The organism is Sporomusa rhizae (assembly GCF_041428845.1).
Taxonomy (GTDB): Bacteria; Bacillota; Negativicutes; order Sporomusales; family Sporomusaceae; genus Sporomusa; species Sporomusa rhizae.
Genome location: NZ_CP156925.1, coordinates 1,488,015 through 1,545,685, shown reverse-complemented (window position 1 = coordinate 1,545,685; position 57,671 = coordinate 1,488,015). Strand labels below are relative to the sequence as shown.

Sequence of the window (57,671 nt, the reverse complement as noted above, 5' to 3'; positions counted from 1 at the left end):
GTTCACTCATTCGCTTGCGCAGTTCCGCTAAGGGAATAAACTTCATATCTTCCTGTCCTGGCAATCTTATCTTTTTACACTCCTCAGGAGTGCGCACATCGAGAAAAACGGTGTTACCATTTTCCATCTTCTCAGCAGCCTCAATACTGGAAATTCCTTTAAAACGCCCTGCTAACTTATTCATAACTGCACTGGCTGCCACTGCTACATTATCAATCGGGGAATTGTACGGAGGGGCATAAGATAAATCAATGTCAAATAAATCATCAATAGTACCGCCAAATACCAAAGCCGTCGCTACAGCATCAACCCGTTTCGATACATCGCCTTCCCCTACGGCTTGCATCCCTAGCACCTTACGTGTTTTGGCGTCCACAATAAGCTTTACACTCATCAGCTTTGCGTCAGGCATATAATGTGGTTTATCATATCCGGCAGTTACAACGGTAATATACTCATACCCTAAGCGTTTCGCATCGGTTTCATTAATACCCGTTTTACCAACATTAATATCTAATACTTTGACGACCACCGTGTTTAAAACACCGCGAAACTTGGCTGCTCCCCCGCATAGGTTCTCCCCGATAATTCTTCCATGCTTATTGGCCGTGGAACCCATGGGTGCAAAAACCTTTTCTCGGGTCAGCATGTTCACATTCTCTACGCAATCACCACCGGCATATATATCCGGGTCATTAGTCCTAAGGTATTCATCCACCAAAATTCCACCAGTGGTGCCGATAGCCAAACCGGCGGAGCGCGCAAGTTCAACATTGGGGCGTGCGCCCATCGCCAAAATCACAAGATCTGCGGGGATGCTGCGCTGCTCCGTTTCCACAGCCGTAACCATGGGCTCTCCGGAAAATCCTTTCACTTTCTCTCCAGTTAATATGGTTATGCCGCTTTCCTGAACATGCTTTGCCGCGAGCCTTGCAAATTCCTGATCAAGGAACGCCGGAAAAATTTGATCTTTCATCTCAATAATGGTAACGTCCAATTCCCATTGCTTAAGGGCTTCTGCCATTTCCATGCCCACAAGCCCGGCACCAATAATGACAGCCTTGTTGAATCGCTGGCCCTCCAGGCCTTGTCTTATTGCTTTCGCATCATTGGGATGCCAGAGTTGATAGATATTAGCAAGTTCAATTCCCGGCAAATCTGGTTTTATAGGAAAAGCGCCAGTAGCAATAACAAGTTTGTCGTAGAGTAAGAAAGATTCTTTACCGTCTTCAAGATTCTTGACGGTAACTTTCTTTCCTTTTCTATCAATGTTAGTAGCTAAAGTATTGGCCAATACTTCGATGTTTTTTACATTTTTAAAAAAATCTCGATTTCTGATAGCACCTGCCGATGTTTTCATGAGATCTGTGATACTATCCACGTCACCTGCTATGTAATAAGGCATGCCGCAGGCACCGTATGAAATCATATCGCCTTTCTCCACTACTGTAATAATCGCGTTTGGGTCGCATCGTCTAGCCTTGGCTGCAGCCTTCAAACCGGCTGCCACTCCACCAATAATAAGAATTTTTTGCATTACTTAATCTCCTTCTTATTTTTGCTTTCTAAACGAATCATCTTTATTTATGTAAATTTCTATATTTAGAGAAATTAGGAAATATTTATACTATTATCAATATTATAGAGCTATCACAAATTTAATTGAAATCAAGAATGATAATAGCACTATAAGAATTTTTTATATAACAAAAAAATGCTGAATGGAGATGTTCTCTCCATTCAGCATTTAAGCATTAAATTCGTATTTTCCGCAAAATCCCATGAACTTTTCAATAAATTCTACATTTGCATTTTTCAAGTAAATGAAATTAAATTCCCTTAAAATCTTTCCTTCGGTAAGCGGTACTTCCTTCAGACAGTGATTTATCAATAAATTTTTTACGGCTTCCCTAGAAACTACGGTTATACCAATTCCTGACTGAACGAGGGAAATGATGGCCGTTATATCTCCAATTTCCATGTAGGGCACTAAACTTTGCGGATTGTAACCCTGCTGTACCAAATAATTTTCAAAAATTTTTCGTGTACCTGAACCTCTTTCTCGACATATTAGCTTTTCACTTAGCATTTCCTCAATGGTTACTGAATTTTTTGTGGCAAACTCATGCTGGGGTGAGACGACAAGAACAAGCTCATCATCTTTAAACTTTTCAGCGATAGCTATACTTTTTTTGTCAAAAGGTCCCTCAATAACCCCTATATCAATTTCGCCGCGATACATCTTTTCAATGATAATTTCTGTATTTTCAACCTGTAATATAATCTCAATGTTCTTGTTACATATTTTGTAACTGCCGATGATTGACGGAAGTACATATCCGCCTATGGTCAAAGTTGCTCCTACACTGTATCTTTTAACTATATTTGCCTCGTTATTAACATGTGCTTTAGCCAACTTACTTAGTCTGACCATTTCTATAGCATATTTATAAAGAATACTGCCTGCTGCCGTAAGTTCCATAACATTATTATTCTTTTCTATTAACTTTACATTATAATACTCTTCCAGCATCTTAATTTGATTTGAAATCGCCGGCTGTGTCATATTTAAAAGATTTGCAGCCCGGGAATAATTTTTTACGCTGGCAACCTTTATAAAGGTTTCTAACTTTACATCTATCATCCCTGCCATCATCCTTTTAGCTAATTTTCCCTTAAATTTTTGTATCTACATGACAATCATATTCATCTATTTCCATTTCTAATGGAACATTTTGCTCTTCAACAAATACTCTACACCGAATTGCATACGCTTTTTCCCGCTCATTTGCGTCTGTCGTAATCACAGTCTTAAGGTTCATCCGTATTTCTCCTCTCCTATATAACCGTAATTTTTAATCTTACTGCCTCTGTCATTTTTTGCTCTTCTTGTCTGGGAATTTATCCACCTTAAAACTATTATAGTACTCTTGGGATCGAATTTTCAGTATTTAGTTTGCATTTTTCTGCAACTCAGTAAAATATACTGCATTTAACACCCAGATTTTCGCATTTGGGTCAAATTGCGTCGCTAGTTATTAGTATCAAATTTATGATGATGACTAAGGAGGTGACAGGAGATGCCCCTTGTAACCAACATTAAATGTTGCAAAGGCTGTAGTATTTGTGCAACTGTATCGCCGGCGGTCAGTGTAACTGCGCTGTCCGGACTACGCTATTTTCGTGACAAAATATAAATATATCCTATTACTCCTTCGACAGAAGTAGCAGAAACACTTGCTAAAAGATTTCCACAAGTCAGAGGCGGGGACTAGACCTGTTTTGGTAACGGCCAAAGCAGGTAGTAAAATAAAAAGGGGATGGGAAAATGCAAAGCGAATCATTTTTCAAACGCTATGGCTTAGTGCTTGGCCTCATCTGTCTGCTAGGAATTATGGCCATACCCACACCGGAAGGATTACCAACTGCCGGTCACAGAATGCTTGCAATTTTGGTGTTTTCCGTTATTGTCTGGATGACTGACTCAATTTCCTATCCGGTAAGCGCAGCTGTTATTGTAGGATTAATAGCCGTGTTGCTGGGCACAGTCCCGGACGTAGCCAATCCCAAGGTTATTGCCGGAACCAGCAAAGCACTAACGATGGCCTTAAACGGTTTTAGCAACACAGCATTTGCCCTGGTAGCCGGGGCCTTATTCCTGGCAGCCGCTATGACACAAACCGGACTTGATAAACGGATCGCTTTATTTGTATTGTCCAAGATCGGTGCAAAAACCAATCGCGTATTGATGGGAGTTATTACGGTCGGTTTTATTCTTAGCTTTTTCGTTCCCAGCACTACTGCCCGGGTTTCTTGCATGGTTCCAATTGTTATGGGTATCATAACCGCTTTTGGTGTTAACAAAAAAAGCAGCTTTGCTGCCGTAATGATGATTGCAACAGCACAAGCCGACAGTCTTTGGAATGTGGGTATCAAGACGGCAGCAGCCCAAAACATGATTGCTGTCGGTTTTATCAAATCCCAGTTAGGAGTGGATATTTCCTGGATTGACTGGTTTACTGCTGCAGCACCGTTTTCAGCAATTATGTCGGTAATACTGTATTATGTTCTTATTAAACTTATGCCGCCTGAAACCAATGAAATTCCCGGCGGCAGTGAAACAGTAAAACGCCTCCTTAAGGAAATGGGCCCCATGTCGATCGCCGAAAAAAAATTACTTTGCATATCTACCACTTTGTTATTCCTGTGGGCTACAGAGCAAGTTCTTCATTCCTATGATACCTCAACAACTACCATCGTAGCCATCGCCCTCCTGCTGCTGCCGGGTATTGGCGTTATGAGTTGGAAAGATGCCCAACCCAAGATCAACTGGGGTACAATCGTCTTATTTGGCGTCGGCATCAGCCTTGGATCTGCCCTGCTCTCCACCAAAGCAGCCGCCTGGTTAGCTAAAATCATTGTGAGCGCTTTTGGTATCCAGACAATGCCGGCCTTACTCATTCTGGCCGTTCTGACAACCTTCCTGATTATCATCCACCTTGGTTTTGCCAGCGCTACCGCTCTGGCCGCAGCAATGATTCCTATCGTTATCTCCATTCTGCAAAGCGTTAAAACTCCCGGTATTAACATTGTCGGATTAACTATGATTCTTCAGTATGTTGTCAGCTTCGGCTTTATTTTACCGGTTAATGCACCTCAGAATATGATAGCCTATGGGACTGAAACATTCGAAGTAAAAGACTTTATCAAAACAGGTATCCCGTTAACCATTATTGCCTATTTGTTAATCATTTTACTGGGCGCAACCTACTGGAAATGGATCGGTTTGGTTTAACTAAACATAGCCCGTTTAATCTATAAAAAAAACTGCCTGTATAGTCGTACAGGCAGTTTTTTTTCATTTTAATCCCATTAACATTTTTAGATCTTTTACTTTATTTCTGCTCACCGGAATTTCCTCATTTTTAGAATCATCCATGCGAAGCTGATATGAACCGTGAAACCAGGGGATGATCTCCAGCACCTTGTCCAAGTTTACTAAATATTGTCGGTGAACCCTGTAAAAATTAGGTTCGGTTAATATTCTCTCTATCTCCTGCATAGTCAGAGTGGCAACATATTCGCCGGTTTTTGTGCGGACAAAAACATCTTTTTGACAGACATATATAAAAACAATTTCTTGTTTATTAATCGGAATAATTCTGCCATTTTTCAAGATGCAAATTTTGGTAATACTGGCCTTTTCTAGCAGGCTTGTCCGCTGAACTATGGCACGAATTTTTTCCAGCGCTTTAACCAAGCTTCTCTGGGTAACCGGTTTTGTAATATATCCTACCGCAGACGTATCAAACGCCTCAAGCGCATGTTCCGGGAATGCCGTGATAAAAACCACTAATGGCGGCCGGTGCAGTTGGGATAATTTCTGAGCCAATTCCAGCCCGGATATCCCAGGCATCTGAATATCCAAAAAAACCAAATCACATACAGTCTGGCTGATATGAGCCAGCGCATCAAAGGCATTTGAAAATTTGGCGGTAACCTCGATATCAGCTTCCCGTTTCAAGAGGTATTCTATTTCATCACAAATAAGCTCTTCATCGTCAACAATTATGGCTTTCATTTTCATAGCTTTCCACCTCTCTTGTACAAGGTATCCGTACGGTTGCCTTAGTACCGCTATCAGGCTGACTTTCAAGGATCAGACCGTATTGGTCTCCATATATTCCTTTTAGCCGTTGATGAACGTTTTGTACACCTATCCCTTCGGTATCGGCGGAAAATAGCTGCTGTAATTTAGCCGGTTCAATGCCAACCCCGTTGTCAATAACCGAAATCCAAACATCATCATCTTCCCGGAATGCTTTAATGATAAGTTTCCCTTCTGTCAATTTGGGAAAAAGGCCGTGCTGAATCGCATTCTCCACCAGAGCTTGTACAGATAAAACGGGAATACGGGTTTTCAAAACAGCTTCTTCTATTTCCATGTCTACCGTTAAACGTGCTCCGAAACGCGATTTGGCAATCTCCAGATAAGAGCTTACCTTTTCCAATTCTTCCTCAATGGTTACAAAATCACCACGTTTGGCAAAACTATATTTTAGGATTATCGACAGATGTTCCAGCAAATCCCGGGCTGTGTCCGGGCTGGTTCGGCAAAGCGACATGATAATGCTTAGGGTATTAAACAAAAAGTGCGGATTAATCTGGGCGCGCAGCGCTTTCAATTCGGCTTTTTCCCGCATTTTTTTCTGAGCATCAATCTCTGCCAGTTCAATTTGAACCGACAACAGCTCGGCAATACCACGGGCAAGCTGAATATCCATTTCGTTAACTTCACCTGGCTGCATCCGCGATAGTTTTATCGTGCCAACTACAACCCCAGAGGCGATCAGCGGAGCTCCAACCCCGGAACGCAAGGGACATTCCGGAACCGGACAGCCTCGTTCCTCGTGAGAATGAATGATAGCCAAAGTGCCTTCGGCAATTGACCGCTTGGTTGACTCAGTCAGAATAGGTTCACCCATCCGGTGATGATCCGACCCCTTGCCGACAAAAGCCAAAACCTTTTCCCTATCCGTAATGGAAACTGCGTCAGCTTTGGTTAATTCATAGATGATATTGGCCGTTTCAGTGGCCGACCGGATAGTTAGACCTTGCCTGAGAAAAGGGAGGGTTTTGCTGGCAATTCTTAATGCCAGCTCGGCGGCTTTCGCGCTATGAGCCTCCTGCTGGCTCTGAATATCTTTAATAATAAACATAAAAGCAACTGTTCCGGCCACTGAGACAAGGGTTGTAGGTATAGCAATAATCTTCTCCATGGCCCAGGCGGTTTCAAAAGGTTTGGCAAATACCAGCACCATTACTTTTTGGACAAATTCCGCTGTCAAGGCAATAGCTCCAGCCGTTTTCCAATTCATATTGTTAAGTCCGATTTTCTGGCGCATTATGCCGGCAAACAAACCTCCCAAAACGCTGGCTATGCCGCAGGTTTCCGCAGTAAATCCTCCTACTAAATACCGGTGTAAACCACTTATCGCCCCAACGCTGAAACCAACTATCGGACCTCCCATAATACCACTCATTAGAGTACCTATTAGCCGTGTATTGGCTAAAGCGCCCTCAATCGGAATTCCGTTATAGGTTCCCAGAATGGATAATGTCGAAAAAATTACAGTTAAAATAAACCAATGCCGCATATTCATGGGATGGTTTACACAACCGGCAATAAATCTGCTTCGTCCGAGCAGATAAGCAACAAGCGCAATTAATGCCATATCTCCCAATAAGTTCAAAACGATATCAAACTTCAAAAAATCCACAAGATTCCTCCATAAAAATTCATCTTCGTAGACTATCTTAGAATTAATTGCATAAAACGACTGCTATCTCTTGATAGAATAACGTAAAATTGCCAAAAACTCAATTTTTAAAATTTTTCCTGTATTCCTGCGCTTAACTTATCAAAGGCAGAATTTTTTTCAAAATATCCGTTTTTACCCTGTAAAAGTAAAAAACTTCCGGTCTTGCCTGCTGGCTAAACCGGAGACTTGCTTAATAACTTTGAATAGGAGTGTTTATTCCGGGGAAAATTTAACTATCTTTTAATCGGGAGGCTAATTTATGATTACGGATGATCAAGTCCGCCAAGCGGCTGAACACTGGTATAACTTAATCTATACTCAATGGATTACGGAACATTTTCTTACGCCCACATGGTTTTTCCAAGTACTATTTGTTCTTTTTTCTTACGGTGTATTTTTTTATCTTGTAGACAAAAAACGCATAGTCCAAATACTGCTTTTTGGTTCGTTAGTAGCCGTCTCGTTTTCTGTGTATGATTCAATTGGCGAGCAGCTGGGACAGTGGGAATATCTCAAGTTGATACTCCCCTTCTCACCCAACTTTTTTCTTGGTGACCTGACCCTTATCCCTTTATACGCTATGCTCGTGTATCAATACACGTCTTCCTGGGGAACATTTTTACTAGGGCTTATAGTATGGGCAGGGTTATTTGTTTTTGTGGTATTTAATTACTTATATTCTATCCTGAGTATTTTTCACTACATAACTCCCATTTCCAAGTATCTTGACTTCTTCTTGTTTCTACTGGACGGGATTATTGCCCGTGGCATTTTAATCATTCTATTAAAGCAGGAAGCGACACGGGGAAACATGGCTTCAAGGGCTTCCTTATCTCATTTGCTAGCACAACCTGCTATGAAGCCTTTTGACAAAGAGGATACCGATAAGGAATAAGATTAGCGAATCCGTTTACCCAAAACCTTTTTTCACAAACAGATTACACTCTTATATAGCAAGTTAACTCGATGCTATTTGTGCAATGAACAGTCGAGAAAAGAAACAGTCAGGCCCTGTCCTCCGGAACAGGGCCTGTAATTTTATATCTGTTTGTAACAAATGTCCAGATCGCTTATATTTCCACTGTACTAATGTAGCGTTAGCGGGTAAAAATTCCCGACAGAGGTTATTTATTACCAGCTTTTTGATTACCGTTTAAGTACCCCAATAGAAGTTGAGCCTTAAAATGGTCCGCATATGCTTATAATTGAGGGAACGACGGCAGCACGGTGCATCCCATTGTACCTTGGCATAAATATTGCTAATAATGGTTTTATACAACAATAGAAAGAGGTGTTTTGATGAGCAATGTTCTTCCAGGGAAACTCCCCCAACTAAAGCCCGGTAATACTGACAGAATGTTTTACTTTGATAATCTTCGGGGATTTATTATTGTGATGGTTGTTATTATGCACACTGCCATCGGGTATATGACTAAACCGCCGGAATGGTGGTATGTAATTGATATAAAAAACAATCTACTACTCGATCTTTTTGTAATGGTTACCGACGTATTTATTATGCCAATTATGTTTTTCATTGCCGGATATTTTGCATTGCCTGTACTAATAAAAAAGGGAACAGCAGGATTTTGGCGCAGTAAATTTTTTCGGATTGTTGTTCCGTGGGTAATCGGAGTATTACTTTTTGCACCGCTGATTACCTACTCGATTCCTTTTAGCCGCATGGCTGCACCGCCAAACTATATTTCTTTTTGGGCAAATTTTTTTCAACCTCCCTTTTTTAATCATGCACACTATTGGTTTTTAGGTATTTTAGCATGGTTTTTTGTTCTGCTTACGGCTGTATATAATTTAGCGCCGTTATCTTGTCAAAGGAAAACTTCCCCTTCCTCGCCATCCATAATAGAATTTATACTCATTAGCATAATACCTGCAATCGCTTTCTTTGTTGCCAATCTTTATTTTCATGCAGACGAATGGGTAAGTGTAACCTATTTAGCCCATATTCAACCGACACGTATTGTGCTGTATTTATGTTACTTTTGTTTAGGAGTACATGCATGGCGCAACTTATGGTTTACTAAAGCTGGGTACAATCCTCAGTTTAGCCGTTGGTTTTTTGCGTCTGTAGTTATGCTCGCCATTTTTATTGCCTACAGAGTTGTATTTAACGATACTACACCATTGTTGCTTAAAGCAGGTCACGCTTTAGTGCATTCCTTTTTCAACCTCGCTGCTACGTTTGGCTTTATAGTACTATTCCGGGATTTCTTTAACAGCGACGCATATCTATGGCGCAGGTTATCTGCTAATTCGTATACTATCTACTATATACATCACTTTATTCTTCTACCGATCGCCTACCTGGTACAGAAGATAGAAGCTCCGGTGTGGATTAAATTTATTTCAGTGTCCGCTTTAGCTGTGGTCTTATGTTACTTGGTATCAGAACATATTATCGGAAGAGTTACACATATAAGCAGAAAAAAACCAACTCAAATTCTGGAGCACAAGTCTTAAAGCACGAATATTAGTTGAGAATCTAAATGATGCCAACAGCCTGAGCAATTACGTAGGCGATTATAGCACCTATGAATGGACCGACTACAGGAATCCACGCATAGTTCCAATCCGAGTTGCCTTTTCCCGGGATAGGAAGAATTGCATGCGCCAATCGCGGCCCCAAATCGCGGGCAGGATTAATAGCATATCCGGTAGTACCGCCCAAGCTTAATCCAATCGACCATATTAAAATTCCGACTAAATAGGCCCTCATTCCCGGCGGAATACTCCCAACGCCGCTTGAAAATATGGCAAACACAGGTACAATCAACATCACTGTACCCATAACTTCAGAAAGCAGGTTGGCAGCATTGTGGCGAATAGCCGGACCAGTAGAAAATACCGCTAAGATCAAACCGCTATCCTCCGTTTCTGCCCAATGAGGCCAAAAATGAAGCCAAAGCAAACATGCCCCGGCAAAGGCTCCAGCAACCTGGCAAAACATAATATAAATAGCTTGAGTCGGCTGATAAATACCTATCAGTAGTTTTGCTAGAGTTAATGCGGGATTAAGATCCGGTTGGGAAGAGCCGGCAGCGTTCGCGCAAAATATTCCAATAGTTACCGCAAAAGCCCAACCGGCAGTAATCACCATCCACCCACCGCCTTCCGCTTTTGTTCGGCGCAAAATGACATTAGCTACGCAGCCATTACCCAGTATAATCATCACCGTCGTGCCAAAAAATTCGCCAAAATATCCAGGCATAGTAGTAAGCTCTCCCTTCTCATATACCCATATTCTCATTTGTTGGATACTACTTTTTATTTATCTGATGACTAACCCGTTCTAATACTCCCTTCCTCTTCAGGCGGGAATAGAGAACGGCTAGACGTTAGGATAATTCGACTAAGATTCAGCTGGGATTACCCCCCCATCTGAATCAAGTCTCATTTATCTATTCCATATTTTTGCGCTTTAGCCGCCACTGTTTTATGGGTAATTCCCAAGGCTTTGCCGGCAGCGGTATAACTGCCATGTTTTTCAAGAGCAGCTTTGATGATATGTTTTTCATACTCGGCTAGCGAAAATAATTCGCCTTGCATGATTGCCCCATAAATATTGCCGGCATCAGCACTAATTTCTAGCTTTTCCTTGCAATAACAACAATCTGGTATGTCCTCCATCTCAATATAGGAGCTATCCGTCAGCGCCACCATTCTTTCCATAATATTTTGCAGTTCCCGTACATTTCCTGGCCAATCATAGCTTACAAGAACATCCATGGCAGCTTTTTTTATTCCGATACTTTGCTTACCAAATTCGTGACAAAATTTTTTCAGAAAATGGTCTACTAAAAGGGGAATATCTTCTTTTCTTTCATTAAGTGACGGCAATTGTATTGGAATTACATTCAACCGGTAGTATAGGTCCTCTCTAAACTGTCCTGTTTTCACCATTTGCTCCATCTCGCGGTTGGTAGCAGCAATAATCCTTACATCAACCCGAATAGTTTCCTCGCCGCCCACCCGCTCAAAACAGCCGTTTTGTAGTACTCTTAAAAGTTTTGTTTGCATACTTGGTTCCATCTCAGCGATTTCGTCCAAAAAAATCGTTCCTTGGTGTGCCTGCTCAAACTTCCCGATCTTACGTTTTACCGCCCCAGTGAAAGCCCCCTTTTCATGTCCAAACATTTCACTTTCTATCAAGGCTTCCGGAATCGCAGCACAATTTATTCTGACGAATGCCTCCTGGGCCCGGGAACTGGCCTGGTGAATACCTTCGGCGACAAGTTCCTTACCAGTACCACTTTTGCCACATATTAGCACAGTTGATTGGACTTTAGCGGCTTTAGCGGCTACCGCCAGCAAGTCCAAAACTTTTTGGCTCATGCCGATAAACTTTTCAAAAGTTTTACCAGGCTTTATTGACCGAATTATCTTTTGTTCCAACGATTCGCTCTTCATTCGCCCTGAATTCCAGCCAGACTCTTTCTCCTCTTTTAGCTTTTGTTCCAGGTACTTGACTTTGTCCATTGCCCACTGCAATTGTTCCTTTACAGTTTTCAAATCTCTATCGTCTCGCGCAAGTAAAACAGCACCGCGTACTTCCGGTTCCGCACCCACAGGCAAAATTTCAATTGTCATCATACCGCCATTTGGGCTGGAGTTACTATAGCTAAATGACTTCCTGCTGGGGAGTAGCTCCTTGAAAATTACGCCACATGGTAAAAAATTATCGATTTTTTGCCCGATCATTCGGCTAACCGATTGACTCATAATGTCCAAACAAGCCGGATTTACATAGACAATATCTCCAGTTTCATCTATAATGCCAATTCCGTAAGGCAACGCTGCCAGCACTAAACTCCATTGTTCAGATAAAACGTTTATTCCATTGAAATCCCCTGTCATGGTTCCAATCCCTCCGGCACCGCAATAAAAGTGAGCCTGCATTAGTGAGGTTTATCCTTTATCCGCAACTAGTCTTCAATCGATCATATATCTTTATTGTAAATTCAAAACCAAGTTCCGGAATCCTGCTCCCATAATCTTATTTCTTTGAAATATTTACCATAAAGACAAAATTCCTGTGAATTTATCAAATTCTACAGGAATTTCTCATTTACTGACATCATTCAATTATTAATATGGTTTACATCCAGAATCTTTCGTCCCCGAACTCAATTTTTTTTAACTGCGTTTACAAGCCTAAACTTTTGTGCTGCCTGTTCAAAATCCTCAATATTAAAATATCTTTTTGCCAGCTTAACCGAATCTAATTCTTCAATTATTTCAAAGTTATACGTTTTCAAAAAATCCTGTATTTCTCCTTCAAGTACAAAACCGGGGCTTTCACCTGCATTGACAAGAGATTGATAATTTTTTTCATTACCAGGAATACGATTATCGGCTAAACCAAATGCATAATCAAAAATTACTTGACTCTCTTCAGCCGTGCAGTTGCATATAAAATCAAAGATACTAAAAATAGTTTCTTGAGGAAGATAATATGTTAGCCCTTCTAGTAATATGAGACATCTACGATGTTTTCGAAATCCGGCCTCTTCTAATTTTTCCCCAAGCCCTTCTTGGGTTAGATCAAATGAAACAAACTCTATATTCGCCGGAAAGTCAATGTTTTTTTCAGCGAACCGGCTTATTTTTGCTTGCTGGGTTGGCGGTGCATCAATTTCAAATATCTTTATATACTTCAATTCTTTTTCAAATCGTATTGCCCGCGAATCAAATCCAGCTCCGAATATCAATATTTGCTCTATGCCACTTAAATCACTCTTAAAGATTTCATCAATAAAGTGGGTCCTTGAGATGACATACTCATAAATACCAGGAACCTTAAATAGAGCTTTCTTTAAGGTAGTTCGCGAAAAATTATATTTAGCCATTTTTGCAAGGAATGATGGTAAAATTGCTGAAGCAATAAAATCTTCACCCTTGTAAAATGGATTCTTCTCATAGTAAGAAATAGCCCGCATAAGACTAGTTCCTTGTGCAGTTGTTGATACTTTTAATTTAAATGGTTTACTCATAATTGTCTCCTTTTGCTTTTAGAAAAGTACGTTTTAACGACCGTTCGTTAGTTAAATTTTAATTGATACAAAAATAAAAGTCAATAAGAATCACTTGTTATTTAAAACTCAAAAAAACGGATCCACTGCACAATTTTTTACTATGTGGAACAAAATTAAGGACCCAGTGATCACCGAATCCTTAGTACTATTTTGCCTTATATGAATGCTCTACTATCTAAATCTTATTCCATTCCAAAAATTATCCCAAACCGTATCAATCTGGCCAATCTTTTGAGATTGCGACATATTAGACATATATACACTCATAAGAGCATATAACCCCTGCCTTAAGCTATAGTAAGAAAGTAAAATTTCCTCCGGCGGTGCTTCCCGAAATAATCCTTGCTGAATACCCTCTCTGATTATTTCTTGGTACTTCTCACCGAGCTCCATCTCATGTTGTAATGCTCTATTTAACAGCCTATCCTTTATCATTGTTGGGGGGAAAAACATAATGCGAATCCAAAAATTTCTTTCTGCAACATCATCTTCTGTAGAAGTACTCTGATTGTAAAGTAAGTAATTTTTGAATAGATAATACAGTCTGTCCTGTGGTAACATGCTTGCTGAATCTGCTAGTAACTGCGCCATATAGCTATGATACGATTTCTCAACGTCCTCATATATTTCCCAAAACAGTGCTTCTTTGCTAGCAATAAACGTGTAAAGCGATGATTTCTTAATACCTACTCCAGTCGCAATTTTCTCCATACTCGTTGCATCATAGCCATCGTTAGCAAATAGAGTAAGAGCAACCTTTATTATTTTATCTCTAGTTTTACCGCTCACCATTTTTCCTCCAAAACGACCATTTGTTAGGTAGATTGTATTTCACTGAATATAGAAAGTCAATAATCTTGCTGTTGAGCCTCTTATTGGTGGATAGTTAATGTGCTATAGCATGAATAAGATATCAATCCAGTTCTTTCAGCTTTCACAGAGTAGTTGGACAACCAAAACTTGTTGACAGCCACAATAAAAGCTATAATAGGGTTAGAATAAGATAGGCGGAGTGAACAAATGAAGTCTTCAACAGCCATGTACCGATCTATTGCTTTAGATCTAGCACAAAGAATAATAAACGGAGAATTTAAAGTCAGCGAAAAGATCTCGGGCAGATCTATTCTAGCGAGTAACTACAATGTATCACCTGAAACAATACGGAAGGGCATTGCCCTGCTGAAAGCCAAAAGTGTCGTAAGCGTTTCCCAAGGAAAAGAAGTAACTGTTATATCCATTGAAAACGCCTATAATTTTATTGATCAATATAAAAGTGCTGAATCTGTCTACTCCTTACATCAGGATGTAGAACTCTTGTTACACCAAAAACGTGAGATTGATGCAAAGCTGGAAGCGCTCCTTTCAGACATCATCAATTACTCGGATAAACTACGTAACCTTACTCCCTATAATCCAGTTGAAGTTGAAGTACCAGAAACATCGCATATTGTCGGACACAGTATTGCGGAAATTAGGCTATGGCAACATACAGGGGCTACTGTGGTTGCTATAAGGCGGGGAACTTCCATCATTATCTCGCCCGGGCCCCAAGCACTAATTACCCCCCGTGACCGCATTGTAGTTGTGGGGGGCAGTGATATTTATACGAAAACTACAAAATTTATTAACACCCCGGCAAAAACTGAGCCGCCCCAAGATTAAATCTAGGGCGGCTCCTTGATTATATTAAACTAAGCATAAGCATTAGAAAGTGGAAGTTCTGTTGCATCGCCAAATCTTTCTTTCGCACAAGTATAATTACCCAAACCATATACGTCTTTCATTTCATAAAGACCCGTTTTTCCCAAAATAAAGCAAGCCGCTTTATATGCTCCTTCCGCATACGCCTTTCTTGAAAAAGCTGTATGCGTAATTTCAATTTGATCATACAACCCACAAGCTAATACTTTATGTCTTCCGGTAATGTCGCCAGCCCGGATAGAATGGATCGGTACCAGCTCATCTTCGTCCGATCGTTTTCCAAGTCCCTTCATAATAGCTGTAGCAATCTTCTCGGCTGTTCCTGAGGGACTGTCTTTTTTATTCCTATGATTTTCATCTATAACTTGGAAATCATAATCAGGCTGCAAAATGGCCGCTATCTGCGCCATTAACAACATTACATTAACCCCACGTGTGATGTTAGGAGCAAAGACTACTCCAAATTTCTGTTTTCTAGCCAATACCTTTGCTCTCTTGATATCCATTTGGGTATAGCCAGTAACCGCAGTTACCACATTCACGTTGCATCGGGCTAAAGTTGTTAGATTTTCTCGTAAAAATGAAGGCGAAGAAAAGTCGATTAATACATCAGGCTTGTATTTTACTAGTGTTTCTTCAAGGTTATCTATAGTTTCAACGGGAACAGCCATATATGGCCTATGTAATATTTCACTTAAATCTTTTCCTGCATCCGGACTATTTTTCCGGCACAATACTACAGAAAGAGCCTGCTCTTTTACAAGAAACTCCGCTACAATTTTACCCGTTGTTCCCAAACCAATTAAAGCAATCTTCATAGGCACCTCCTAGACTTACTTGCAACTCAATAATAACATCAAAGTTGTAAGTTAGTCAAGTGAGGAAATATTTTTCGTTACCAAGAATTATCTTCCAGTCGTTTTTACCAAAGTTGATTCATAAACTGCTATCACTGTTGCTATCCTTTATAGACGACTAGCAGGCGTTTGCCAAGTTGTTAGTAACACCGCTTAAAAAACGTAAGAAGATGATATCGATAAGAACACAAAAGGAACCTTCGTCAAAAAATGACTAAAGTTCCTTTTTATTGTCTACTTCTAACATTGATGATCTAATTGCGTATATCCCACTTGAGTAAGAGTCAATTCAATATAAGACACAAATGTACAGAGAGCGATATCAAAGTTTCCAAAGGTATGTATTATTACTCGATTATACCAGAGTCTAGCCTCAAGCAAACCGCAAGACATAGACGTTTTATCGACATCAATTGGTATATACTGTAATTGACTCTATCCCTATATACTTTTAATTATATCTCAATCAACTCAATATAAATTCTTTGCAAAAAAAAGAAACGGACCTACATTTCCTATCTAGGAACAATATTAGGAGTGATTCTATGCCTCAAAGCAACATCATGTTTCTGAATGTATTCATTTATTTTATGATACTAACCATAGGCGTAACATTCAGCATTGCCGGACTGGTCAATAAATTTATTGCAACCACCTTTGCCGTTGAAACTTATGTTGTCGGCTATTGCTTTACATTGTTCTCTGTTGCTTACAGCAGCGCTGTTCTCGGCAACGGCTGGCTGTTGGAAAAAGTGGGGGTCCGCCGGCTATTGCGGGCTAACTGCGGCTTGGCAGCCATAGCAATGCTCTGTGCTATCAATGCGCCGACACTTTCTGTTTTTTCGGTATTTCTCTTCCTTTTTGGGTTTGGTATGGGGGTTTTACTGCCTACCTCCTTCCACCTGACTATGCTCCTTTATGACGAAAAAGCCCGAGCAGGAAGAGCAATAACTATTACTTTTTTCTTTTCCATTGGTTCAATTATTGGCCCCCTCTTGGCCGGTTTGGCGATAGACTGGGGCATTAATTGGCAAGGAGTTTACCTAGGTATTGTAGCCATGTTACTGGTAATAATCCTGGGCACCTTTGCCCAGTCCTTTGCTATTTTTGAACCGAAGAAGTTATACGGCGCTGAAACCGCTGTCACCTGGAGCATTAATGTTTACGTAGCCGGCTTGGCCGTGCTCTGCTACATGATTTCGGAGTTTATCCTAAACTATTGGATTGTTCAATACCTAATGGAGCGACTAACGATGAGTGTCGTCCTGGCAAGCACCTGCCTCTCTATTTTCTGGGGCTGCGTAACTGCAGGACGGTTAGCCGGTAGATTCATCCTGGCGAAAGTTCAGCTAGCTCATTATATAATCATCAGTTCCTTAATCGCCTGTGGCGCTTTTGCCGCCCTGCAATGGGCAAGAACGACTTATCAGGCCATGGCGCTGATCGCCTTGATGGGACTGAGTTACTCGGGACTCTACCCCACTCTTGTGTCGTTCGGAACTTTTCAGACACCCCGGCCTTCGCCACGAATGACATCTTTCTTTCTGGCCGCCGGCTCGGCGGGCGGTATTATGTCCTTCCTGCTGTCAAGTTACCTTAAACAAAATTTTGGCGTGTCTACCGTTATGGCCACCGGAGCCGGTCTATTAAGCCTAGTTTCCCTATTAACGACCATAGTTTGGCTAAGAAATAACAGAAATCACATGCCATAATTCACCTGCCCCGATGTCCCTGCCTACGAACTCTATATTTTTAATCTTTTTGGACTAAGCAATTATTTAAAATATATGAGACATAACGCCAGTTACAAATGGTACTAGCCATACTACCCAAACCAACAAACTAAACTGGTGAAAATTAGTTGCCATTGTTACATCTTTCTTAATTAGAACTATCGTAGCCCATAATGCGTGGCACAACATTAATATAAGTGCAAGTGTACCACTAATGCTATGAAAATTAAGTTGTGGAGACAAATAGTTAATAATACTAGTTTCATGGTTTGCAATGGCTTCCATCGACAATGTACCGATAGTATCATTGACAAGTCCAGCCCAAAATATAGCTAGATGCCATGGTTTTAATTTACCTTGAATTTTTTCACTCCAAACTCCAATTGTATATAACACAAAAGCCATATTTATAAAAATAATTGCATATAGCAACATAAAGATTACTCCTCTCTAAATTTTTAAATTTTATTATCTATTTTTTAAAAAATCTACTATCATAACCTTTAATGAACGATGTTCATTAAAGGTTAAAAAAATTTATATCTTCATATTCTCAAATAATTCATCATAAGACATATACTTAGTCTTGCTAAGATACATAAAATTGGAAACTATAAAATAGCATAGTTTTCGTGAATCTAACTCAGAGACAATAAAACCTTTTTGTTTTTGTACTTCGATAAAATCTTGTAACTTTATATAAAGGTCATCATAATTACAAGACTGCTTTTTGCCGTATCCCTCTTCTTTCACAATCTCATGGAAAATATCCATATATCTATCGATAAAACCTTCTAGTGATACATATATTTGTCTCAGCTTTTCTTTAAGGGAATCATCTGTATACTCCAACTTTTCGATAAGTATCAAAGTATTTATCCAATCCTGTTTGAAAATCTCGACAGCAAGCTCTTCTTTATTCGAAAAATAATTATAAAAGGTACCAATACCAATACCACACCTTTTTGCAATATCTCTTATATTTAATTGTCTATAGCCACCTCCACTTAGAAGTACTTTCTGGGCTTCATTTATTATTTTTTGTTTAACATTTTCAATTATCTTAGGCATGTCATCATTCCTTTTATGAACCATGTTCATATTGTATTCTAATAACCACATCTCGTCAATTGCTAAATATTTACTCAGTCAACTTCCGATACCTGTCCTTGTGCCTCTCTTCAAATCCTGTCACCAACTCCGTACCTTTACACTTTTTCTTTCAGCGCTCAATCATCTTTTCACCGGCTGCCGTAATCCGACAGCCACACCGTCCCTTATGTATCTCAATGTAACCGTTTTGTTGCATCCGAGTGAGACTGTCGCGAATATTAGCTTCAGAAGCCGCAAAATATACTTTGTTAAAAGCTTGGCAGAGGCTGCGCCGACCGGTACTGCGCCCACTCTCCTGCTCCCGTTTTAACAGTTTTAGCAATAGTATTTCCCGGGAAACAGACTCATTGGCCCCCTTGAATCCCCCTACTAACTCTTTTCGTTTTAGATACTGGGGGAGATTCGCAAATGATATTTCTCCCGGAGCAGTCGTCACCATATATTCCAAAACATTTTGTAATTCACGTATATTTCCCGGCCAATCATACTTTTGCCAAAACAGCCTAAAATCTTGGGCAACTTTAAAGGTACTATGAAAGCTTTGTAAAAAGTGTTCAACCAGCAAAGGAATGTCAGAAAGCCTTTCCCGTAAGGCTGGAACAGATATTTGAAAAACATTAAGCCGGAAAAACAAATCTTTACGGAAATTGCCCTCATTCACCATCTGCCATAAATCCTGATTGGTTGCTGCAATGATCCTAACGTCTACTTTTATTATAGAATCGCCACCAACCCGAATAATTTCTTTTTCCTGCAAAACTCTGAGAAAACGAGCTTGGATACTTAACGGCATTTCCCCGATTTCATCCAAAAATAGCGTTCCCTGGTTAGCCATTTCAAATAAGCCTATCTTTCCGCCTTTCTTCGCTCCGGTAAATGCGCCTTCCTCATACCCAAATAACTCCGACTCCAGCAAATTTTCCGGTAACGTCGCGCAATTTATGGCCACAAAAGGTTTATTAGCCCGCATCGAATAATTATGTATTGCGCCGGCAAACACTTCTTTGCCAGTACCGCTCTCACCGGATAACAAAACCGTAGAACTGGACTGGGCTATATTTTTGCATATCTTGATAGCATCCAGCAGCTGGGGATGACGACCGATCAGGTTTGAGAAAGTATATTTTGAATAGTACCCTTTCCCCACAATTTTATTGTGAATCTCCTGCTGAATTTTAAGCATGTCATTATATAAACTAATCATGATAATTTTGCCGTGGACCATACAATCAAATTCATTCTTTTTAATGGTTACCACCAATTGTACGCCTTTATAGTGAATTAGCTCATGATCATGACTTTCCTCCGACAATAAAATCTCTAACTGCTGATAGCTCGCTACAATATGATCCAATTTGTCACCGGCAATAATCTGCCGTGGCAGTTGTAATAGATCAGAAACTTTATTATTCGCGAAAATAACTTCATTATTTTGATTAGCAATAATGATCGCTTGGCCTGACTCATTCAGCAGGGTTTTCCAAGTAGCATGTAACACGCGCTTATCTTGCAGCATATGCTTGATGCCCTGCCAATAGGTGGGTACCTTTGCCAAATACCTGGCAATAATTCTTTCAGCATTACTGGTATTAACTTCTAAAAAAGCTATAATATCCAGAATTGTAGAAATGTCAAATACTCGTTTACCGATGATGATTAATTCGGCCTGCCTGTTGGGGATAAAATCGTAATCGCGGGGAGCAATAATATAGTCTACCTTCGGATAATTTTCCATTCCCTGATAAAAAGGATACAAAAGTAGTTGAGTGACACCTAATTGATAAATAGTCGTTAGCGTTTCCACTGTTGCGTAATCGTTAACACTAACAACCAATGCTTTTTTGCCGGTTTTAAGCTGCCGCAGTCTGTCTAAGGCTTCCTGCGAAATCGTTCTTTTCATCATTAATGTCGGCGCATCACATTTTATATACGGCATCATCTTGACTAAAATTTCGGGATCATGGCATAAGATAAGATCTGTATCATAGATTGGCTGTATTGGTTTATCAGAAGGGTAAACATAGTCAATTTCAAGCAGATCAGCAAATATTTCTATCATTTCTTCTTTAAACATTGGAGCAATTTCTTCATTTAATGCCAATAATGTAATTTTCTTTTTCACAGTTCCCCTCCCTTTACTAGTATTTTAGCATACGCGCATCAATTAATGGGATAAAAAATGGATTAATTCTATTTTTATCCCATTAATACTAACTTTCGTGCAACAAAATCCCTGGTTTTATAGGCTTCTATAGTGCTGGCTAACTGGCACGAAACTTGCTAATTATCAACTTATACTCAAAAAAGGAGGACTACACGATGAATAATACTTCAACAGGCCTAGCCTATCACTTGGACAGAAGATTCCGCTTACAACAAAATAGTACTGATGTTAAAACAGAAATCATCGCAGGCCTGACTACATTCGCAACAATGGCCTATACCTTAGCTGTTATCCCAAAAATAATGCAAGAAGCCGGATTACCTACCGGCCCAGTTCTAACTGCTATGATACTGATGATCTTCCTGTCATCAGCGGCTATGGGGATTTACACTAACCGGCCCTTTGCCTTAGCACCAGGGTTAGGCAGTGTCGCAATTTTTTCTATTACCCTTGTAAAAGGCCAGCAAATTCCTTGGGAAGTGGCTGCTGGCATCGTATTTATCAGCGGTATGGCATTTATTATCGTTACGATATTAGGAGTCCGGGATTTGATTGTCAAAATCATCCCTAAAAGTATAAAAATATCAATTAGCGCCGGCGTCGGTTTGTTCATCTGCCTGCTTGGCTTCCGTAATGCTAAAATCATTGTGGCTAATGCCAATAAAAACTCGCTTGATTTCGGTAATTTAACCAACCCGGTTGTAATTCTTGCGGTTATCGGCTTTGTCATCCTCCTGATATTAGAAGCAAGAAAAGTGCGGGGTGGAGCGTTAATTGCCATATTACTCACTACCTTGATTGGTATCCCGTTAGGCATCACCAAACTGCCGGCTACCATGTTTAGTTTTCCTGCCGGCATTTCGGAAATATCGTTTAAACTGCGAATATTGGATGCCTTAGACATTAAGTATCTTCCTTATTTTTTTGCATTTTTTATTCCAGACTTTTTCTCCAGTCTGGGAACAGCTTTAGGAGTTGGCGGAAAAGCAGGCTTCTTAGACGAGAAAGGCAACTTACCCGAAATTGATAAGGTTTTCCATGTTGACTCTGTTGCCGCAACGCTGGGTTCGTTTTTCTCCATTCCCATCATACTAACTTATTTAGAATCAGCCTCCGGTGTTGAGGCAGGCGGACGGACCGGCCTTACTGCAGTAACTACCGCCCTGCTCTTCTTATTAACATTGTTTATTACTCCTATCGCATTAATGATTCCCGCTGCCGCCACAGCACCCGTACTAATTCTGGTAGGAATGAGTATGCTGATGGGTATGCGCAATATCGACTATACAGATATTAGCGAATATTTGCCCGCATTCTTATGTATTGCCCTTACCATTTTTACCTTTAATGTCGGCAATGGTATTTCGGCCGCACTAATTACTTTTGTAATCCTTAAAGTTGCCAGTGGCCGGGGCAAAGAACTGCACATCGGGCACTATCCATTGTGCCTTGTTCTTGTGTATTATTTCTACGCTTTAGCACACGCATAATAAACGCTATACAAAAAAGAGGTATTTTTGTGGATATTGATTTGCTTATTCAAAATGTTGTTGTCTTTAATGCTTATTGCAAAAAATTTATTCCCGCTGATGTTGCTATCCTGGACGGCAAATTCCTCTATATCGGCAAACAAGCTATAGGCCAACTGCATCCCCAAAAAGTCATAGACGGAAAGGGTAAATACTTAATCCCCGGACTTATTGATATCCATATGCATATCGAAAGTTCTATGGCAACCCCACAAGCATTTTCACATGAACTCATTAAAAACGGCATAACAACGATTGTTGCCGAGCCACACGAAATTGCCAACGTGTTAGGATTAGAAGGAATTCAAGCCTTCCAGCAAGCAGCCCAAAACTGTACGGTAGACATTTTTTGGGGTATTCCCAGTTCTGTCCCATCTACCTCGCCGGAACTGGAAACATCGGGATGCGAGATAAATCTTCCCGAACTGGAAAAGCTCCTGCAAAATGATCATGTCATTTGTCTGGGCGAAGTTATGAACTATGTGGATGTTATCAATAACCCCCATGCTAAAACCAATCAATTTATAACTTATATCAAACAAAAAAGCCCTCATCTGGCGATTGAGGGTCACTGTCCTAAGCTCATCGGACTTGATTTAGCCAAGTTTATTTACGCCGGGGTTGATTCGGACCACACCCAGCAAATGCCGCTAGGACTACAAGAGCGTTTTTTAAATGGCATGTTCATAGAAATTCAGGAAAAGTCGCTTACACCTGAAATTATTGACTGCTTAATAAACAACCAAATGTATGAACACTTCGCCTTTGTCACCGATGATGTCATGGCCGACTGCTTAGCACAGGAAGGCCACTTAAACCGAATTGTAAAAAAGGCAATTCAGTTAGGAATGCGACCGGAACACGCCATATATGCCGCCACATTTACTCCGTCGCAAAGAATGGGGTTAAAAGACCGGGGAAGTATAGCCCCCGGCAAGATAGCTGATTTTTTGCTTCTGGACAGCCTGGAGAACTTAGTTATATTCAGTACCTATAAGAATGGTCAAGAAGTCTTCCAGCAACCGACGTATTCTGACTTCACCGCACTTCCAGATTCATTCCCTAAGCATTTTTATCAAACGGTTCATCTGGCGCCAGTCAGGGAAGATAGCTTCCGGATCAAAGCAGATACAACTCGTGCTTCCGCATCCTGCCGGATTATTAAGGTGTCCGACGGCACAACCTTTACGCAAGAGTTAGTCGCCGATATACCAGTGAGGAACGGCTTACTAGATTGGGAAAACTCGCCTTACTGTCTAGCTGCCGTTTTCGAAAGGCACGGCAAAAACAAGAATGTTGGCTTAGGCTTGATAGCCGGTGCTGTAATTGAACGCGGCGCAGTGGCAACTACCTATGCACATGATCATCACAACCTGCTGGTTATGGGAAAAAACAAGCAAGACATGGTCTTAGCCGCAAATACTGTCATTTCCAGTCAGGGTGGCTATTGCGTAGTGGATAATGGAAAAGTCGTCGCTAAAGTAGACCTGCCGGTAGCAGGAATTCTGTCCGAAGCTTCCATAGACGAAATCGGCCGGCAAGTTGCACTCGTAAAACAGGCCATGCAAAACCTGGGATATCATCATCACAATCCCATTATGTCCTTTAGTACACTTTCTTTGCCGGTCAGCCAGGAACTTAAAATTACGGATAAAGGGTTAATAAAAGTAGCTGAACAAAAGATCGTAGACATAATTAAATAATATAACACCGCTAAGCTTCCAGATCTATCAAAGGCCTGGGAGCTTATTTCTTTGGGAAATTAACCCAATATTAACACTGAATTAACAATTACTGTCGCTTTATCTTTCATAATAGTATTGTACAAACTCTATTTGTAAAGGGAGGCATTACAAATGATCAGTAAGAAAAACTGGATTTGTACGGCGGTGGTTATGAGTGCATTTCTTATTGCACTGCTGGCTGCTGCCGTGCCGAAGCAGCCGGTCGCTATTGCCGGAGAAGAGAATGGCTATTATGGAAAGAAAGCAAAGTATGTATTTTATTTCATTGGTGATGGCATGGCAATGCCGCAAATTAATTCTACGGAAATCTTCAAAGGAACACTTAACAGCAGCGACCCCATGTACAAAGAAAAACTCAATTTTACAGTATTTCCTTACCAAGGTATGCAGACAACCCACTCGACCAGCAGTTTTATCACAGATTCTGCAGCTGCCGGCACCGCTCTGGCCACAGGACACAAAACAGCTAACGATGTTGTAGGTGTCGATCCAACAAATACAATTAAATTCAAAACTATGGCAGAAATGGCCAAAGAAAAAGGGTTGAAAGTTGGGATTGTCTCCAGCGTGTCGATAGACCATGCAACTCCGGCCGTATTTTACGCTCATGAGCCTAGTCGCAATAACTTCTATGAGATTGCCTTAGCAATGGGGAACAGCGGTTTTGATTATTTTGCCGGCGGTGGCTTGCTGTCACCTACCGGAAAGAAGAAAGACCTGCCCAATGCTTTGGATATTGCTAAGCAAAAAGGCTATAAAGTAGTTAACAGCCAAGAAGAAATAATGCGCCTCGCCAAAAACGACGGAAAAGTAATTGCCATTCAGCCTGATCTCGCAGCAGAAGAGGCTATGCAATACGAAATCGACCGTACAAACCAATTGTCACTTGCCGACTTTACCCGCAAAGGTATTGAATTACTTGATAATCCTAATGGTTTTTTTATGATGGTTGAAGGTGGTAAAATCGACTGGGCTTGCCATGCTAATGACGCAGCAACCACCGTTCGTGATGTAATGGCCTTTGATAATGCCATTGCCGAAGCACTCAAGTTTTATGCCAAGCATCCTACCGAAACGCTCATCGTTGTAACCGGTGACCATGAAACCGGCGGTATGTCGATAGGTTTTTCCGGAACTAAGTATGAAACCTTCGCTAGTAAAATCAACAAACAAACCATGTCTTTTGAGGAATTTGACAAAAAAATTAAAGCGTATCGCGCAACGGTAGGTGAGACCAACGCAAACCTGCAAGATTGGCTGCCCATTCTCGCGTCTGAGTTTGGTCTAGTCGATTTGACAGCTTATGATAAACAACGGTTATCCGATGCTCTTGCCCAAAGCATGCTAGATTCGAAAAAACGTGCCAAAGATGAACAAACCTATCTCCTATATGGCGGCTATGAGCCGTTTTCCATGACTGTAACCCATATTCTTAACCAAAAAGCCGGCATTGGCTGGACGACTTATGCTCATACCGGCGTGGCTGTCCCCGTATTTGCCCAAGGGGTTGGCGGTGAAAAGTTCCAAGGATACTACGATAACACCGATGTTGCGAAAAAAATAATGGGTATCATGGGTGTAAAATTCCAGTAACCAAAGAACAGATTTGCTGTTGTTAAGCTAGAGTGGGAGACTTCTCCTACTCTAGCCGTTATAAGCAGAAAGGAATATTCCTATGTTACAACAACCTTTGCGCGATAAAACCTTTGTTATAGTGGTTGCAATCCTCTCTATTTTTCTGTACTTTCTCCCCACCGGCTTTCCGGAACAAGAGGATGGCTATGTCCGCAGTAAAGCAACTATTCTCGCCGTAGATAATGCAAATGTGCATCAGCGTGGTGTAGTTAAAACAGGGGTACAAGCAGTTAAGCTGGAAGTAATTAACGAACCGTTTCAAGGCCAACAAATAGAAACCACTAATTCTCTCCTTGGCAAACTGGAGCTTGATAAGTTATTCCAGGCTGGCGATACTGCCTTAGTGGTGATAAAAGGTCAAGAAGGCCGCATTGAGGTTGCCAATCTTATCGACCATTACCGTCTTGATATCGAAGCAGTTCTGTTTGCAGTATTTGCGCTGTTCTTATTTTGGTATGCCAGGTGGACGGGCGTGAAATCATTATTGTCATTTGTATTTACGATTTTAGTACTGTGGAAAGTACTTTGGCCATTATTTCTAAAAGGCTGGGACCCAATCATCCTTTCTCTTCTGGCCGTATGTGCAATTGTTGCCTGTGTTACCTTTCTCGTAGCCGGAATTACTAGGATCGGACTTGCCGCTTTCCTCGGAACAATGAGCGGTGCAATTGCAGCTTGTATTATGGCGGTCATATTCGGGTCATTATTTAAGGTACATGGTGCGGTAGTACCCTATGCGGAAACGCTGCTCCATGTCGGCTTTAGCCACATCGATTTGACAAAGGTATTTTTAGCGGGAATCTTCCTGGCATCCTCAGGTGCAATGATGGATGTAGCAATGGACATTGCAGTATCGGTTGCAGAGTTAGTGGAAAAAAAACCGGACATTACCTGCAAAGAAGCCATTGCATCGGGAATGAATGTAGGCCGGGCAGTGGTGGGAACTATGACAACAACCTTGTTGTTAGCTTATTCTGGATCATTTACCGCGTTAATGATGGTATTTTTGGCACAAGGAACTCCTGTCTTAAACATTTTAAATTTAACTTATATTGCAGCAGAAGTTTTACATACACTGGTGGGCAGCCTTGGTGTGGTACTCGTCGCTCCGTTTACCGCTACACTGGCCGGTTGGCTGCTTACAAAAACTGCTGTCAAACGCTCGGTTAATGAAAATATCAACCGTCCCCCATATTTCTTAAACCGTAACTCTTAATATATAGATGACAATGGATAAGTAAAAGCCACTCGGTGAGAGTGGCTTAAATTTTTAACCCGCAAAGAGTCTCACCCGCTGATCTTCAGCGGGTGAGACTTTACTGTTTATATGAGTTACGCCTTGTTAGATAGCTATGTTATATCGCTTACTACTTGATACCTTCATCACAACTCTTCCCAGTTTTCCAACTGATTAGAAAACATTCCGGCGTAAATCCCCTTTTTGGCCAGTAGAGCAGTGTGGTTGCCTTGCTCGGCAATCCGGCCATTTTTTAGCACCAAGATTGTTTCCGCCTCCCGGACAGTATTGAGCCGATGCGCAATAATAAACGTAGTACGGCCATTCATAATTCTCCGTAACGCTTCTTGAATAAATAGCTCTGTTCTTGTATCGATGCTACTGGTAGCTTCATCAAGAATAAGTATTGACGGTTCGGCCAAAATGGTCCGGGCTATGGCGATAAGCTGCCGCTGTCCTTGACTTAAATTCCCACCATTCTCTGAGAGTTCGGTGTTGTATTGTTCCGGCATTCTCTGGATAAAAATATCAGCATTTGCCATTTTGGCCGCGCTTTTGACTTGATCGTCGGTAGCTTCCGGCCGGCCATATTTGATATTATCATTTATCGTACCGGAAAACAGATAAGTATCCTGAAGCACAATACCAAAACATTTACGAAGACTATCACGTTTGTAATCCCGAATGTCCCGGCCATCAAGCAAAACCTGTCCCTCAGTAACGTCATAAAATCTCGCCAGCAAATTGACAATCGTCGTCTTACCGGCACCTGTAGAACCTACCAATGCCGTACTGTTGCCTGCCTCAGATTCAAAACTAATATTTTCCAACACTGTCACATCAGGCCTGTAGCCGAAACTGACATTTTGAAACTCTACATAGCCTTTAGGCGCTTTTAACTCCACAGCATCCGGTAGGTCTTCCGGTTCTTCTTTTTCATCCAAAACCTCAAATACCCGTTCGGCACCTGCAACACCTGATTGTAAGGTATTGAAAATATTGGCCAAATCGTTGATTGGCCGGACAAATTGCCTGGAATAACTGATAAAGCTAGCGATAGTACCAACCGTTACCAGGTCATTTACCGCCAATATGCCGCCGACAATGGCAATGGCTGCAAAGCCAATATTAGTAATTACATTCATTATTGGCATCAAAAAGCCAGACCAAATTTGGGCCGCCGAGCCTACGTCGCATAGCTTAAGATTAATCGCCTTGAAGTCGTCGATGGCCTTTTGTTCATGATTAAAGGCTTTTATGATTTGAATGCCAGAAATTGTTTCTTCGACATGAGCGTTAAGCTTTCCCAGCTCAACCTGCTGTTCTTTAAACAGGACACTCGTTTTATACGAAATGATACGGGTTAAGAGAATTACCAAAGGTATGGTGATCAAGGCCGCGAGGGTAAGAGCCGGACTCAATACCAGCATCATAACAAACGAACCGAGAATAGCAATTGTAGCAGCCATGAATTGTGAGGTTGATTGAGATAGTGCGCTGCTTACGTTATCTATATCATTAGACAGACGGCTCATGAGTTCGCCATGGGCATGGGTGTCAAAGTAAGCGAGCGGTAATTTTTGCAACTTGGAATATAATGCCGCCCTTAATTCCGTAACTACCCGTTGCGAAACCCCTGCCATCAGCCATCCCTGTCCCCAGCTTAACACCCCGTCAATAATATAAGTCAACACTAGAATTAGTAATAATATCTCTAACATATCCGCTCTAGCCAGGGTACTTCTGCCAATCATTGTATCAATAGCCATCCCGATTACATATGGCCCCAGTAACAGCAATACCGAATCCACTAGAATCAGAGCAAAAATAACCATGAGCGTATTTTGCTCCTGCCAGACATACTGCCATAATCGGTACAAAGTCTTAGTAAAATTTCTAGGTTTGACAACTTCTCCGGAACGCCGACCCCTAAAGCTCCGTCCTAACCCAGGTCCACGCAAGGCTACATTACCGGGGCCAAAACGTCTGTCTTTATCCGGCTTTTGCTCACGCCCTTCAGACATAAAATCAACCCCTTCCAAGCTGCGACTGAACAATTTCCCGGTAAATACTGTTCGATTGCATTAGCTCGGTATGAGTCCCCCAGCCGGCAATACGACCATCATCCATAACGGCAATTTTATTGGCATCGATGACTGAGCTGATTCGCTGCGCAATAATTAAACACGTAAGCTGCTTAGCATACTGCTTTAAGGCCGCCTTTATTTTTTCTTCGGTGACTACATCAACAGCACTTGTACTATCATCAAGGATTAAAATAGATGGTTTTTTAATTAGCGCCCGGGCAATGGCCAGGCGTTGCTTTTGCCCGCCGGAAAGATTGACGCCTCCCTGCCCCAGTTTAGTGTTATAACCTTCCGGTAAAGAAACAATGAAATCATGCGCCGCTGCCAGCTTGGCAGCGCTTTCAACTTCTTCCGGGGTAGCATTTTCCTTACCCCAGCGAATATTATCCATAATAGATCCCGTAAAAAGCAGGGCCTGCTGCGGCACAAGAGCAATTTTATCGCGGAGCCGTTCAGGATTAATCGCAGTAATATCACGCCCGTCTATTTTAATAGTACCTGAGGTTATTTCATAAAAACGGGGAATTAAATTTACCAAAGTGGTTTTCCCGGCACCAGTTGAGCCAATAATACCAACTGTTTGCCCTGAAAGACAAGTCAGATTGATATCTTTTAGTACGAGTTGATTCTGATTTCCCGTATAACTAAAACTGACATTTTCAAAATCAATACAGCCGCACATATTTGTTTCGTTATCAGTATAGCCAGCTATCCATTTGGCATCATTTTGGTGTTCAAATACATCTCCAATCCGCCTAGCCGAAGCTTTCGCCCTGATAAAGGTATTAAACACTAAAAATATGATCATCAACGAAAATAAAATTTGGGTCATATAATTGATAAACGCAATAATGTGCCCAACCTGTATTTGTCCCGTATTAACCCCCAATCCTCCTAACCACAGTACCAGGGCAATACCCAGATTAACAGTAAGCGCAATACCAGGACTAAATCCAGTCATCAGGCGAATGGCGCCTAGCGATTTAGCCTGTAAATTCTTATTGGCATCTGTAAACTTCTCCTGCTCGTACTCAAAGCGGTTAAAGGCTTTTACCACTCTGACGCCGGCTAAATATTCCCGCATTACAGAATTTACCCGGTCTAGTGCATTCTGAACCTGAATAAACCGGGGAAATCCTATCTTCATATTAATGATAATTAGTATTGCTATGGTAGGAACAACGATAGCCAACACAACGGCTAAATGAGGATTGAGATTTACGGCCATTATTAAACTACCTATACATAATAATGGTGCTTTCAATGAAATTCGCATGAGCCCGTTTACCAATTGCTGCACCTGTGTTACATCGTTTGTTATTCGGGTTACCAAAGATGCCCGGTTCAGAGTATCAATATCGGCAAATGACAACTTTTGAATTTTTTCATATAAATCTGCGCGAAGCTCTGTCCCAAATCGCTGAGATACCCTGCTGGCAATGATATTGCGCGTCGACGCTGCTAACGCTCCAACGGCTGTTACCAATACCATGGCTCCTCCCAGATGTAATACATAATCAAGTTGCTTGTTAGCCACGCCAATATCAATTATTTTAGCCATGATGGTTGGCTGCAATAGATCGCATACAGCTTCGATAGTTACAAATAGTGCGGCAGCCAAAAATTTTTTCCAATACTTATTCTTATATTTGTGCATAAATCCCCAGGTAGACATGCCGGTACGCCTCCGCGATTAAATGTACTCTTCTATGTTCCTATATTATATTTCCTAATTATATATTAATTTTACCAAAATTTATTGCTCTTTTTTTGCAGAGGCTACGCCACAGGATAAACGCTCGACGTCATTGCAACCATTTTATTTTCTTCCATTCTACCCCCAACAAGGATAGTAGAGCTTCTAAGTATAGTTCGTTTTTCGAGAACTGTACATCAAAACAGAAAAAGCCAGATAAAGTTATTAGACTTACCTGGCTCTTCCTGCTCGAGTACCTTATTCATTTCCGGATTCATGCCATGGTCTCTCACAGGACCATTGTTAATAATCATATCAGCTACTCGTTTTTCCTTATTAACAACACCGCCGATCACCCTACAAATAGCCTATACCGCCAATAACCCCGGTCGGGTATCGTTTCGTCTGCGATTTATCAGCTGCTTTCGTATATAGAAGTTGATCTCCTGACAATAGTATTGGATCTCCAACGGTAAATTTCATACATTCGATTCCTTGTTGCATATCCCCGTAAGTTTTTTCATATCGATCCCCTGTTTCCATTGCTATCATTTGTTTAATTTTTTGCCATATTCCATTTAGTTTTACTTTTTCCATTCTCTTTACCTCCCAAATATTCATAATATATTAGAGTAAACAATTCTTTATCCTTACATTCTCTGCTCTTAGATTGCTGCATGGTCATATTCTAAACGCCGACTATTAGACCGGTCGTCTCGATTGCTGTAAAATTATAAGCAAACCAGGTTTGCTTATAAAAAAGGCTAAACTTATGCCCGTGGAACTATTTAACTATTGCTACCTTCTTCCGGCAAGATGTAAGAAAATACGTAGTCTATAAAATTATCCAGTGAACTAATATCATGATTTACCTGCATACGAATTAAGGCGCCTTCCCACGAAGTGTAAATAAACTCTGCTAACTCGCCGGGATTATATTTCTTTGATATTTCACCGGCTTGTTGCGCTTCGCGTATACAGTCGGCAAACAAATTCGACCACTTGTCAAATTCACCCTTCAAGGCAATCCGCATGTCCGGACTGGAACGGGCCACCTCTGTAGCAAGCTTTGCCACTAGACATCCTTGGCCATAGCCCAGTTTCCTGTAATACTCACGTACCGCCAAAAAATATTCTTTCAGCCGCTGCCGGGGCGATAGCTTATCAGAAGTTAGCCGCTCTTTAATTGTTCTTGCCAATTGTTCACCGTAATATTTAATTATAGCCACCCCAAAATCTTCCTTGGAGGCAAAATAGTGATAGAACGATCCCTTAGGAACATCGACTTCTGATAAAACTTCCTGAATTCCTACACTATGATAGCTTTTCGAGAGCATAGCCCTCGCACCGGCTTGGATGAGTTTCTCACGCGTTAGATTCTTCATAGCTAACTATTAGACCGGTCGTACAGACAAGCCCTGTTTACCTCCACTTAAATGTTAAAGTTTGCGAAGATACGGGTTAAGATACTGCGAAGCATTACGACTTCGGCCTCATTACAGTTTTCAAGCATTTTATTTTCAACCTGTTTCATTACTTTCTTAATCTCTGGTTCCAGATTCCGTGACTTATCAGTCAAGGTAATTTGATACGAACGCCGATCATGGGGAGCATCTACCCGGCGAACAAGGTCTACACGCTCTAGCCGGTCAATAAGACCGGTCAAAGTTGAATTATCAAGATGCACATTTTTACTCAGCTCAGATATAGAGATATTGTCCTTATTAAGTAACGAATATAGTACCACGAGTTGGCCTGGTGATATTTCCAGTCCCGCTTCATCTAATAGTTTTTTTGTATACAAAAAATGCTTTTGTTCTGCTTTAGCTAACAGAATGCAGATACTATCGAATATTGCCAGCAAGTTTATCCACCTCATAAATTAATAATTATGCTATATCGAAATTGTGCATACAAAGTAATTATTATACTATTTACCCGTATTGTCAATAAATTTACGAGGAACCCGCCGCATAAATACGTATATTTTTTCTTTATCCCGTATAATCCAGACATTTAGTCACTTTTCTTCAATAGTCCAATTATCATATCATAAGATATTTCTTGAGGAAAAGGTGATAGTGGCTACTTAACCCTATCACCTCTTCCTCTCTACTCTATTGGTTAAACCAAGGAAATGAATATTATTTTCCGGTAAAAACAGCTTTGCGTTTTTCCACAAAGGCTGCCATTCCTTCTTTTTGGTCATCTGTGGCAAAACACAATCCAAAAACTTCCGCTTCATAGGCAACACCCGACTCCAGATCGGTGTCCATTCCCTCGTTAACAGCGGCTTTGCAAACCTGTACAGCAATCGGCGCTCTGGACATTATTTTTTGCGCCATGGCTTTTGCGGTTTCCATTAATTCCTCTGAAGCGACTACCTTATTGACTAAGCCGATACGATAAGCTTCTTCGGCATCAATCATTTCGCCGGTAAACAACAGTTCTTTGGCCCGTCCTTTCCCCACCAAGCGAGGCAGGCGCTGAGTACCGCCAAATCCGGGAGGAATACCGAGCGATACTTCAGGTTGGCCAAATTTTGCATTTTCTGCTGCAATCCGGATGTCACATGCCATAGAGATTTCACAACCGCCACCCAACGCATATCCGTTTACGGCGGCGATAACGGGTTTAGGAAGATTTTCAATCTTGTTGAAAACAGCCTGAGCAAGTTTCCCCCAGTTCCGTCCTTTGATGGCAGACATAGCTTGCATTTCCGTAATATCGGCACCGGCAACGAAAGATTTTTGGCCACTGCCGGTGAGAATAACCGCTTTTACGGTATCATCCTTTGCCAATTCATCGAACATTCGGTCCAGCTCGTAGATTGTCGCAGCATTTAGTGCATTTAATGCTTTGGGCCGGTTAATCGTCACAATACCAATACCATTCTCAGATTCAAACAGTAAGTTTTCATATGCACTCATACAAAACACCTCTTCCTTATTTATTTAGCGTAGTCATGGAAGCCTTTGCCTGTTTTACGGCCCAGGTACCCGGCCTGAACCATTTCTTGAGTAAGGGCACAGCCTGACGTACATTAGCCTGCTTTTATTTTTCTAAACTCTTCGGTAAGAAGGGGAAGTACCTCCATAACATCGCCAACAATCCCAAAATCGGCTACTTTAAAAATAGGTGCATCCGGGTCCTTATTGATTGCGATGACAATATCCGAAGACGACATCCCTGCCAAGTGTTGAATGGCTCCTGAAATCCCGCAGGCTATATAGATTTTGGGCCCGACTGTTTTTCCGGTTTGCCCTACCTGATGCATAGCCGGCTTCCAGCCAGCATCTACCGCCGCACGGGAAGCGCCAACAGCTCCACCCAATACATCAGCCAACGCCTCTATAAGCGAGAAGTTTTCCGGCTTGCACAACCCTCTGCCACCGGATACGATGATCTCGGCCTCTTCTAAATTGCAAGAGGCAGTACAAACACGGATAACTTCAATCAGTTTAGTTCGGATATCCGCGGCCTTCACTTTACTGGCAACACGAATGATTTCCCCTGTTTTGCTGTAATCAGGCACCGGCCGCTTAAATACCGACGGACGGACGGTTCCCATCTGAGGCCGATGTTCGGGACAAAGGATAGTCGCCATAATGTTGCCGCCAAATGCCGGCCGCGTCCATGCAACTAATCCGGTGGTTTCATCAATACCTAAACCGGTGCAATCGGCAGTTAAGCCAGTACCTACACGGCAAGCAACCCGTGGACCAAGGTCGCGCCCGTCGTTAGTTGCCCCCATCAGAACAACCGAAGGTTTATAGGTTTGAATCAGGTCAACCATCGTCGCTGTAAAGCCATCCGTATTATAGTGAGCCAGCTCAGCATCCTCGACTAGGTAGACACGGTCAGCGCCTGCAGCAAATGCCTCTTTTGCCAATCCCGCGATATCCTGGCCGATAAGTACTCCTGCCAGCTTTTGCCCCATAGCATCAGCCAGTTTACGGCCTTCTCCCAAAAGTTCCAGGCCTACGTTGCGCGGGTTACCCTCGGCCACCTCGATATATACCCAAATATCCTTATACTGAGTTTTATCCATGGCAACTTCTTTCTGTTCAGCTTCCCTCGCTATGGCTTCGGCTGGACAGACCTCAATGCAAGCACCGCAGGCAGTACAAGCCTCCGTAATATAGGCTGTGTCCTCTCGCATTTCGATGGCTCCGAACGGGCAGACAGGCACGCAGGCGCCGCATGTAATACATTGTTCTTTGGTTATTTTTACTGCCATTGTTCTGTTACCCCCTCGTTACACAATTTTTGCTTCAGACAGATTTTGAATAAGTTCCGCAACACACTCCCGCGCCGTATCCTTTTGGATAATTACCCCTTGGGTGCGTTGTGCCGGTGTAAAAATTCTACGAACCTGGGTGGGTGATCCCTTTAAACCCAGCTTCTGCTCCTCAACTACAAGATCATCGGCCGTCCAAACGGTAATCTCGGCGCGATTGGCTCGCATTGTTCCTTTAATGGAAGGGTAGCGCGGTTCGTTGATGGATTTTACCACCGATACAAGCAGCGGCATTTTGGCTTCGAGAACTTCGTAGCCTTCTTCCTGTTCCCGTTCAAAGCGGACCGTATCGCCATTCACATCAATTTTGGCAACATAAGTTGCCTGAGCAATCCCCAGATGTTCGGCAGTCTCCGGGCCAACTTGGGCAGTATCACCATCAATGGCTTGCTTACCGCAGAAAATAATGTCGTATGTGCCAAGTTTACGAATGGCCGCCGCTAACGTATAACTGGTAGCCAAAGTGTCGGCACCGCCAAACTTCCGATCACTGATAAGGATGGCTGTATCGGCCCCCATTGCCAAACATTCCTTTAAGGCCTCTTTTGCCTGCGGCGGTCCCATAGAGATAACGGTAACTTTGCCGCCATGCTTCTCTTTTAACTGCAGAGCGGCTTCCACTGCATTTTTGTCAAATGGATTGACAATGCTAGGCACACCCTGGCGGATAAGTGTGTTAGTCGCTGGATCGATTTTTACTTCGGTGGTGTCAGGCACTTGCTTGACACAAACAACAATATCCATGCTTGTAGCCTCCTGCCTCAATTATTTTAAGATGTTTCCTGCAATTACCATCCGCTGTGCCTGGTTGGTACCTTCGTATATTTGAGTAATTTTGGCATCACGCATCATACGCTCAACAGGATATTCGCGGCTAAAGCCATAACCGCCAAATACTTGCACAGCATCAGTAGTAACTGACATTGCGGTATCGGAAGCAAATAATTTCGCCATAGCGGCTTCTTTAGAATACGGCAGGTGGTGCGATTTGTTAAATGCGGCACGGTAAGTTAGCAGTCTGGCGGCCTCAACCCTTGTTGCCATATCGGCAAGCATAAAGTTCACACCTTGGAAGCTGGCAATCGGTTTGCCGAACTGTACCCGTTGTTTGGAATATTTAATGGCCTCTTCCAGGGCGCCTTGGGCAAGACCGACTGATTGAGAGGCAACGCCAATCCGTCCGCCGTCCAAAGTACTCATGGCAATTTTAAAGCCTTCGCCTTCTTTGCCGAGCAAGTTAGCGGCAGGAACACGGCAGTTTTCAAAAATGAGTTCTCGTTGTACGGAGGAGCGAATTCCCATCTTGACTTCTTTTTTACCAAACTTAAATCCGGGAGTTCCTTTTTCCACTATAAAAGCACTCATGCCTTTGATGCCTTTTTCTTTGTCAGTCAGAGCAAAAACAACTTCGATTTCGGCTTCACCACCATTGGTATTAAACACTTTAGTACCGTTGATTATATAACTGTCGCCGTCTTTCACCGCAGTCGTTGAACTTCCCCCGGCATCGGTACCGGCATTAGGCTCCGTTAAACCGAATGCGCCGAGTTTTTTACCTGCGGCCAAAGGACGCAGGAATTTTTGTTTTTGTTCTTCAGTACCATATTTAAAAATCGGCCATGCGCACAGCGATACATGTACCGATAGTCCAATACCGGTAGAACCGCACACCCGGGAAATCTCTTCCACAGCGATAGAGTAGCTTACAAAATCACTGCCTGCTCCACCGTACTCTTCCGGATATGGCAATCCCAGGATGCCCAATTCACCCATTTTGTCAAAAATATCCCGGGGAAAGAGCTCTTTTTCATCCCGTTCAGCAGCTGTAGGTGCCACCGATTTTTCAGCGAAATCCCGCACCATTTTACGAATGTCTTGTTGTTCCTGTGTTAATACAAAATCCATGTCTAATTCCTCCCCATTTATTCTTAATTAGAAAAATATATATGTGGTACGTATAATACGTACGGCACAGCATTTATAATGTCTCGACAATGGTCGTAACAGCCTGCCCACCGCCAATACATAACGTGGCCAAACCACGTTTAGCGCCCCGGGCCATTAATGCATGTAACAGAGTTACTAAAATGCGGGCCCCGCTGGCACCGATAGGATGACCTAAGGCAATGGCGCCGCCGTTGACATTTACTTTTTCTTTGGCAAAATGTAATTCTTTGCCTACAGCTAAAAATTGAGCGGCAAAGGCTTCGTTGGCTTCAATCAGGTCAATATCCTTGACGGTAAGACCTGCCCTAGACAGCGCCTTTTTAGTCGCCGTCACCGGCGCAATACCTCGAAATCCCAGGATTATAATGGGGTGATCAACGCTTGTGCACCATATTCCCGAATACTCCTGCAGTGAAGATAGCAACTCCATATTCTGTTACAACGTAATGTACATCATTTCGCGAGGTGGATACTGCCGAGCCCTTATCAAATTCACTAACTCTTAGCTATAGTTCAGTCTTTATCCCTGCCTTTTGCGTCAAGTCCCATTTTTTCATCCCGGAAAATACGCGCATCCATCGCTTTAAGATCATTCGCGATTATTGGCGTAAAATCCATTAGTGCCAATACATCTTTGTGCAGGTCAATTCCCGGCGCAATCTCCGTGAGCACCATACCTTCTGCAGTCAAATGAAAAACTGCACGCTCCGTGATATACATGACTGGCTGTCTGACCTTTTGTGCATACTCACCACTAAAGGTAATCTGTTCTACCTGGTTAAGGAACTTTTTGTTTTTACCTTCCTTGATAATGCGTAGTTGGCCATTGCCGATTTCCAGCTCAAGGCCTCCGGCTGTAAAGGTTCCACAAAAAACAACCTGTTTGGCATTCTGAGTGATGTTAATAAATCCGCCGCAGCCAGCAACCCGTCCTTTAAATTTACTTACATTAATGTTCCCCTGTACGTCGGTCTCTGCCAGACCGAGATAGGCAAGATCCAGACCGCCCCCATCGTAAAAATCAAACTGACTCGGTTGGTCTAGAATTACTTCGACATTGCAGGACGCCCCGAAACTCAACCCGCCGGCTGGAACACCGCCGACAGGACCGGCCTCCACAGTTAAGGTCATGCTATCGCCAATCCCTTCCTCATTGGCAACCATGGCTACCCCTTCCGGAATTCCGATGCCCAAATTGACTTTAGCATTTGGAATGAGTTCCATTGCCGCGCGGCGGGCTATTACCTTACGTGCATCCAGGGACATAGGCTGCAAAGCTGTCAACGGTACCCGGACTTCTCCCGTGTAGGCCGGATTATAGGACTCAGTAAGCGTTTGCTTATGTTGATCCGGCTCTGCAACGACAATATAATCAACAACTATCCCCGGAACCTTTACCAAAAGCGGATTAAGACTACCCGCCTGAACAATACGTTCCACCTGGGCGATGACAATACCGCCGCAGCTTTTGACCGCCTGTGCTATGGGTAATATCTCCATCGAAACAGCCTCGCGTTCGATAGAGATATTACCCTTCTCATCTGCGGATGTACCACGAATCAAGGCAATATCTACCGGAAACGGTTTATACCAAAGCCACTCTTCGCCGCCCAGCTGAATGACCTCCACAAGCTCCTCGGTAGTCCGCTTATTAAGCTTGCCACCTTCCACCCTCGGGTCAACAAAGGTGTTCATACCCACCTTGGTAATAACCCCCGGCTTTTTACCGGCAATGTTGCGAAACCAATGCGCCAGCGTCCCCTGCGGCAGATTATAAGCCTCAATCTTTTCGTCTATTGCCAGCTTGCTCAATTTGGGAGCCAAATTCCAATGACCGCCGATCACTCTTTTCACCATGTGCTCATGACCAAAATGATTCACACCGGCGTCTTTCCCATCTCCCTGACCGGCACAGTATACGAGGGTTAAATTGCGCGGGGCACCTTCACTAGCAAACCTTTCTTCCAATGCGACCGTTAATGCTTCAGGATTCGCACATCCAACAAAACCACTAGTCGCAACAGTGGCATTGTCTTTTACAAGACTTGCCGCTTCTACCGCAGTAATTATCTTTGCCATATTTATCCCAGCCTTCTAAAAAAGTATAATTCCGTATGACGATAGACTGCTAGATAAAGCCAAATACCATATGAAGTGCTATAGCCACAAAAGCCATAATCGTCTTAATAACCGTCATTGCAAAAATATCAGGATACGCCTCTCTGTGTGTCAGACCACAAACCGCCAGCAGTGTTATTACCGCACCGTTATGCGGCAATGTATCCAACCCGCCTGAGGCCATCGAGGCGATCCTATGTAGAACTTCCGGACTCATATTGATGGCATTTGCCCACTCCAGCCAGTTTTTGGCCATAAGATCCAGCGCAATAGCCATACCGCCGGATGCCGAACCGGTAATACCGGCAATAGACGTTACCGTAACTGCTTCCGAAACAAGCGGACTGTTACCAATATGAATACCAAGCATAGCGTTAGCAATCGTCTTGAAACCCGGTAAGGAAGCAATGACATTGCCGTAACCAACCTCGGAAGCCGTGTTCATAATAGCGAGCAAAGAGCCGATAGTTCCAACATTTAAAGCCTTGGCCAAGCCTCCTTGAGGCATTCGTTTTACACCAATGACTACCGACAGTACAATACCACATACAAGACCGATAATGAGTGCCCAGATACTGACTACATTCTTTACTGCCGGCACAATCAAAGGTATCTTCATGGCTGCAAAAGGTTGCAGCAGGTTAGGGTTCCAGGCAATCGTATTTCCAATATAGTTAACGATTAATACCGTAAGTAACGGCAATACCGATAACTGCCATGACGGATAATTCATATCATCCTTTATATCCGGCTCGTTCACCTTGTGATCGCCATAGCCTTCACCGCGAGCCATTGCAGATTTAACCCGGTAATTTAGCCACGTCATACCAATGACAAAAATGATGGCGCCGCTGACGGTTCCTAATACAGGGGCCGCATATACACTAGTACCCAAGAAGTTGGTGGGAATAATATTCTGAATTTGCGGCGTTCCCGGAAGACAGTCCATGGTAAAGGTAAAGGCACCAAGAATAATGCATCCGGGTATAAAGCGCTTGGGCATACCGGCTTCTTTAAATAAAGCTGCTGCAAAAGGATACACGGCAAAAACTACCACAAATAAACTGACGCCGCCATAAGTCAATATAGCGCAGGAGATTACCGTTGAAAGAATAGCATGTCGGGGGCCGAGCTTTTCGATAATAGCGTGAGCAATTGATTTAGCCATCCCAGTGTCTTCCATGAGCTTTCCGAATACCGCGCCTAGCATGAATACCGGAAAAAAAGACTTAATATACGTTACAGCTTTAGCCATAAATAATTCGGTGTATGTTGGCATAATAGGCAGCCCTTGGGCTACCGCCGCCATCAATGCCCACACAGGCGCGAATAGAATTACGGAATATCCTCGATAAGCAAAAAATATCAGTAAAAATAAGCTAAGAGCAATACCGAATACTTCCATGCAACACTACCTCCTCGAATTTTTAAGTTGTTACGGCAAAATACAAAATCAACCCCCTTAAACTACATTGCAAAAAACTTGAACCAAAATCCTCCTTTCTTGCAGAAATGAACCTCACCGGCTAACAGAATCCGTCCACTATATCGTCCGCTATCGTACTGCTTCTGCCGCATGACTTAAAGTATAAATTAGCCGATAAAAGACTGTTGTTCTTGCTCCGAATGCTATTATCATTGGTATTAATTATTTTGCATTAAACAATTTTGTATGCAAAATAATATTTTTTAAAAAAATTCCTGGTATCACCAAGAAATCGTCATATCTTTTAAAATAATACTCGTTAAATTTATTTTGTATGCAAAATATCCGTATTAAACATATATCCTACATTTCAAATAATACTACTCAATACAGAAAATTTCAACCTCTTTTTTTAAATAAAATTACGGAAAATTTAAAAACGTATGTAATGAGATATTTTGTGTGCAATTTAACTTGATTGCAATAGCTATGATTAAAATTATACCGCATTTAAATTCTTGCAAAAAAGATAGTTTTCTACTACGCTAAACTGAACTTCTTGGTATGAAAATACTCCCCTTTCCAGTAAACAGATTTTTTAATCTGTCTACTAAAGGGGAGCATCTCCGCCAAAAGGCGGAAATTGTGGTCTTTTTTTGTTTTTGAAGCTAAGTTACGAAGATTGTAGATTTTTCACGACAGCACGTTTAAGAAACTTTACTTACCTATAAATTCTTGAACGACATAAACCTGTCCATTGGACGTACGAACAACACCTACACCGGCTTCCGTATAGCCGGAGTTAAGAATATTGGCTCGATGGCCTGAACTATTCATAAATGCAGTTTCTGCTCCAGGAACGCTTGTGTCGATTCCCAGGTTTTCACCGGCACTTTTATAGCTTATACCGGCTTTGTTCAGACGATCAAACGGAGATTGTCCTTCAGGATTGTTGTGGGAAAAATAACCTCGCTTTATCATGTCTTGCGCATAGTTACGCGCTAAGGCAGTTAACTGAGTGTTTGCTTTTAACGCGGGAAGCCCATTTTTAGCACGATCCTGATTCAATAGCGACAATGCTTGTTGTTCGTCAGCAGCAGAGGTAGAGGTAGTCGGCGTCTGAGTGCCGCCATCGGTACTTTTGCTAGGAGAAGAAGCCTTGGAAGAGGAACCATGGTTTGACATTGACGCAATTAAACCCACAGCGACAAGACCGGCCAGTATACCTGGATCAGCCTTTTCGCTAGTAACTGTATCCTGATTAGCAACTTGATCTGGCGAACTAGCTAACGCGGTGGTAGAAAACACACCGCCAAATGATGAGGCAAATAGAGAAAAGGCAACTATGCCAGAGACGAACTTCGTCTTAATAGTAAACATCACGTAGCACAACCTTTCGTTTTTTTATTCCGGTTCTGTAATAAATATTCGGTAAAAAATTAAAAATTCCTGTTTACATAACACTGGTATATATTTCAGTCTTTGCTATTAGCACGTTTTTCCAGGCTAAACACTCCATATTACCAACAAATCAGCTATGTATATTTATCCAAAACTACACGTTAAAGTTCTTGGTAATATAGCTTATACGTGCAATTTACTTAGAAGATTGTTAGCAAAACAGTAAAAGCCAGCTAAAGCAAATAGACTTTATCTGGCTCTTCTTCCGTTTTGAACGCTTTATTAACTTTTAGATTTCGTGCCACGGCCACGTATTATAATACCGATAAAGCCCATAGGTAAAGCGAGGCCACAGACCCGTATGGGGAATACCGTTTTTTATACCTCTCGAATTTTTCCCTGGAAAGTTCCTTTAACCCATATAAGTTCATCATGCCTCGGCGTATAGCTAAATCCCCGTAGCTTACAACGTTAGGTCTGCACAGCGAAAAAATCAATAACATTTCCGCTGTCCAAACCCCTACGCCATTGAGCACAGTCAGCTTTCTTATTATTTCCTCATCACGGTAAGTATGCAGGGTGTTAAAATCAATAGCCCCTGTCAATGACGCCTCGGCAATCCCCAATATATAGCCTGCCTTCCGCTGGCTCATACCACAGCTCTGTATGGCTTCCAAACCGGCATTAGTTATATTTTGGGCCGAAATAGCATTATTTAGCAGGCTATTCATCCTTTCGGACACTGTTTGCGCTGCCTTGGTTGATATTTGCTGGCTTATGACACTTTCGATAAGCGCAGAAAAAAGATCCGGCTTAACCCTTCGCCGTATAATCCCCATGTCATCGATAACACTACCCAGCTTCTTATCTCTTCGTTTGAGATATTCCATTTCCGGTTGCCCATATTCAAAAAAATGCATTACCCGCCTGTTCCTTCCATACTGAGTAAATTTTGTTTAACCGCAAGCCCGCCCCGGAAACCTATTAACGCACCATTTGACCCAATAACACGGTGACAAGGAATAAAAATAGGGATAGGATTACGATTATTAGCCATTCCAACTGCTCGTACAGCTTTCTCATTGCCCACCTTGATGGCAACCTGCTTATATGTGCTGGTTTTTCCATAGGGAATTTCACACAGCACCTTCCAGACCTGTTGCATAAAAGGCGTGCCTTTAGGGCAGAGCGGCAGCGTAAATTCCTTCAACTCACCGGCGAGATAGCGGCTCAATTGCCGTGATGCCTCTGCCAGCAAGGGGGTTTCTTGGTTCGTTGCATGCTGTGGCAAAGGATCATTCTCAAAATATAAATTGGTAATACTTCCGTCATGTTCTGCAATCCCGATTTTCCCCAAAGAAGTTTCGTAAAAACAAATATTCATGATTCATCTTCTCCCAACTTGCGATATTTCTTAGGCGAAATTCCTGTTTGCTCTTTAAAATACCTGTGGAAATTTGATAAACTCTGAAAACCAGTATGGTATGCGATTTCCAAAATTCCGGCGTTCGTCTGACGCAACAATGCACAAGCCTTGTCTATTCTTATCCGCAGAATATATTGCCTAGGCGTAACACCGGTATGCTGTTTGAACAGTCTTGAAAGATGGCTTGAGCTAACACCCATTTGGCAGGCCATAGCACTAAAATCAAAGGGTTTATTATAGACTTGCTGCAGCATTTCCTTCGCTTTCTCCACTAGCTGAGCGTTAGGAGCATAGCTCACCATATCCGGGCGGCATAATTTACAGGGACGAAAACCAGAGTTTGCAGCGCTATTCGCCGTAGTAAAAAATACAACATTTTCTCTTGCCGGCCGTTTGGCTTTACAAGATGGCCGGCAAAAAACACCTGTTGTTTTTACTGCGTAGAAAAATAAGCCATCATAGGCTTGGTCATTGCTAATTACAGCTTTCCATTTTTCATCATCGCTTACCAGCATTGGTTCTTTCATAATTACCTCTTTAATGCCTGTCAATAAATTCTTGCAATTCATCATGCCATTGTTTCGGTTCAAAAGTACCAATAATCGTATCTTCCGCAAACAACAAGTCAATAAGATAGCGTGGTTTTTTACCACCAATATGCATCGCTTTGATGCAGGAAATACAATAAACCACAACATCATCACAGGGCATCTGCCCGGAACGTTTTTTCATCTGCTCCTTCACCTGTTCGGCCGGCATTGTTCCATAAAAGCTGTCTCCGCAACAAACAGATTGAGTTCGGGTTGCACTAGGCTCAATCACATTAATATTCATTCTTGCAAGCAGCTTCCGGACAGCATGATGGACTCTTTCTTCGGAACGGGTTGGGCAAGCGTCATGGATAGCCATTTCGTTTCCTTTATAGTCAGGAAAAGGAAATAGTTTACTATCCGCTAGTATCTCCCAAAGCGATATCGTCGTAATCCCATTATACAGTTCCCGGTATCGCTTGTCACAGCCGGCGCAGGTATTTATTATTTGCGTACCATGCTCTACATTTGGGGCGTGCCGGCAACAAGTCAAAAGCTGCAGCATATCACCTATTTCCTGGCTTAAAAAATGATTCACCTTATTTGCAAGCAACGGTTTATAGATCATCAGTGCACAGCCCGGAGCATAGATTTGCATAAAAATAATCTCTCTCCTTAGCATTCTTTTGTATTTATTATAAAGTAAAGTTATCAATAATTCGTCCTATATTTTATCAACAAATTTAATACACAACCAAAGCAACTATTTTTCTAAACACTTCTAACTGTTCCAGGCTTCCCGACGTATTATTCAAAGTTATGTCACACACAAAAATGCCCCGAAGTCTACTAAATAAACTTCGAGGCGTTTTTAATTATATAACCTTTTTATATGCAAAAAAGTATTTGCATGCTAAGCATAACGTTTTTATTGCTTTTTACTACTATACTAACGGGAATTCCTTTTTCATTTTTTCATGTTTGAAAGTCCTTGAGCGAGTGGTATAATCACCTACAATCTGCCCACTTCCTAAAAGTTTATATTTATAAATGACCAATCCTTCCAGACCAACCGGTCCTCGAGCGTGGAGCTTATTGGTGCTTATCCCTACCTCGGCTCCAAATCCATAACGAAAGCCATCGCTAAAACGTGTCGAACAGTTCCAAAAAGTATTTCCCGAATCAACGTATTCCATAAATTGCATTGCTTTTTCCTTATCCGGAGTTATGATAATGTCTGTATGTCCCGAACCATATGTATTAATATGTTCAATTGCTTCATCAAATCCGGTGACAATTTTTACAGAAAGTTTGTAATCAAGATATTCTGTTTTCCAGTCCTCTTCCGGCGCCGCAGTTACCGAAATCAATCCACAGGTTTCAGAGCAGCCTATTAATTCTACATTTTTATTATCTAAACTCTCCTTCAAGACCGGTAAAAACTCCGGAGCTATCTTTTTATGGACTAGCAGTGTCTCAAGGGCATTACATGCAGCAACATGTTCTGTTTTTGCGTCCGACACAATTTTTATCGCCATATTAACATCGGCATCTTCAGCTACATAACAGTGGCAGATACCATCCGAATGTCCCATGACCGGAATTTTTGAATTTTCCTTAATATATCGGACAAATTCATTAGAACCGCGCGGTATAATAAGATCAATGTACTGATTCATCTTAAGCATTTCACTAACTTCTGAACGCGTTTCCAATAGAGCAAACCAATTTGATGGGATACCTGCTTTCTCCGTTGCCTTAATAATTATTTCGGCAAGTACACGATTTGTCTCCCGTGCTTCGACTCCACCTTTAAGCAATGCGCCATTTCCGCTTTTCAAACAGAGGGTTGCAATTTGCACCATGGCATCAGGCCTAGACTCAAAAATAATACCGATTACCCCTAATGGGCAAGTTACCTTATATAATTCCAGTCCATCATCCAATTTAGTGGAAAGTAATGTTTTACCTACGGGGTCATCAAGATGGATGAGGCTGAATATCCCATCAATTACAACTTCAATTTTCGCCTCATCAAAATTCAATCGTTTTAGTAACGGCTCAGGGAGATTTTCCTGTTTACTTCGCAAAAGATCCTCTCTATTTGCTTTTATGATTTTTTCCTTACTGTTTTTTAATGCTTCCGCTATTTGGGCCAGAGCTTCATTTTTTCGATCTGTTCCAACTCCAGCCAGTCTTAGAGAAGCATCCTTTACCCGGTGAGCTAGCTCATTCATATTTATGTTGCTCTTCCTCTCCATACTCTATTATGTTAAAGCAATCAAAATTAATGTCCAATTTATGTTGGAATCCTTTTGATTAATGATAAAACACTATTCCCACTCAAACGATAGCACTCCGCTTTGACTACTCCGGGTATATCCCTATTAACTATCTCGTTTGCAATTTGAGAGAAATAGCACTCCATTTATTATATATAATTGTAACATATCTAAGATTATTTTAACTATTTGTAACTATTTTAAGCAAATATTATATTAGTACTAATCAAATAGAACTATCGTCGCGCCAGTGAGATATTGCCAGATAACCTTTTTCTATAATAACCAAGACAGGTATAAAATCCGCCCCCATATTGAATTCTGTAGGGCAACTCATGTTCCCCCTAGACTTATAGTCCAAATATGCGCAAATATTCTCTATAACTAACTGGCAAATGTCCGATTGCAAACACTGAAGCTGCCAGTAACATGGGAAAAGATTTAAGTAGCCCTGCTGAAAAGAAAAAATATAGAACAGGGCCAATTGCCTGGGGAATTGGAATTCGCCACAAAGGCAGGAATAAGAGCATATGATTCCGGCCCCCTCGGAAAAACCGAAGCCATCTTCCATAATAAATCAGCAGTAATAGCGACATGATAATTAAATAAGCACCACTCATCGCATCATTCAATACAATTGGGTAAAATAGGGGAATCATTATCACGCCAAACTGTCCTGTCCTTTCCATAATGGTTAGATAAAAAGATTTCTTCCCTTCTCCAGTCGATAGTGTATTGCTCGATGGAAAAATCAACCACAGTAAATTTGGAACAAGCACCATTATAGAAATAATCATACTGCTCCAATATATTGCAATATCTCCCATATGTTATTGCCCCTTATTAATAGTTTTATTGCCCGCTATTAACTTCCAACCAACCTCAAAATAAATGGCTTTTCTCGGACAAGTATCAACACACATACCGCATAGAATACATTCAGTATGATCCATAGCGTTGCTCTTCACCATTTCTTCTACCGGCAAGCTCATAATACAATTACGAGTACATATCTTACAATTAATGCATTTTTCTTTATCAACTTTTAGCCTAATTACATTTGTTCGTATTAAATTGCCTAATTTATCACCGATAATCATAAACGGAGCCATCCAGCAAACATAGTGGCAAAACCCTCGGCGCCCGGCAGTAAGTGCTGTAATGAGAATCAAAGAAATAAAAAAGTAAAATATGATATAGTTATCAGGTCTTGCTATTGAGATTCCTGATATTGTATCCATAAGCGGGTCAATACTATGTACTCCGCCTGCGAAAATAAACAATGCAATTATCGTACCTATCCATGGAACCCATAAAAAATACTTTACCAAATCGTATTTACTCCCCGCCGTCTTATCAGTAACCCCCATGCACATTTCCTGCAATCCGGCTGCTGGGCATAACCAACTGCAAAAAATCCTACCGAAAAATAAAGCTGCTAAAAACATAAACACAAACATAATAAAACTGCCAGCAATAATTCCCCGTGCCGCACCAAAAATAATAATTACCGGCGAAAAATAATACATCGTTATAGGAAATAGCAAAAACGAAATTAATATAAATAACTTTCTAAATTGTTGCCTATTCACAACAACCACCTCTTTTATTTTTATGTTCAGACAAATAATCAATAGCATAATCAGCCCATTCTAAATAGGCCTTATACGCTTTCTTCCCAAACATAACAGTCAATAAATAATACGCATGATCCACACTTTCCCCTAACAATATCCTTAAAGTAGCTTCAAACTCTTCAAACATTTCAAGTTTCGTCGCCGCCCTGTCGCGAAACGCTTTAATATGTTCTATATTCTCTCCTACAGATATCTGTCCCCCAAAAAACAATTTGAGCAGAATATCATAGTGTATCTTCTCTTCTTCCACCGGCTTGGCAATCCAATCCTGCAACTGACCATGGCCGTCCACCGTGATCGAATACACTTTACGCACTATGCCGTTCTCATTGGTATCTTCTTTCATAACAACTAAACCTTGTTCCTCGAGTCTTGCTAGCTCAGGATATATCTGTCCATAACTTATATCATAGAAATTACTGATACTACTTTCAATTTTTTTCTTTATAGAATATCCGGTCATTGGTTCATGTGCCAATAAGCCTAAAATAACATATCGCGATTTGTTCTCCCTCGCCAAAATGTTCATCTCCCATATATCTTTTTGATACATATCTAATTAATATATAGCAAAAAAATGCATATTTGTCAATCTACACACTTCTGCTTACGTTAAAATCCTGCTAGTTACACCATGAACTAGCAGGATTTTATATCATCTTGTTCACCTGTATAAAAGTTTTCATCTTCCCCTTAATTTACTTAGAAAGAATAGCATGATGTGACACTGAGGTACATAAATGACAAAACTAACATAGATAATAGATTTACTATGATTTCTTATTACCCTGTATTTTCAATAGGTGGTGTTATTAAGTGGAAAAATCCAGTCAAAAAATTTATACGTTTTTAATGTTCTCCGGCCAAGCGGAAGAAGCCATTAATTATTACACCCATTTATTCGATGACTCGGAAATCATAACCATTACCCGCTATGGCGAAAACGATGCCGGCAAAGTGGGTTCCGTGTTACAGGCCACATTTTCACTAAAAGGTCAAATATTTATGTGTACAGATAGCTATATCGAACACGAATTTACGTTTACTCCTGCCATATCCTTATATGTAAAATGCGAAACCGAAAACGAGCTTGATCGCATTTTTACGCAGCTGGCCAAAGACGGATCAGTCCTGATGCCTTTAGACACCTACCCTTTTAGCAGGAAGTTCGGCTGGGTGGCAGATACTTACGGGGTAACGTGGCAATTATCTCTTTAGGTATATACTGTCTGATTAAATATCCTTATTTTTTTTGCTCAACGTCGCTAACGTAATGATAGTATTCCAGTTCCGTACTGTTAGCGAAACTTTGAGTTTTTTCTCAAAGAAATTGGTTGTAAGCAGTGATTTACGGACGTCCCCTTGATACAGCACATAAATGTCCATATCACTGATAGAAAACTTATCATCGCCAGCATCATAGGAAACTAGTTCATGCACAGCTTCTTGTGTAGGCTTCGCGGCGAGAAAAGCGACATTTAGTCCCGGCATTACAGCAAAGGGGCTGTTCTCTATTAACCGATCCAGTTCCGCTGCAGTTCTTAGAATTACAGGTACATCGAAGCCAAACACCGCCTGTATTTCTTGTTGAATTTGCTGCCCCAGAAGGCTTACATCATGCTCCGATTCAAACAAAACATTACCACTTTGGATGTAGGTCTGCACCTCATGTAACCCAAGGTTTTCCAGGAGTCGTTTTAAATCGGCCATCTTTATGCGCCTGTGTCCACCCACGTTGATTCCTCTTAATAATCCAATGAAAGTAGTCAATAAACTCATCCTCGTCTTTCCGAAAATTTGCAGAACAGCTCTAGCCTAACTTTCTGAAATTTAACTACTAGTCTAGTTTCTCCCATGATTTCTTTTTTTGTCACAGTACTCAACTAATTATTCGTATTGTATTATATTAAACCTAATTCTATCTTACGGAGTCATCTTTAATCCATTCTAAACAGACAAAACAAAAGCGAGGGGCACTACCGCCCCTCGCCATCACCCAACACCAATATCCACTAATTTAAGATACCGAAATGCACTAAAACTGAAATCAAAACTAAATACAACATAATTACTGCAGTTACTGACAAACCATGCTTTATCATGGACGGCAGGTCTTTGGAACGAGCCAGTCCCATTTGTCCGATAATATCCCCGGTCGGGAACATGAAAAAGTTAAGCTGTGATCCCACCAGTAAAGCGACCGACCAAATATACATGGGAATTCCAACCCCAGCTGCCATCGCACCAAAGAGCTCGTGAATAATCTTTTCATGGGCGACTGCGGCACCCGGAATACCCACAAGACCAACGGTAGTAGAAATAAACAAGAATAACCCTTTGCCTGCCCCTTGCAGATATGGTGTCAACCATTCTGTCATCCAGGTAAATGCCCCTGATTTAGTGATAAACTGCAAAAATGGCTCGTAAAGAATAAACATGAAAAAGATCCAGTACATTCTTGTCCCGCCCCGTACCAGTGCCTTAAGCGACTGTTCCAGGGAGAGGCCGCCTACCGCCCCTGTCAAAAAAGCAATGACTGTCATTACCGTTACTACATAAGCAGCTCCGGCTTTTGTCATAATGCCAAAAATAACTAGTGCCAGCATGGAAATCCAAAACGCGGAAAAGGCCCGCTTTGTTTGGTCATTAACGAAACTAGGCTGACCGTCACTACCAACAATATCCTGCTCGTTAACACCAATATCTTCGGCAGTATATGCATACTTTCCCTGTGTATTTTTTTGTACTCTGATAGCGATAAAATAGGTAACAATCCAAATTAAAACAGATACCGGAATACCTGTATATAGTAAATAATCAAAATAGGAAATATGGGTTAAAGCCAACGTGGTTACAACCGGCGGCACAAATGGCCCGAGGAACAAACCGGTTGCACCCGCGCCATGCAACAGCACGGCAAGCGTACTGGGCGTCATCCCGAGCGCCGCCACAATAGGAATGACGATCGGAGCCAGTATGGCATTGCCGCCAGCCTGCGAGCCAAGTAAAGCAACAATAATCAACGACGATGCCATTACGGCAAGGATAGCTCGTTTCAAACTGTTAACACCCAGTTTTTTCATAACCAGCCAAACAATGTACTGGGCCACTTTTGTTGCTGTTAATACTTCACCAACACCGGCACCAAGCAAGATAATAAAACCGATCATTCCCAAGAATGAGCCTAGTCCTGACGTAATTGCCTGTCCGAAGGCGAATAAACCGGTACCTGTCAATACAGCGCCCAAAATAACACTTAACAGTAGAACCAACGTTACATCCCATCCCATAAAGGACAGAATTATATAGATAACCAAGGGTAAAAATCCCAGAATTGGGTGTAAGCCAAAAATCATACTTATTCCTCCTTGATTTCATTCCGTACAAAAATTCAGTATATTTCAACCGTATGCATATACTTATATACGTCCGCGTCAGTACATCTTTTTTATCTATTACCGCCGCTAACCACTGGCAGTAGGATGTATTGACAAGAACTCTCTTATAAACTAAAATGAGTATTTAATGAGCTATTCTTGTTCTCTCACAGTGTACTTGGCTTTTTCAAGTCCGAGGAACAGGCATAGTACTGTAGGATAGTTGCACAATCTTTCTGGGGAGGAAGGGTGCATCATATCATCACGGTTCGCGCGCAACCAATTTGGTTTACGCGCAACCGTTTTTTTTGTATATTTTTAGACAAACAGACAACGCTTGCTATACTTAGTTTGGCTTTTGCCGGCATACAATTAAACACCATGTTGTTAACCCCCGTATGCATGCATTTTTTTAGGTAGCTGGCTTTTCACTGACATTCCGGCCATTAGCTGCCTGCGTTGCTAGCAGAAAAGTCGTTAGCAACTCTACGCCAACATCCAAAGCTTCTTCGTTGGCGAGAAAGTGATCGCTATGCAGCGGATACTGGCAATCACAGCCCAAATGAAAGTAAACTGACGGAACCATCTGACTATAGGCACTAAAATCTTCCGCGATCAGTGATGGCTGGTTGCCTGTTTTGACAGCTGCCGTACCTAATACTTCCTGGGCATGAGCCGTAAATTGAGCTGTTAAGGTCATATCGTTACTAACAACATCGTACCCTCGCTCAAGGATCACTTCCGCTTTTCCCTGATGCAAAGCGGCAACTTGACTCACCATGTCAGCCAGCCATTTATGAATACTTGTCCTGGTCGCTGCGGTAAAAGTTCTAATCGTTCCACTCATTTCTACATGATCACAAATTACGTTGTAACGACCACGGGAAGATATTTCACCAATAGTAAGAACATAGGGGTCAAACGGGTCAACTTTTCGGGGTATGCCTTTATATATGGCATTTACTATTTCTGAAGCGATTAAGATGGAATCAGTTCCCTTGTGCGGCTGTGCCGCATGAGCACTCACACCTGTTACTATAATCCTGAATTTGTCGGATGCTGCCATAATCGCTCCAGGCCTAATTCCAATCTCTCCTACCTTATAATCCGGCCAGACATGGAGACCTAACATATAGTCCACAGGTGGTTGTTCAAGCACATGTAGCGCAATCATTTTTTTTGCACCACCATTAGGACTGCATTCTTCAGCCGGTTGAAAAATTACCTTTACATTAACAGGCATATATTGCCGGAGGCGCGAAGCCAATATTGCCACACCGGCCCCGATGCTTGCATGCATATCATGACCACAGGCGTGCATAATTCCCGGGTTCTGAGAAGATTGCGGATGCCCGGTATTCTCCTCTAGCGGTAACGCATCAATATCTACACGCAGTCCTACCGTTACTGCAGCCTTATTATCAATAAATGCTACTACTCCGGTAGTTTCCGGAAACAGCTTACACTCAACCCCGTGTTTCAACAGAAATTCCTGTATCACCTGCGTGGTGCGATGTTCCTGATAACCTAGCTCCGGCCGCTGATGTAGTGCCCACCGCAACTCATGTACCGCCGATTTTACTGCTGACCATTCGTCTCGAATGTGATTAGACTGCATATTGGGCATCCTCTTATCGGCCTGCCTTGTCAAAGATAGCAGTATCATCCACTTCAACGCCCAAGCCCGGCGCTTCTGAGCAGCTAACCATTCCATTAGTTACCGTCAATCCAGAAGTAATTAGGTCATACTCATGCAATGGTCCGCCAATCATCATGTCATGCGGCACCGATAGATTGTCAGCGCTTAGTACAAAGTGAACACTAGCCGCCGAACCAATACCAACTTCCAGATTGCTGCCGGCGGTAGCTGTCATGCCGGCAATTTCTAAGGCAGCGGCAATTTTCTTGGCAATGTGCAGGCCACCCACTTTGCCTACCTTGAGGTTTACCAGATCAGCCGCTTGTTCACGGATAACAGTCATAACCTCATGCAGAGAAGATACTGATTCATCAGCCATAATTGGGGTTTTTAAGCGGCTGCGTACATATTTCATACCTTCAATATCCCAGCGTCTTACCGGTTGTTCAATACTTTCCAAATTGAATTGTTCAATGCGTGAAAATACTTCGACGGCTGTACGGAAATCATAACCCTGATTGGCGTCCAGTCGCAGTGCCACCGCATCGCCTAATGCTTCCCGAATGCCCTTAACCACACGATAATCCTGCTCCGGACTAATACCAACTTTAATTTTGATAACCTTGTACCCTAATCCAACATAGTGCTTGGCTTCTGCGATTGATCCTTCGACATCCTGCATACCAACAACCCAGCTTAACTCCGCACTTTTGCGGGCCGCCCCGCCTAACAGTTTATAAACAGGTACTCCTAACGTTTTGCCGATACAATCATGTATCGCGATATCAACCGCTGATTTTGCGGCATAATTACCGTATATTGCGGAATTCATTTTTGCATGAATGGTTTCCAAATCATAAATATCGGCCCCACGTATTGCCTGAGCTAGATACTTATTAATAGCCAGTTCGGCCGTATAACCGGTTTCTCCCATAAAGGCCGGCGATGGAGAAACTTCACCGTAACCAACAACCCCGTTTTCTGTACGAATACGAACAACGGCATGCGGCCTCGTCTTCGCTGCATATAAAGCAATTTTCCATTGTTTTTTGAGTGGTAATTCAATCACCTTTACTTCGATATCACGAATAACATCACTTTTCGTCACTGCGAACCCTCCTGCTGCTAAAGTAGTCATATACAATTTTACCTATTACGTTATGGAACTTAACGCCTTCCAAGTTATTTACCAGGTCTTTGGTCATTACAACCACAACGACAGGCTTATCCTTAACATACATAATCCCGGCATCATGTTCCACCTGCGGCAAATCACCGGTTTTGTGGGCCAGGATAGTCCCCGTTGGCAACAGCGTTGGCAGCTTATTATTGCACTGCTGCTGTTTGAGAATATCGATAAACTGCTGCCGGCTGGCAGACGACAAAGTTGCTGTTTGCTGTTCTAAGCCCATCAAAAGCATCTTCACATCATAAGCTGTAGTATAATTATCCAGCCCTTGCTCTTTGGCTTTTCCATCCATCATCTTTCGTTGCAGCGAGGTATGCAAAAAACCTTGCTGCCGAATAGTTGCATTGATATTTGCCATTCCCAGCGTATCAATTAAGATATTGGTTGCAACATTGTCACTCAGTACAATCATCAGCAGCGCCAGATCCCGGTAGGTTACCTTTAGACCGGTATGCAACTCTTTTAAGATACCAAAACCGCCAACCTTATCCGTTTCCTGTAACATAAGCTCCTGACACAGATTTATCTCACCTGTATCAACACGACGAAACAGTTCCCAGAGAATAAACAGCTTGATTATACTGGCGGCCGGAAATACCTCAGTTTCGTTTTCCAAAACAGCCTCGCCTGTTTCAAGATCGTGAATTGCCAATCCGCATGAACCGCTAAGCTTATCCAATTCTTCGGTTATCGCTTTTCTAATCACTATATCACCCCCTTTCACTTAATAGCCTGACTACCTGCGATATAAGAGTATATCCCGGGGATAACTTTGGGGCTGCCGGTCCGAATACATGGGTATTTTCTTTCTCACATCGGCTACCCGGGATAAATCAATAATACCGGTGACAACATTTTCGCTGTCATCGCCTTCGGCTACGATTTCTCCCCAAGGATCGATAACCAATGAATGCCCGAAATAGGTACTGTTCTCAGCTGCCCCAACCCTGTTGCAGGCTACAATGTAACACTGATTTTCAATTGCCCGCGCTTGCAGCAGGGTTCGCCAGTGATTCACCTTGGGATTAGGGAAATTAGATACCACAAAAATGACTTCCGCTCCGCGTACTGCATAAGTACGTGACAATTCAACAAAGCGAATATCATAGCAGGTCATCATGCCCACAGTCCCTAATTCCGTCGGCCACACCGGCATCTCGTGGCCATTGGTAAAAGCAATATGCTCATCCATGGCCGAGTACAAATGCATCTTTCGGTATTTACCGGTAATGTTACCCTCTGGATCTATAAGAAAAACGGTATTATAGATGTTGGCACCATCAACTTCCGGAAATGAACCGGAGACGAACCAGACACCATACTTTGCGGCCCAACTGCGCAGCACCGACATCGTAGGACCTGATTCCATCTCGGCATAGCGGGTTATCTCATGAAAAACACTTTCGGAATAGCCGGTAGTCCAGGTCTCAGGCAGCACAATTACATTGGGTTTGTGCTGCATTGCCTTCTCAACTAATTCACCGGCATGCCGGTGATTGCGCTCAGGCTCCTTATAAGCAATATCCATTTGAATTGCAGCCACTTTAAAAGACATATACATCCTTCCTTTCTCGACTGATCACATACCAATCGCATGTAATGTAGTGAAATCAGATGTTAATTGCTAATGAAAGTTATCATCCCCTTTCTGGCCGTCGCCGCTATGTTGAAACATATCTTATGCATCCTCCTTCTACTCTTTGACTTGGATGTAAATCCCCGCTTGTTTAGCAATTTCTTCTTTTTCTTTTAAGCTGCGCATTGTCCGCTCGGTATCTTTCCGCCCCAGGGCAATAACTAACGCATTAATTATGGTCATAGCGGAAACGAAGGAATAAGTTTTACTGCTATTCTTGGACATTAAAGTGATATCGGCATGAAGTGCTATGGGAGCGGAAGGGCGATCAGTTAACGCTATCACAGATACCCCGCGATTTTTCATAAACTCAACTACCTGCAGGGTAAGGTGAGTGTATTTGGGAAAGCTGATGGCCAACACGACATCGCCTGGTTTGACACTAGCCAAACGATCAAACAAGTCATTTGTTCCCGCCGAGAGCAACACTACATTTTCCATGAACTGCGAAAGCAGAAAACTTGCATAATAGGCAACCGTATAACTGGATCTTAGGCCAATGATATAGACTTTTTGAGCCGCACTCATACTCTCAACTGCATTCCTGAATTCAGTTGCCAAGCTTTCTGTGTAAGCACTTTCAAGGGTTTCAATATTTAACTTAAACATTTGTTGCAGCGGGTCTTCATCAAAATCAGATAAAGAGGTGCGCAGTTCCTGCATAGGTGCTGCTTCTCCCTGCACCATAACTTGTATATCGCGCTGCAGCGCCTGATAGCCGGAATAGCCAATTTCTTGGCAAAACCGCACAATGCTTGCGGTACTTACGCCAACCCTTTCACTTAGTTCCTGAACAGATAGAAACGACACAACCGAATAGTTCACAGTTATGAAATCAGATATTAATTTAAAAGTACGTGAAAAATTAGGATATTTTTTTCCAATAATCGTAAAAATATTTTCTTGCATGTTTAACACACACTCCTTAGCTTCATGTAACAAACGTTTCATTTTTGTTGTATTTTTGATTGTTTTTATTACATTCTCTCTTTTTGGCAGGATTCCTTCTTAAAAAATCTATTTTGTCGAAATTAATTAAATTTTTTATTTTTATTAAATTTCTAGCTATATTATTGACAAAACAATGAAAAACCGGCAATCACTATCTAACGTGATTGCCGGTTTCGATGTACATTAGGCTTAGTTTATTCTCTTTATATCGCTATGCAAAATTACATTACTGATAAGAGGTTTCATGCCAAATAATATGCGTAACCAGTTAAATCTCAATATAAGAAAATAATATATTGCAATAATAGCGATAAAGGAGGAAGAACTAATAACGAGATACTTCAACCATGCATTACTATGCCATTGGATGATATGGAAACCTATCAACAAAATAATTGTCTGATGCAGCATATAAAACGGCATCACTGCCTCATTGATTGCTTTCAACCATGTAGTTCGGAAATTAAGGAATGCTTTACCTGCTCCCAGGAAAAACATCAGCCATGACCACGTCGTAAAAGCCCACATTATATGAAAAAGTATACAACCCAAAGAATAGTCCGGACGGTCCCACCAGTTCTTTAAACAGTCCAGAAAAGATGTAAAAATCACCAGCAATATTACTAGAAAGAATATACCAAGACCTAATGAAATGAATTTATGTCGTTCTGCACTCTCGACAAACTCCGGGTCATAGAATAATATGTAGCCAAAAATAAAGATTAGAAACCAATATGTAAAATCTGCCCATGATAAATACTTCGGATAGATAGGCTGTAATAATATCTTAACAATGGCAAGCGGCACTACACAAAGATATATACCACCAATTTTTCTACAAGCTACCCCAATTAGTTTTATGAGTCTTTCGCCACTCTCGCCTTCCAGATAATGAATAATTGGCAAAGCAATTACCGAAAAAATAAATAAAAAGGCCAAA

The 57,671-nt window shown here is 41.8% G+C and carries 51 protein-coding genes and 2 pseudogenes (2 of these 53 cut by a window edge); 10 read left to right on the top strand and 43 right to left on the bottom strand.

Annotated elements, in window-relative coordinates:
- From SRRS_RS06835 to SRRS_RS06825, 3 genes are all read right to left on the bottom strand, one after another.
- On the bottom strand, positions 1 to 1,537 hold the 5' portion of the coding sequence (locus SRRS_RS06835) for an FAD-dependent oxidoreductase (RefSeq protein ID WP_371367419.1). 146 nt of this gene lie to the left of the window's left edge; only the first 1,537 of its 1,683 coding nucleotides appear in the window; it begins with the start codon at positions 1,535 to 1,537; its stop codon lies beyond the left edge, outside the window.
- Between the two features lie 210 nt (positions 1,538 to 1,747).
- Positions 1,748 to 2,644 carry a LysR family transcriptional regulator gene (locus tag SRRS_RS06830; RefSeq protein ID WP_371367417.1) on the bottom strand — a complete coding sequence of 299 codons (897 nt, stop codon included), beginning with the start codon at positions 2,642 to 2,644 and terminating at the stop codon, positions 1,748 to 1,750.
- A 31-nt stretch (positions 2,645 to 2,675) separates the two neighbouring features.
- On the bottom strand, positions 2,676 to 2,822 hold the full coding sequence (locus SRRS_RS06825; protein WP_371367415.1) for a hypothetical protein: 147 nt from the start codon (positions 2,820 to 2,822) through the stop codon (positions 2,676 to 2,678).
- A 506-nt stretch (positions 2,823 to 3,328) separates the two neighbouring features.
- On the opposite strand from SRRS_RS06825, the gene SRRS_RS06820 reads away from it, so the two are divergent.
- Positions 3,329 to 4,795 carry a DASS family sodium-coupled anion symporter gene (locus tag SRRS_RS06820; protein WP_371367413.1) on the top strand — a complete coding sequence of 489 codons (1,467 nt, stop codon included), beginning with the start codon at positions 3,329 to 3,331 and terminating at the stop codon, positions 4,793 to 4,795.
- A gap of 63 nt (positions 4,796 to 4,858) precedes the next feature.
- On the opposite strand, the gene SRRS_RS06815 is transcribed toward SRRS_RS06820, so the two are convergent.
- Both SRRS_RS06815 and SRRS_RS06810 read right to left on the bottom strand, forming a co-directional pair.
- Positions 4,859 to 5,587, bottom strand: coding sequence for a LytR/AlgR family response regulator transcription factor (locus SRRS_RS06815; RefSeq protein WP_371367411.1), 729 nt, complete (start codon positions 5,585 to 5,587; stop codon positions 4,859 to 4,861).
- Entirely contained in the window at positions 5,562 to 7,280 is a 1,719-nt protein-coding gene (locus tag SRRS_RS06810) for a LytS/YhcK type 5TM receptor domain-containing protein (protein ID WP_371367409.1), read from the bottom strand. The genes SRRS_RS06815 and SRRS_RS06810 overlap by 26 nt, the downstream gene beginning before the upstream one ends.
- A 301-nt stretch (positions 7,281 to 7,581) precedes the next feature.
- Here SRRS_RS06810 and SRRS_RS06805 point away from each other — a divergent pair, with 301 nt between their 5' ends.
- Positions 7,582 to 8,217, top strand: a complete 636-nt coding sequence (locus tag SRRS_RS06805; RefSeq protein ID WP_371367407.1) for a hypothetical protein — start codon at positions 7,582 to 7,584, stop codon at positions 8,215 to 8,217.
- Positions 8,218 to 8,621: 404 nt separating this feature from the next.
- Positions 8,622 to 9,803, top strand: a complete 1,182-nt coding sequence (locus tag SRRS_RS06800; protein WP_371367406.1) for an acyltransferase family protein — start codon at positions 8,622 to 8,624, stop codon at positions 9,801 to 9,803.
- A gap of 22 nt (positions 9,804 to 9,825) precedes the next feature.
- On the opposite strand, the gene SRRS_RS06795 is transcribed toward SRRS_RS06800, so the two are convergent.
- From SRRS_RS06795 to SRRS_RS06780, 4 genes are all read right to left on the bottom strand, one after another.
- Positions 9,826 to 10,551, bottom strand: a complete 726-nt coding sequence (locus SRRS_RS06795; RefSeq protein ID WP_371367404.1) for an MIP/aquaporin family protein — start codon at positions 10,549 to 10,551, stop codon at positions 9,826 to 9,828.
- 182 nt (positions 10,552 to 10,733) lie between these two features.
- Entirely contained in the window at positions 10,734 to 12,197 is a 1,464-nt protein-coding gene (locus tag SRRS_RS06790; RefSeq protein WP_371367402.1) for a sigma-54 interaction domain-containing protein, read from the bottom strand.
- Positions 12,198 to 12,466: 269 nt separating this feature from the next.
- Positions 12,467 to 13,333 carry a class I SAM-dependent methyltransferase gene (locus SRRS_RS06785; protein WP_371367400.1) on the bottom strand — a complete coding sequence of 289 codons (867 nt, stop codon included), beginning with the start codon at positions 13,331 to 13,333 and terminating at the stop codon, positions 12,467 to 12,469.
- Positions 13,334 to 13,546: 213 nt separating this feature from the next.
- Entirely contained in the window at positions 13,547 to 14,167 is a 621-nt protein-coding gene (locus SRRS_RS06780) for a TetR/AcrR family transcriptional regulator (protein WP_371367398.1), read from the bottom strand.
- Between the two features lie 228 nt (positions 14,168 to 14,395).
- Here SRRS_RS06780 and SRRS_RS06775 point away from each other — a divergent pair, with 228 nt between their 5' ends.
- Positions 14,396 to 15,037: a TrkA C-terminal domain-containing protein gene (locus SRRS_RS06775; RefSeq protein WP_371367396.1), complete on the top strand. Its 642-nt coding sequence runs from the start codon at positions 14,396 to 14,398 to the stop codon at positions 15,035 to 15,037.
- A 29-nt stretch (positions 15,038 to 15,066) separates the two neighbouring features.
- Here SRRS_RS06775 and dapB read toward each other — a convergent pair whose 3' ends face one another.
- Positions 15,067 to 15,894, bottom strand: coding sequence for a 4-hydroxy-tetrahydrodipicolinate reductase (dapB, locus tag SRRS_RS06770; RefSeq protein ID WP_371367394.1), 828 nt, complete (start codon positions 15,892 to 15,894; stop codon positions 15,067 to 15,069).
- A 584-nt stretch (positions 15,895 to 16,478) separates the two neighbouring features.
- Here dapB and SRRS_RS06765 point away from each other — a divergent pair.
- Complete coding sequence (locus tag SRRS_RS06765; RefSeq protein WP_371367392.1) at positions 16,479 to 17,645, top strand: MFS transporter; 1,167 nt, start codon at positions 16,479 to 16,481, stop codon at positions 17,643 to 17,645.
- Between the two features lie 66 nt (positions 17,646 to 17,711).
- Here SRRS_RS06765 and SRRS_RS06760 read toward each other — a convergent pair whose 3' ends face one another.
- From SRRS_RS06760 to SRRS_RS06750, 3 genes are all read right to left on the bottom strand, one after another.
- A complete protein-coding gene (locus SRRS_RS06760; protein ID WP_371367390.1) occupies positions 17,712 to 18,101 on the bottom strand; it encodes an HsmA family protein in 390 nt (129 codons plus the stop codon).
- 102 nt (positions 18,102 to 18,203) lie between these two features.
- Positions 18,204 to 18,737 (bottom strand): TetR/AcrR family transcriptional regulator, encoded by a 534-nt coding sequence (locus SRRS_RS06755; RefSeq protein ID WP_371367389.1) that lies wholly within the window; start codon positions 18,735 to 18,737, stop codon positions 18,204 to 18,206.
- 151 nt (positions 18,738 to 18,888) lie between these two features.
- Positions 18,889 to 20,901, bottom strand: coding sequence for a sigma-54 interaction domain-containing protein (locus tag SRRS_RS06750; protein WP_371367387.1), 2,013 nt, complete (start codon positions 20,899 to 20,901; stop codon positions 18,889 to 18,891).
- A 197-nt stretch (positions 20,902 to 21,098) separates the two neighbouring features.
- On the opposite strand from SRRS_RS06750, the gene SRRS_RS06745 reads away from it, so the two are divergent.
- The 4 genes from SRRS_RS06745 (at position 21,099) to SRRS_RS06730 (ending at position 27,068) form a co-directional block, all read left to right on the top strand.
- Positions 21,099 to 22,433 carry an NCS2 family permease gene (locus SRRS_RS06745; RefSeq protein ID WP_371367385.1) on the top strand — a complete coding sequence of 445 codons (1,335 nt, stop codon included), beginning with the start codon at positions 21,099 to 21,101 and terminating at the stop codon, positions 22,431 to 22,433.
- A 29-nt stretch (positions 22,434 to 22,462) separates the two neighbouring features.
- Positions 22,463 to 24,175 (top strand): adenine deaminase, encoded by a 1,713-nt coding sequence (locus SRRS_RS06740; protein WP_371367384.1) that lies wholly within the window; start codon positions 22,463 to 22,465, stop codon positions 24,173 to 24,175.
- Positions 24,176 to 24,328: 153 nt separating this feature from the next.
- Entirely contained in the window at positions 24,329 to 25,810 is a 1,482-nt protein-coding gene (locus SRRS_RS06735) for an alkaline phosphatase (protein WP_371367382.1), read from the top strand.
- An 82-nt stretch (positions 25,811 to 25,892) separates the two neighbouring features.
- Complete coding sequence (locus SRRS_RS06730) at positions 25,893 to 27,068, top strand: YibE/F family protein (protein ID WP_371367380.1); 1,176 nt, start codon at positions 25,893 to 25,895, stop codon at positions 27,066 to 27,068.
- Between the two features lie 167 nt (positions 27,069 to 27,235).
- Here the strand turns inward: SRRS_RS06730 and SRRS_RS06725 are convergent, their stop codons facing one another.
- From SRRS_RS06725 to SRRS_RS06620, 22 genes and pseudogenes are all read right to left on the bottom strand, one after another.
- On the bottom strand, positions 27,236 to 29,113 hold the full coding sequence (locus tag SRRS_RS06725) for an ABC transporter ATP-binding protein (protein WP_371367378.1): 1,878 nt from the start codon (positions 29,111 to 29,113) through the stop codon (positions 27,236 to 27,238).
- 4 nt (positions 29,114 to 29,117) lie between these two features.
- On the bottom strand, positions 29,118 to 30,851 hold the full coding sequence (locus SRRS_RS06720; protein WP_371367376.1) for an ABC transporter ATP-binding protein: 1,734 nt from the start codon (positions 30,849 to 30,851) through the stop codon (positions 29,118 to 29,120).
- Positions 30,852 to 31,229: 378 nt separating this feature from the next.
- The gene (locus SRRS_RS06715; protein WP_371367374.1) at positions 31,230 to 31,469 is read right to left on the bottom strand and encodes a hypothetical protein; all 240 of its coding nucleotides are present in this window, start codon (positions 31,467 to 31,469) and stop codon (positions 31,230 to 31,232) included.
- Positions 31,470 to 31,660: 191 nt separating this feature from the next.
- Positions 31,661 to 32,257 (bottom strand): TetR family transcriptional regulator C-terminal domain-containing protein, encoded by a 597-nt coding sequence (locus SRRS_RS06710; RefSeq protein WP_371367372.1) that lies wholly within the window; start codon positions 32,255 to 32,257, stop codon positions 31,661 to 31,663.
- A 47-nt stretch (positions 32,258 to 32,304) separates the two neighbouring features.
- Positions 32,305 to 32,736, bottom strand: coding sequence for a MarR family winged helix-turn-helix transcriptional regulator (locus SRRS_RS06705; RefSeq protein WP_371367370.1), 432 nt, complete (start codon positions 32,734 to 32,736; stop codon positions 32,305 to 32,307).
- Positions 32,737 to 33,016: 280 nt separating this feature from the next.
- The gene (locus SRRS_RS06700) at positions 33,017 to 33,802 is read right to left on the bottom strand and encodes a short-chain-enoyl-CoA hydratase (protein ID WP_371367368.1); all 786 of its coding nucleotides are present in this window, start codon (positions 33,800 to 33,802) and stop codon (positions 33,017 to 33,019) included.
- Positions 33,803 to 33,915: 113 nt separating this feature from the next.
- Positions 33,916 to 35,112 carry an FAD-binding protein gene (locus SRRS_RS06695; protein ID WP_371367366.1) on the bottom strand — a complete coding sequence of 399 codons (1,197 nt, stop codon included), beginning with the start codon at positions 35,110 to 35,112 and terminating at the stop codon, positions 33,916 to 33,918.
- Positions 35,113 to 35,130: 18 nt separating this feature from the next.
- Entirely contained in the window at positions 35,131 to 35,916 is a 786-nt protein-coding gene (locus SRRS_RS06690; RefSeq protein WP_371367364.1) for an electron transfer flavoprotein subunit beta, read from the bottom strand.
- Positions 35,917 to 35,937: 21 nt separating this feature from the next.
- The gene (locus SRRS_RS06685; protein WP_371367362.1) at positions 35,938 to 37,077 is read right to left on the bottom strand and encodes an acyl-CoA dehydrogenase; all 1,140 of its coding nucleotides are present in this window, start codon (positions 37,075 to 37,077) and stop codon (positions 35,938 to 35,940) included.
- Positions 37,078 to 37,150: 73 nt separating this feature from the next.
- Positions 37,151 to 37,465: pseudogene (locus SRRS_RS06680) on the bottom strand (acetyl-CoA C-acyltransferase); the annotation flags it as partial.
- A 28-nt stretch (positions 37,466 to 37,493) separates the two neighbouring features.
- A pseudogene (locus SRRS_RS06675) lies at positions 37,494 to 37,580 on the bottom strand (hypothetical protein); the annotation flags it as partial.
- Between the two features lie 52 nt (positions 37,581 to 37,632).
- Positions 37,633 to 39,198 (bottom strand): acyl CoA:acetate/3-ketoacid CoA transferase, encoded by a 1,566-nt coding sequence (locus SRRS_RS06670; protein WP_371367360.1) that lies wholly within the window; start codon positions 39,196 to 39,198, stop codon positions 37,633 to 37,635.
- A gap of 49 nt (positions 39,199 to 39,247) precedes the next feature.
- Entirely contained in the window at positions 39,248 to 40,642 is a 1,395-nt protein-coding gene (locus SRRS_RS06665; protein WP_371367358.1) for a GntP family permease, read from the bottom strand.
- A gap of 738 nt (positions 40,643 to 41,380) precedes the next feature.
- Positions 41,381 to 42,043: a CAP domain-containing protein gene (locus SRRS_RS06660; RefSeq protein ID WP_371367356.1), complete on the bottom strand. Its 663-nt coding sequence runs from the start codon at positions 42,041 to 42,043 to the stop codon at positions 41,381 to 41,383.
- 335 nt (positions 42,044 to 42,378) lie between these two features.
- Entirely contained in the window at positions 42,379 to 42,984 is a 606-nt protein-coding gene (locus tag SRRS_RS06655) for a DNA-3-methyladenine glycosylase (RefSeq protein ID WP_371367354.1), read from the bottom strand.
- Positions 42,984 to 43,448 (bottom strand): methylated-DNA--[protein]-cysteine S-methyltransferase, encoded by a 465-nt coding sequence (locus SRRS_RS06650; RefSeq protein WP_371367352.1) that lies wholly within the window; start codon positions 43,446 to 43,448, stop codon positions 42,984 to 42,986. The genes SRRS_RS06655 and SRRS_RS06650 overlap by 1 nt, the downstream gene beginning before the upstream one ends.
- Positions 43,445 to 44,017 carry a bifunctional transcriptional activator/DNA repair enzyme AdaA gene (locus SRRS_RS06645; protein ID WP_371367350.1) on the bottom strand — a complete coding sequence of 191 codons (573 nt, stop codon included), beginning with the start codon at positions 44,015 to 44,017 and terminating at the stop codon, positions 43,445 to 43,447. Before SRRS_RS06645 ends, SRRS_RS06650 begins: the two co-directional genes overlap by 4 nt.
- A gap of 10 nt (positions 44,018 to 44,027) precedes the next feature.
- Positions 44,028 to 44,678, bottom strand: a complete 651-nt coding sequence (locus tag SRRS_RS06640) for a hypothetical protein (RefSeq protein ID WP_371367348.1) — start codon at positions 44,676 to 44,678, stop codon at positions 44,028 to 44,030.
- Between the two features lie 286 nt (positions 44,679 to 44,964).
- Positions 44,965 to 46,257, bottom strand: coding sequence for a glutamate-5-semialdehyde dehydrogenase (locus tag SRRS_RS06635; protein WP_371367347.1), 1,293 nt, complete (start codon positions 46,255 to 46,257; stop codon positions 44,965 to 44,967).
- A gap of 395 nt (positions 46,258 to 46,652) precedes the next feature.
- Complete coding sequence (locus SRRS_RS06630) at positions 46,653 to 47,129, bottom strand: hypothetical protein (RefSeq protein ID WP_371367345.1); 477 nt, start codon at positions 47,127 to 47,129, stop codon at positions 46,653 to 46,655.
- A 3-nt stretch (positions 47,130 to 47,132) separates the two neighbouring features.
- Positions 47,133 to 47,894: a 4Fe-4S binding protein gene (locus SRRS_RS06625; RefSeq protein WP_371367343.1), complete on the bottom strand. Its 762-nt coding sequence runs from the start codon at positions 47,892 to 47,894 to the stop codon at positions 47,133 to 47,135.
- Positions 47,887 to 48,459, bottom strand: coding sequence for a PadR family transcriptional regulator (locus tag SRRS_RS06620; protein ID WP_371367341.1), 573 nt, complete (start codon positions 48,457 to 48,459; stop codon positions 47,887 to 47,889). The genes SRRS_RS06625 and SRRS_RS06620 overlap by 8 nt, the downstream gene beginning before the upstream one ends.
- A 296-nt stretch (positions 48,460 to 48,755) precedes the next feature.
- Between SRRS_RS06620 and SRRS_RS06615 the strand changes: the two genes are divergently transcribed.
- Positions 48,756 to 49,157 carry a VOC family protein gene (locus SRRS_RS06615; RefSeq protein WP_371367339.1) on the top strand — a complete coding sequence of 134 codons (402 nt, stop codon included), beginning with the start codon at positions 48,756 to 48,758 and terminating at the stop codon, positions 49,155 to 49,157.
- A gap of 15 nt (positions 49,158 to 49,172) precedes the next feature.
- Here SRRS_RS06615 and SRRS_RS06610 read toward each other — a convergent pair whose 3' ends face one another.
- The 8 genes from SRRS_RS06610 to SRRS_RS06575 all read right to left on the bottom strand — a co-directional run.
- Positions 49,173 to 49,709, bottom strand: a complete 537-nt coding sequence (locus SRRS_RS06610) for a DUF1697 domain-containing protein (RefSeq protein ID WP_371367337.1) — start codon at positions 49,707 to 49,709, stop codon at positions 49,173 to 49,175.
- A 242-nt stretch (positions 49,710 to 49,951) separates the two neighbouring features.
- Positions 49,952 to 51,295 (bottom strand): citrate transporter, encoded by a 1,344-nt coding sequence (locus tag SRRS_RS06605; RefSeq protein ID WP_371367335.1) that lies wholly within the window; start codon positions 51,293 to 51,295, stop codon positions 49,952 to 49,954.
- A gap of 433 nt (positions 51,296 to 51,728) precedes the next feature.
- On the bottom strand, positions 51,729 to 52,934 hold the full coding sequence (locus tag SRRS_RS06600; RefSeq protein WP_371367333.1) for a M20 family metallopeptidase: 1,206 nt from the start codon (positions 52,932 to 52,934) through the stop codon (positions 51,729 to 51,731).
- 13 nt (positions 52,935 to 52,947) lie between these two features.
- Entirely contained in the window at positions 52,948 to 54,063 is a 1,116-nt protein-coding gene (locus tag SRRS_RS06595; RefSeq protein WP_371367332.1) for a mandelate racemase/muconate lactonizing enzyme family protein, read from the bottom strand.
- Positions 54,050 to 54,850 carry a serine hydrolase gene (locus SRRS_RS06590; RefSeq protein ID WP_371367330.1) on the bottom strand — a complete coding sequence of 267 codons (801 nt, stop codon included), beginning with the start codon at positions 54,848 to 54,850 and terminating at the stop codon, positions 54,050 to 54,052. The genes SRRS_RS06595 and SRRS_RS06590 overlap by 14 nt, the downstream gene beginning before the upstream one ends.
- Before the next feature lie 30 nt (positions 54,851 to 54,880).
- Positions 54,881 to 55,699, bottom strand: a complete 819-nt coding sequence (locus SRRS_RS06585) for a carbon-nitrogen family hydrolase (RefSeq protein WP_371367329.1) — start codon at positions 55,697 to 55,699, stop codon at positions 54,881 to 54,883.
- Between the two features lie 138 nt (positions 55,700 to 55,837).
- Positions 55,838 to 56,689, bottom strand: coding sequence for a MurR/RpiR family transcriptional regulator (locus SRRS_RS06580; RefSeq protein WP_371367327.1), 852 nt, complete (start codon positions 56,687 to 56,689; stop codon positions 55,838 to 55,840).
- A gap of 231 nt (positions 56,690 to 56,920) precedes the next feature.
- Positions 56,921 to 57,671 carry the 3' portion of an acyltransferase gene (locus tag SRRS_RS06575; RefSeq protein ID WP_371367325.1) on the bottom strand. It continues 464 nt past the right edge of the window, so the window shows 751 of its 1,215 coding nt (coding positions 465–1,215); its start codon lies beyond the right edge, outside the window; the stop codon is at positions 56,921 to 56,923.

Coding starts and splice junctions, on each gene's coding strand:
- dapB (WP_371367394.1), bottom strand. CDS start 15,894: ATGAAGATTGCTTTAATTGGTTTGGGAACAACGGGTAAAATTGTAGCG.
- SRRS_RS06695 (WP_371367366.1), bottom strand. CDS start 35,112: ATGGCAGTAAAAATAACCAAAGAACAATGTATTACATGCGGCGCCTGC.
- SRRS_RS06820 (WP_371367413.1), top strand. CDS start 3,329: ATGCAAAGCGAATCATTTTTCAAACGCTATGGCTTAGTGCTTGGCCTC.
- SRRS_RS06780 (WP_371367398.1), bottom strand. CDS start 14,167: ATGGTGAGCGGTAAAACTAGAGATAAAATAATAAAGGTTGCTCTTACT.
- SRRS_RS06760 (WP_371367390.1), bottom strand. CDS start 18,101: ATGTTGCTATATGCAATTATTTTTATAAATATGGCTTTTGTGTTATAT.
- SRRS_RS06685 (WP_371367362.1), bottom strand. CDS start 37,077: ATGGATTTTGTATTAACACAGGAACAACAAGACATTCGTAAAATGGTG.
- SRRS_RS06660 (WP_371367356.1), bottom strand. CDS start 42,043: ATGTTTACTATTAAGACGAAGTTCGTCTCTGGCATAGTTGCCTTTTCT.
- SRRS_RS06630 (WP_371367345.1), bottom strand. CDS start 47,129: ATGGGAGATATTGCAATATATTGGAGCAGTATGATTATTTCTATAATG.
- SRRS_RS06785 (WP_371367400.1), bottom strand. CDS start 13,333: ATGAGTAAACCATTTAAATTAAAAGTATCAACAACTGCACAAGGAACT.
- SRRS_RS06670 (WP_371367360.1), bottom strand. CDS start 39,198: ATGGCAAAGATAATTACTGCGGTAGAAGCGGCAAGTCTTGTAAAAGAC.
- SRRS_RS06775 (WP_371367396.1), top strand. CDS start 14,396: ATGAAGTCTTCAACAGCCATGTACCGATCTATTGCTTTAGATCTAGCA.
- SRRS_RS06825 (WP_371367415.1), bottom strand. CDS start 2,822: ATGAACCTTAAGACTGTGATTACGACAGACGCAAATGAGCGGGAAAAA.
- SRRS_RS06665 (WP_371367358.1), bottom strand. CDS start 40,642: ATGGAAGTATTCGGTATTGCTCTTAGCTTATTTTTACTGATATTTTTT.
- SRRS_RS06635 (WP_371367347.1), bottom strand. CDS start 46,257: ATGAATGAGCTAGCTCACCGGGTAAAGGATGCTTCTCTAAGACTGGCT.
- SRRS_RS06765 (WP_371367392.1), top strand. CDS start 16,479: ATGCCTCAAAGCAACATCATGTTTCTGAATGTATTCATTTATTTTATG.
- SRRS_RS06640 (WP_371367348.1), bottom strand. CDS start 44,678: ATGCAAATCTATGCTCCGGGCTGTGCACTGATGATCTATAAACCGTTG.
- SRRS_RS06755 (WP_371367389.1), bottom strand. CDS start 18,737: ATGCCTAAGATAATTGAAAATGTTAAACAAAAAATAATAAATGAAGCC.
- SRRS_RS06725 (WP_371367378.1), bottom strand. CDS start 29,113: ATGTCTGAAGGGCGTGAGCAAAAGCCGGATAAAGACAGACGTTTTGGC.
- SRRS_RS06645 (WP_371367350.1), bottom strand. CDS start 44,017: ATGAAAGAACCAATGCTGGTAAGCGATGATGAAAAATGGAAAGCTGTA.
- SRRS_RS06700 (WP_371367368.1), bottom strand. CDS start 33,802: ATGAGTGCATATGAAAACTTACTGTTTGAATCTGAGAATGGTATTGGT.
- SRRS_RS06600 (WP_371367333.1), bottom strand. CDS start 52,934: ATGCAGTCTAATCACATTCGAGACGAATGGTCAGCAGTAAAATCGGCG.
- SRRS_RS06690 (WP_371367364.1), bottom strand. CDS start 35,916: ATGGATATTGTTGTTTGTGTCAAGCAAGTGCCTGACACCACCGAAGTA.
- SRRS_RS06830 (WP_371367417.1), bottom strand. CDS start 2,644: ATGATAGATGTAAAGTTAGAAACCTTTATAAAGGTTGCCAGCGTAAAA.
- SRRS_RS06580 (WP_371367327.1), bottom strand. CDS start 56,689: ATGCAAGAAAATATTTTTACGATTATTGGAAAAAAATATCCTAATTTT.
- SRRS_RS06800 (WP_371367406.1), top strand. CDS start 8,622: ATGAGCAATGTTCTTCCAGGGAAACTCCCCCAACTAAAGCCCGGTAAT.
- SRRS_RS06585 (WP_371367329.1), bottom strand. CDS start 55,699: ATGTCTTTTAAAGTGGCTGCAATTCAAATGGATATTGCTTATAAGGAG.
- SRRS_RS06730 (WP_371367380.1), top strand. CDS start 25,893: ATGTTACAACAACCTTTGCGCGATAAAACCTTTGTTATAGTGGTTGCA.
- SRRS_RS06605 (WP_371367335.1), bottom strand. CDS start 51,295: ATGATTTTTGGCTTACACCCAATTCTGGGATTTTTACCCTTGGTTATC.
- SRRS_RS06745 (WP_371367385.1), top strand. CDS start 21,099: ATGAATAATACTTCAACAGGCCTAGCCTATCACTTGGACAGAAGATTC.
- SRRS_RS06795 (WP_371367404.1), bottom strand. CDS start 10,551: ATGCCTGGATATTTTGGCGAATTTTTTGGCACGACGGTGATGATTATA.
- SRRS_RS06655 (WP_371367354.1), bottom strand. CDS start 42,984: ATGCATTTTTTTGAATATGGGCAACCGGAAATGGAATATCTCAAACGA.
- SRRS_RS06720 (WP_371367376.1), bottom strand. CDS start 30,851: ATGTCTACCTGGGGATTTATGCACAAATATAAGAATAAGTATTGGAAA.
- SRRS_RS06790 (WP_371367402.1), bottom strand. CDS start 12,197: ATGACAGGGGATTTCAATGGAATAAACGTTTTATCTGAACAATGGAGT.
- SRRS_RS06805 (WP_371367407.1), top strand. CDS start 7,582: ATGATTACGGATGATCAAGTCCGCCAAGCGGCTGAACACTGGTATAAC.
- SRRS_RS06715 (WP_371367374.1), bottom strand. CDS start 31,469: ATGGAAAAAGTAAAACTAAATGGAATATGGCAAAAAATTAAACAAATG.
- SRRS_RS06815 (WP_371367411.1), bottom strand. CDS start 5,587: ATGAAAATGAAAGCCATAATTGTTGACGATGAAGAGCTTATTTGTGAT.
- SRRS_RS06710 (WP_371367372.1), bottom strand. CDS start 32,257: ATGAAGAATCTAACGCGTGAGAAACTCATCCAAGCCGGTGCGAGGGCT.
- SRRS_RS06735 (WP_371367382.1), top strand. CDS start 24,329: ATGATCAGTAAGAAAAACTGGATTTGTACGGCGGTGGTTATGAGTGCA.
- SRRS_RS06650 (WP_371367352.1), bottom strand. CDS start 43,448: ATGAATATTTGTTTTTACGAAACTTCTTTGGGGAAAATCGGGATTGCA.